Origin of the sequence: Haemophilus sp. HN_Hi08 (genome assembly GCF_049824455.1) — a bacterium.
Lineage (GTDB): Bacteria > Pseudomonadota > Gammaproteobacteria > Enterobacterales > Pasteurellaceae > Haemophilus > Haemophilus influenzae_D.
In genome coordinates, this window is record NZ_CP187493.1 from 1614800 (window position 1) to 1672470 (window position 57671).

Consider the following 57671-nt stretch of genomic DNA (forward strand, 5'->3'; position numbering starts at 1 on the left):
CAAAGAAAGTGTCTTCATACCACGAATAGTCAGCCAAGAATCAAACGGAGAAAGTACTGCACCCGCACCATTTTGAATATAAGCAATGCGATCACAAAGTTCTTGCCCTTTTGCAACAATCAACCCGACAAGTACATCATTATGACCAGCAATATATTTAGTCCCGCTGTGAATCACCACATCAGCGCCTAAATCTAATGGGCGAGAAAGCACAGGCGTTAAAAACGTATTATCCACGATCAACATCAAATTATATTTTTTCGCAAGTTTTGCAATTTCAACTACATCACATTCTTCCATTAAAGGATTTGATGGGGTTTCAATAAAAATCGCTTTCGTATTTGGGTTAATGGCAGCTTCAATTTCTGAAGCAGATGCTGTATTAACATAAACAGGTTTTACACTATTGTTATTTTTATAAGAAAAATCTAATAGTCGATAAGTACCACCATACACATCGCTAGAAACAATCCATTCATCTGGTGCAGTGAAAAGCGTCATCAAAACTTGAATTGCCGCCATCCCAGAAGAAAACGCAAAACCACGATCTCCATTTTCTAATTTAGCTATCGTTTCTTCTAATACTGTACGAGTTGGGTTTTTGGTACGTGTGTAATCAAATCCCGTACTTTCACCGATACCATAATGACCATAAGCCGTAGAAAGAAAAATTGGTGCAGAAACCGCGCCCGTACGCTCATCACTGCGATTGCCTGCTTGAGCTAATAAAGTATCGATAGCATATTGTTGTGTCATAACATCCTCTAAAAATAATGAAAAAATCAACCGCACTTTACGTGCTAAAAAACGTTTAACATTTTGGCACAAAGGAAAAAGTGATAAAAGTAGAAATTAGAAAATTACATAAAATTCCATTTTTCCATCATTTTTTGTAATTTATTTAAACAAAATGAACTTTTTTTAAACGGTTAGACAATTTTTTTAAATCTGTAATTGACAGTTATCTGAATTTCCGTAAAATGCGCACCACTAACAGCGAATGCGGGAATAGCTCAGTTGGTAGAGCACGACCTTGCCAAGGTCGGGGTCGCGAGTTCGAGCCTCGTTTCCCGCTCCAATTCGTGGCGTGTTAGCAAAGCGGTTATGCACTGGATTGCAAATCCATGTAGCTCGGTTCGACTCCGGGACACGCCTCCATAATACGCAAATGTTAGTTGTCTATATGCCCGAGTGGTGGAATCGGTAGACACAAGGGATTTAAAATCCCTCGCCTTTCGAGGCGTGCCAGTTCAAGTCTGGCTTCGGGCACCATTTAAATACTAATCTAAAGGTTTTAAAATTCACTTTAAAATCATCTAATTGGGTCGTTAGCTCAGTCGGTAGAGCAGCGGACTTTTAATCCGTTGGTCGAAGGTTCGAATCCTTCACGACCCACCACTTATTAAAATAAAGCAAGCACCGAAAGGTCTTTTTTTATCGCCTAAATTTAATACTACTTTTTCAAATCACTGTCTTATTGATAAATAGCTATTCTTTCTATTAATGTAAAACTAATTAGTTAATACATCCTTATTTTTTATCTTAATACCCTATTTCTAAAAATAAAATAGCACCTGAAAATCAGATGCTATCCAAAACACAATAAAAATTTACCGCACTTTATGACTTCAATAAGTAAGCCCGTAGTTGTGCAAAATCATTCTCCATTTCATCAGAAAGCAATGGTAGCTGATTATGTTTATCCAGTGCTTCAGGTAATGAAAGCTGAATACCAAGAATACGTTCTACGGATTCTTTAAATTTCGCTGGATGTGCTGTACATAGGAAGATTCCTGTTTCACCCGCTTTAAGTTGATCTTTCAGCACTTGGTAAGCTATCGCACCGTGAGGTTCACATAAATAACCTTTCGCCTGCATCGCTTTTAAGGTATCTTCTGTTTCACTATCACTTAGCATATCCGAACCTAAATCAGTTAAATTCCAATCATTTCGTTTAAACAATTCTTCCACTCTCGGCCAGTTATTTGGGCGACTGACATCCATTGCATTAGAAAGGGTTGCCACTGTCGTTTTAGGCTGCCAATTGCCCGATTTCAAATAACGTGGCACAGTATCATTTGCGTTTGTTGAGGCGATAAAGCGTTTTATCGGCAAGCCTAAGGTTTTTGCAATTAACCCTGCAGTTAAGTTACCAAAATTACCACTTGGCACAGAAACCACAACATTATCACGTTTTTCTTTTGGTAATTGTGCGACGGCCTCAAAGTAATAACAAACTTGAGCTAACAAACGGCTAATATTAATAGAATTTGCGGAATTGAGCCCTATAGTTTGGCGTAATTCAACATCATCAAAGGCTTGCTTAACTAAAGCCTGACACGCATCGAAATCAGCGTTAATAGCAACAGTACGAATATTCCCACCTAAAGTACAGAATAGCTTTTCTTGCAATGGGCTGATTTTGCCTTTTGGATAAAGGATAACCACATTAATATTTTCTAATCCATAAAACGCATGTGCTACAGCGGCTCCAGTATCGCCAGACGTTGCCGTTAAAATAGTGATTTTGCCATCACCACGAACTGCTGCAAGTGCCTGAGCCATAAAACGCCCACCAAAATCTTTAAATGCTAGCGTTGGGCCATGAAATAATTCAAGTGCATAAATATTATTTTCCACTTTTTCCAATGGCGCGGTAAAAGTAAACGCATTTTTTACCATTGCATCTAACGTTGCTTGTGGTAACTCGCCATCAATTAATGCACCTAGAATTTTTTGACTACGCTCAACAAGAGGTAATTCAAGTAATTCATTAATGTTATTAAGTTGAGGAATAACTTCTGGAAAGAATAAACCTTGATCCCGCCCAAGACCTTGACGAACAGCCTGAGAAAAAGTGACTTGTTCTTCTGGGTGTTTGATATTGTATAAATTCATATTTAATCCGTTTTTAATCTGATTTCATCTATTTAAATTAACTTATTTAATTTCTCTTGTGCCTTCGTTATCGACCTTACATACATGCACAAAACCTTCATTATTTTGTAAATAATGATTCTCTAAATAAGTTGAAAGTTTAATTGCAGTTTGTAAATCAGGGGCAATAGAGAAAATTGTTGGTCCAGAGCCTGAAATACCTGTGGCAAGTGCGCCTAAGTCTCGCGTAGCTTGTTTTACTTCAACAAAATTAGGTAACAGAGATTCACGATAAGGCTCGGCAATGACATCTTTCATCATAATCGCCGCAAGGTTTTCCTGATGGGTATGGCAAGCATGCACAAAGCCACCTAAATGACGACCATGGGCAATCACGTCTTGTCGAGTATAGCTTTTCGGTAAAATTGCACGAGCTTCGGCAGTAGAAACTTCAATTCCTGGATACGCCAACACCCAATACCAATTATCAAAAAATGGAAGCTTTTGACAAATATTGCCTAACGATTGCACCATAAATTGCACACCGCCAAGATAGCAAGGTGCGACGTTATCATAATGGATTGAACCAGAAATACGACCTTCCAATTCTCCCATCATTTCAAGCAATTCCATTTTCGAAAAAGGTTCATTATGAAACTGATTTAATGCCACTAATGCAGCAACAATAGAACAAGCACTAGAGCCTAAACCAGAGCCAATAGGCATATTTTTTTCCAGCGTTAAACGCAAAGGTTTTACATTTGCTCCGCATAATTTTAATTGCTCAGTAAATAGCACATAAGCTTGGTAAACAATATTTTTTTGCGGTTCTTTCGGTAATTTACGAACAAAATAGCCCGCACTTTCTAACTCAAAACCACTTGAAATAGATTCTATTTGAACCACATCGCCTAACAAAGAACCATCAATTGGAGAGATCGCAGCACCTAAAGTATCGAATCCTACACTAATATTTGCGCTAGATGCTGGAGCATAAATTCTTAACATCTGAAATCCTTATTAATGTTGTAATGTTCTTAAAATATCTGCAAAGATACCTGCCGCAGTAACTGCATTGCCTGCGCCATAACCACGTAATAAAAGTGGGATAGGTTGGTAATAACGAGTATAAAATGCCAAAGCATTTTCGCCATCTTTTACTTTGTAAAGTGGGTTATTCTGATCCACTGCAACAATAGATACTTTACATTTACCTTCACGAATTTTTCCAACATAACGCAATACTTTGCCTTCAGCTTTAGCGGTGGAAACACGAGCTTTAAACTCTTCATCAAGCTGCGGCAACATTGCCATAAATTCATCTGCAGATTTTCCTTCAGAAAAGCCTTTCGGCAATACACCTTCAACTTCAACATCGGAAAGTTCAAGTTCAATTCCTGCTTCACGAGCCAGAATTAATAATTTACGCGCTACATCTTGTCCTGAAAGGTCATCACGGGGATCTGGCTCAGTAAAGCCTTTTTCTCGCGCAAGTGCGGTGACTTCTGAAAGAGAAAGTCCCTCTTCTAATTTACCAAAAATAAAGGAAAGCGAGCCAGATAAAATACCTTCAAAATATTCAAGTTCATCGCCTGCGGCAAGTAAGTTTTGAAGATTTTCAATAACTGGTAAACCTGCGCCCACATTGGTTTCATACAAAAACTTATGGTGGCTTGCTTGAGCATTTTGACGTAATTCATTGTAATATGCTAATTCTCGTGTATTCGCTTTTTTATTTGGTGTAACCACATGGAAACCTTCTTTTAACGCACGAGCATAAAGCCCTGCAACAGACTCCGCCGAAGTACAATCTACAAATACAGGGTTTACCACATGATGTAATTTAATGAAAGAAAGCAATACATCAAAATCTGATGGCTGAGTCGCATTTTCTAAATCGGTTTTCCAATCCTCTAAATTTAATCCATTTTCATCAAGCAACATACGATTAGAATTTGCTATAGCGCAGACACGAATTTCAACATTCTTCTTTGCTAAATACTCCTTTTGGCTCTTTACCTGCTCTATTAATTCTCCGCCTACTCCACCAACGCCCACTAAAAACATATCCACGACTTTTTTATTATTGAAAAGTGCCTGATGGGTAGCTTTTACGGCTTCGATCGCTTTATTTTGTGGCACAACTGCAGAAATTGAACGTTCACTAGAACCCTGTGCAATCGCTACAATGCTAATATTTGCCTGTGCTAACGCAGAGAAGAAACGAGCAGCAATGCCCTTCGCTTGTTTCATTCCATCGCCCACAACAGAAATAATGGATAAATCTTTAATCACTTCAATTGCTTCTAATTGATGCTCATTTAATTCATTAGCAAACTCAGTTTCTAACACAGTTTTCGCTACTTCTGCAGATTTCACTGGCACGCAGAAACTAATACTATATTCAGATGAAGACTGAGTAATTAAAATAACTGAAATGCCTGCGCCTGACATAGCTGAAAATACACGAGATGCCATACCTACCATGCCTTGCATACCAGGGCCTGATACATTAAACATCGCCAAATTGTCTAAGTTAGTGATACCTTTGACTTGTAAACCTTCTGATTTCACATTGCCATCAATAATAGAACCTGGTGCAGAAGGATTTCCTGTATTTTTAATGACACAAGGAATATTTTGTGGCAACAATGGGCCAATCGTACGAGGATGAATGACTTTCGCGCCGAAATAAGAAAGTTCCATTGCTTCACGATAAGAAAGGGTTGGTAATAAACGGGCATCAGGCACTAAACGCGGATCGCAAGTATAAACGCCATCCACATCGGTCCAAATTTCGCATACGCTTGCACCTAAACAAGCGGCTAAACAGGCTGCAGAATAGTCTGAGCCATTACGACCGAGCAGCACCAACTCACCTTTTTCATTACCCGCAGTAAAACCTGCCATCAACACCACTTTATCTTTTTCGATACTTGCTGCATCAACACGTTTTGTTGATTCTTCAATTTCAACAGAAGACTCAAGATAACCGCCTTTTGCCAATAATTGTTTGACAGGATCCACAATATGTACACTATAGCCACGCGCTTCAAACCAAGCTTTCATCATTGCGATAGAAAGTTTTTCACCACGGCAATCAATCGTCGCTTTAACTGCATCTTCTACTTTTCCTGCCTGACGAATTTCTTCTAATAATTCTTTGATTTGAGCAAATTCAGCATCAATAAGCGCCTTGATGCCATTTAAGTCGAATTGATTATTTTCGGTATGCAAGCCATTGATGATATTATAGAAAATTTCGATTGCTTCGTTGAAATGTGTATCGGTTGGTTGATTTAATGCAGCTTTTTCAGAAAGGGCGACGAGATGATTAGTTATTTTGGCTGGTGCTGATAAAACACCAGCAGCCTGCTCTTCTAAATGAGCTTGCTCGATCAATTTCGCCGCTTGGGAAAAACGTTCTGGATTTGCAAGCGAAGTGCCGCCAAATTTAAGTACGCGCATAATTGGTTCTCCTAGAGATATTGTGTTTTTAAATTTATAAAAAAACCCGCTATTCAGTTGAATTGCGGGTTTTCAGTATCCTGTTTTTTGCTGCACTAACCCGCACCATTAATTGTAATAATGGTCATCATAATAGTGGTAATTGTGCTAATGATTACGGATAAAGTGCGGTTATTTTTCATTGTGTTTTATCTTGAAAAATGAATGCGTAAAGAAATACCGAAATTTCCCGAGCTTGTCAAACAGAAAGTAACAAATTTTTCAGAAATTTTCTCAACCAATAAATTTCGTGTAAACTAACCGCACTTTTATAAAGGAGAACCTATGAATATCCAGCATAATCTCAACCTAATTCAGCAAAAAATTGAAATGGCTTGCGAAGAAGCTAAACGCAATCAAAATACCGTAAAATTACTTGCCGTATCTAAGACCAAACCTATTTCCGCGATTCTTTCGGCTTATCAAGCTGGGCAAATAGCCTTTGGGGAAAATTATGTGCAAGAAGGTGTAGAAAAGATCCAATATTTTGAATCTCAAGGTATTAACCTTGAATGGCATTTTATTGGTCCATTACAATCGAATAAAACCCGTCTTGTTGCAGAACATTTTGATTGGATGCAAACACTTGATCGAGCAAAAATTGCAGATCGTTTAAATGAACAACGACCGACCAACAAGGCTCGATTGAATGTATTAATTCAGATTAATATCAGCGATGAAGAAAGTAAATCAGGCCTCCAACCTGAAGAAATGCTAACACTGGCAAAACACATCGAAAATTTACCGCACTTATGCCTACGTGGCTTAATGGCAATACCCGCACCAACTGATAAAATCGCGGAACAAGAAGCCATTTTCAGAAAAATGTCAGATCTATTTGAACAACTTAAACAAGCCTTACCAAATCAACAAATAGATACGCTTTCTATGGGAATGACCGATGATATGCCGAGCGCAATAAAATGCGGTTCTACAATGGTACGCATTGGCACTGCGATTTTTGGTGCGAGAAATTATTCAACATCACAAAATAAATAATCATGGAATAAGGCTCGAATTTAAAACAAGCCTTATTTATTAATGAAATTTAAATGCCAGTACTCTCGCCACATTTTGAGCGGAAGAAATTAAATTTTGTTCGCCTTGTTTGAGAATATCCGATAAATCGCCAAGTTGGTGAATAATAGGAAACACCGCATCAATACCGTGATCAAACACCACATCATAATCTTCACGCAAACACCCTGCGATGGCGATCACTGGCTTATTGAACTGTTTTGCCGTACGCGCCACACCAATTGGCGTTTTACCCATAATACTTTGTGCATCTATTCGCCCTTCACCCGTAATCACCACATCAGCATCTTTTACATAGTCGATTAAACGTAACCGGTCTAACACAATTTGTATACCTGCTTTCAGTTGTACACTTGGTAATAATAGCAATCCACCACCCATACCACCAGCAGCACCTGCGCCAGCCTGATCACGAATTTGTTTACCGCAATCGCGTTCGGCAATTTCAGCAAAATGCGAAAGTGCAGCATCAAGTTGTTTCACCATTTCAGACGTTGCACCTTTTTGTGGTCCAAAAATGGTAGATGCGCCACATTCACCACAGAGCGGATTATTCACATCGCACGCTACTTCAATGTGAACTTGTTGCAAACGTGGATCTAATTGTTGAACGTCAATCTTCACAATATTTGCTAGCTCTGCTCCACCAAAACCGATAGGCTTATCTTGCGAATCTAAACATTGCATCCCTAGTGCTTGCAACATTCCTACACCACCATCGTTGGTTGCGCTACCGCCAATGCCAAGAATGAAACTCTCCACACCTAAATCTAATGCCAGTTTAATCAACTCCCCTGTGCCGTAACTGGTGGTAAGCAAGGGATTGCGTTTTTCAGGCGGAACAAGATGTAAACCAGAAGCTGCAGCCATTTCGATAATCGCAGTTTTTCCATCTCCCGATAAACCGAAGAAACTTTTCACTTTGTCGCCCAAAGGCGCGGTGACTTCACATTCAATAAGCTTGCCTTGCGTGGCATCCACAAGAGATTGAACTGTACCTTCGCCCCCATCTGCCATTGGCAATTTTACATAGTCCGCATCAGGGAATACGCGTTTGAAGCCTGTTTCAATGGCAGTAGCTACTTCAAGTGCGGTCAAACTTTCTTTAAAAGAATCAGGTGCAATCACAAATTTCATAACAACTCCTAGAATTTAAATACGCCAAAAATTAAGGTAGAAACGATGGTCATCATCAAACCGACCGCACTTTCATAAGGAATAAGTTTTAAACGTTCTTTGATATCCATATTCACACTACCGCCTGTGGCATGGAAGAAAGAACCATGTGGCATATGATCAAATACGGTCGCCCCTGCGTGAATCATTGCTGCACCAGCAAGACTGCTAATACCAAGTTCTAACAAGGTACTACTGAACACATTGGATGCCACCGCAGTACCTGCAGTGGTAGAAGCTGTCGCTAAAGACATCAACGCCCCTGAAATTGGTGCAAGAATGTATGATGGCAAACCTGAATGTTCCAAACCTTGAATCAATACTTCTTTTAAACCAGAATTAGCAATGATGCCAGCAAGCGCACCTGTACCAAGTAACATAATTGCCACGGGTGTCATTTTACTCAATCCATTGATAGCATAACTATTTATATTGCGAAGTTTGCCCATACAAAGCGAACCAATCAAACCACCTAACGGCAATGCAATTAATGGATCAACTTTAATATCAAACAATGGACGAAGTGCCAATAGCAAAATTGCCACTAAAGGTGCGACAAGTGCGGTCAGAAATGAAGGTAAATTTTGCGTTTCAAGCACGATTACCTCTTTGTCAGTTACTTTAGAACCTTTGTTGATTAAGCGTTTTGCTAAGAAGTAGGTGAGAATCAAACCAAATAGTGCGGGAATTATACCAGCCATCATCACGGAAGTGAGTGGCAAATGAAAAGTATCTGCTGCCGCAATGGCATTTGGGTTTGGCGACATAATATTACCAGCTTTACCACCGCCAATCATGGCGAGCAAAATTGCAGCTTTCGATAAATCGCTGCGACGCGCTAACGCTAAAGCAATTGGTGAAACAGTAATCACTGCTACATCCACGAACACACCTACCGCAGTTAAAATCATCGTCGCCAGTGCCAAGGCGAGTAAAGCTCGAGTTTCACCCAATTTATTAGTAATGGTTTCCGCGATGGAATTTGCTGCACCCGATTCAATCAACACGCCTGCCAACACACCAGCAGCTAAGATACGCATAACCGCAGTAGTAATACCCTGAGCACCACCGATCATTAGGCTCACTGTTTGCGATAAATCCGCACCGCCAATTAAGCCTCCAACCAAAGCTCCCACCAACATACCATAAGCTGGTGAGACTTTTTTCAAAATGAGGAAGATAGCAACGATTAACGCCACCAACGCACCTATTGCTGAGACTGTTGTCATTTTTTCTCTCCTATAAAAATTAAAACCAAGGAGATTATTTCTGTTTTATAGGGAAAATGCTTTATTAGAGCAAACAAAAAGTGCGGTTAAAAATCATCAAACTTTGTAAAGTTATACAACCTCAATGTTCTAACAACGTTCCGAGATAAAGCGTTAATTCATCATCTATCTTATTGAAAAATAAGCCAGTTATTTGCTCTATTTTGTTCAATCGATAACGCAAAGTATTCGGGTGAACAAATAATTTTTCCGCAGTGAGATAAAGATCACAATTTGATAAAAAATATTGTTGAAGGGTTTTATAAAGTGTCGCATTTTCTTCTGAGAAAAGGGGAGAAAGAGGTTTTATCAATTCGTTCCCTTGCCAAGAATGAGATAATCCAGCAAGTAGCACAGGCAATCGATGCTCATCAAACACATAAATACCTTTGCGTGGATGATGTTTTAATCCATAAGAAAGCGTGCTTTGCGCACTTTGAAAAGACAAGGGAAGTTGCTCAAAAAGCGGTAGATTTAGACAAGCACCTACAGCAATTTTATAATCTTGTTTTGAATAATCTGCAGGTAAAAGCGTTTTCATTTGAGCAGAAAGTACGGTGGAGTTTTGCCAAGTCTTTAAGACCACAACCTGATCAAGGGACAAAATTGCCACATCCTGTGCAAATTCAGACTGTTCTAAATAATTGATCAGATGCTGTAAATTATCCAGGGCTGGATTAAGTAACTTAATCAATACAACCACACGAGATTTATTTAAATCAAAAGAAAAAAATTTCGCCTGCTGTTCCATCTCTTTCCAATTCAAATTGCTGTGTAATAATTGTAAAATAAATTCTTCTTTGTAACGACGATGCCAGCTTTCTTGTTCGAGTAAAGCCTGTTGTTCCACAATAAGTTCTGCCGTCATTTTCACTAGTTCGGCATATTGTTTCACCTGCGTTGGCTCACCAGAAATCCCCACCACTCCAATATTTTTGCCTAAATAATGAATCGGTAAATTAATCCCTGGTTGCGCTTCAAAATTCCATTTTTGTGCCAACGCTTGATCAATCTCTACCACACGATTTTCCCTCAACGCCAACACCGCTCCTGTGTGCCGTTGATTCAAACGCGTTGAATTTCCCGACGCAATGATCACACCTTCGTGATCCATTACATTTACAGAGTGATGAATGATCTTCATTGCACGTTTAACAATTTTTTTGGCAGTGTATTTATCGAGTTGCATATTTGTAATAAAGAAGATAAATGAAGATAAAATATTGAGAAAAAGAAAGTTAGTCAAATATTGTTTTATCTGCAAGAAAAGACGCGAGACTATTCTCCCACACTGCGTTTTTATCGCTATAATGTTTTATTCTGAACTTGAACATATCCCATAATTAATGCCAAAATTCCTAGTGGAAAAATAAGATCTATTACAGAACCATCATTTCCCCAAATCAAATTAGCAATAATAACGAGACTACCACTTATCGCCCAAGCCAGAACCTCCAGTAACTAATTTCAGATCAGCTACTGCTTCAGCAAGAATCATAAGCTGAGTATTATCTACCGCACTTTATCCTACGTTATAGGCTCCATCTGCTTTAATTTTTCAAGGGTTTGCGGATTAAAATCGACGCCATAAGTGGTTAAACCAACTCTTATACCAATAACGACAACTGAATAAGCTCGACGACCTATCATTATTTTTCCAAAATAAACTTTATTGATTTGATGGAATACATTTTGCCGCAGCTAAAAATAAAAAAATGTGACCTTAATCACAAATATTAACAATAATGTTATTTAATGTAAAAATAGTGAAATAACAACAAAAATACTCAAGAGAAGTTATAATAAAGAAAATTTTTTGGAGGCATTATGATTCCCGCAGAACGACAAAAATTATTGCTCAATTTGATTAGCCAGAAAGGCATTACAAGCATTTCACAGCTTGTTGAATCACTTAATGTTTCACATATGACAATTCGGAGAGATATTCAAAAATTAGAAGATATAGGAAAGGTTATTTCAGTATCTGGTGGCGTAAAAATGCAAGAACATCTTTCTTTTGAACCGACTCATCAAGATAAATCCTTACTCTTTTGCGATCAAAAAGAAAAAATTGGTGAAACTGTGGTGCAACTGATTCCTAAGAATACAACTCTTTATCTTGATGCAGGTACAACAACACTTGAAATTGCCTATCACATCATTGAACGCAATGATTTATTAGTAATCACGAATGATTTCTCTATTGCTCATTTCTTAATGACTAACGGAAAATGTGAATTAATCCATATCGGAGGAACAGTTAATAAGCAAAATCATTCTTCTGTTGGTGAATTAGCTGGACAATTTTTTTTCCATTGATATAGCCTTTGTTTCCACATCATCTTGGACATTAAAAGGATTAACAACACCAGACGAAAATAAATTACCTGTGAAAAAAGCATTAATTAGTGCCAGCAATCAACAAATTTTAATATCAGATTCATCAAAATATGGGAAAGTGGCGACATTCCATATTTGTCCACTAACAAATTTTGATCACATAATTTGCGACAAAAATCTTGTTGAATCTGCACAGAATGGCATTAGAGAATTAAATATTAATTTAACTATCGTATAAATAAATTAATATAAATGATCTGCACCCCAAAACTAAACAAATAAGCTTACTCATTAAAGGTGCAAATCAAAGTGCGGTTCATTTTTATATTATTTTTGACTACATACAGCAATAAAATGTAATTTATGTTCAGGATCATTAAAGGTTTTGAACATTCTTTTAAATTGCTCACGATTTTCCGCTTTCATGGCATTACGGATGATTTTTAACGTACCGAAAATTCCTTCATCATAAATCATTCCTTTTGGAGAAAGTAATGTCATCTCGCCAGAGAAAGTATCTACATATCTAAAGCCACTTTCTTGGAATATGCCTTTCCAGCCATCTTTCGTTAATGGCGTGACAGTCACGTTAATCGCTTTTCGCATATTTTCTAGAATAGTTTGATGATCATTCCCCACCAGCATAACATCGTGAGTAAGCAATAAACCATTTGGTTTTAACACTCGAAAATATTCTGCAATGGCTTTTTTCTTCGCTTCCACGGGTAACATCGTGAGCATCGCTTCATTGATGACAATATCAAAACTTTCATCCTCAAAAGGCAACTTCATCGCATTCGATCGCTGCACATGAATTTTTTCTTGCAAGCCATTTGCTTCGATATTTGCTTGTGCTTTTGCTAACGCATGTTCGTCTAAATCAACACCTTCAATATGGCAACCAAATTGCTTCGCCAATCCAATGGCTGTCGTCCCCATATTACAAGCAACCTCTAACACTTTTTTATCTTGACTAAAATCGCCATTGGCAATTAACCAATCTGTTGCTTTTTTACCGCCTGGACGCAAACGAGTTTTACCTAAACGTGCAAGAAAATTATGCCCAACTTCATCTTTTGCCATATCTATCTCCTAGTAATTAACTTGGTTTTTATATTATAGATAAAAATGATAACTATTAAAATGGCAGATCAAATAAATAAGGCGGAATAATTGTTCCGCCTTTTTCTCTTATTTCTTCAATGCTTTTTTCAATTCAAGTAATTCTCGACGTAACTGTTTCAATTCGCTTTCCATTTCAGCTTGTTTATGCAGTTTTTTGTTGGTTTCTACTTGTTGAGAACGCATCATCACTACTTCTTGTCGCAATTGTAAAACTTCCGCAGAATTAACCGCACTTTGTGTTGAAACCGCAGGTTTGGATTTGTTACCAAATTTCCAAGAAACACCTGCGCCAAAGGTTTTTTCCGAACCAGAAAAACTCCCCGCTACATTAAGCAACACATTTTCAACTGGCTTAAACACCGCACCCATTGCCATCGCCTGCGCATTTTTATAACTTCCAACCCCCAAAGACAACGCAAATTTATCATCTTCGCCTAATTGTGCAGGTTTTAATGAAGCCAACGCTGCAGCACTTGTGCCAACGCGGTTAATATGTAAATCTGTTCGATTTAAACGCGTATTTACGTGAGTGAATTGATTATCAATTTGTCCAAGTTTAGTTTCTGTACCATCTAAACGATTATTAACTTGTGTAAAGTTATTATTAACTTGAGTAAATTGGTTATCAATTTGACCCAGTTTATTTTCTGTACCATCTAAACGATTATTAACTTGTGTAAAGTTATTATTAACTTGAGTAAATTGGTTATCTATTTGACCCAGTTTAGTTTCTGTGCCATCTAAACGGTTATTGACTTGAGTGAATTTGTTATCAACTAGAGCAAATTGATTATTCACTTGACCAATTTTAGTTTCTACCGCATTTAACTGACGAACATTTACTGCATCATAATCTTCTGTGCCATCGGCGACATTAACGATTTGGCAGCGGAAATTAGTTGATGAATCACCAACAGAAACACTGTTTTCTCGATCCGCAAAGGACATATAACCTACAGCAACAGAATGTTTGGCAACAGACTTAGCATAAGCTCCTAAAGCTGTTGATTCTTTAGCATATGCTAAAGAACGATTCCCCACCGCAGTACTGTCTTCGTCTACTGCTGTACTGGAACTCCCCAAAGCCGTTGAATATCTGCCTATTGCTGTACTATATGTGCCGTAAGCAGAAGCTGTTAGTGCATGTGAAGATGAATGCATCCCAAAAGCTGTTGCAGCATAGGTTTTTCCATAAATTTGTTCTAATTCTTCTGGTGTTTTTGAAAGAGTTCTTGTTGGGCTAGTAATTGAATTGGATAGAATGGCAGTACTGCCAGATTGTCTAACATAAGATTTCTTTAAGGCTTCAAGATCTATTTTTTACTATTTCCATATTCATTATTATACGCCTCAACTGTTTCAACTTTACTAAGCAGACCAACAGCAATAGAACCGTATCCGCCTAGGGCTTTGCTCCCATGTCCTAAAGCAATACTATATTCTTCATTCGCTTCAGACCATCGACCCAACGCCATACTTCGTTTTCCTAACGCTTTTGCATGCGTGCCAACAATGCCTTCCCCATTAACTCCCGTTTCTGAATATGCTCCTATCGCAGTAGAATCCTTACCTAAAGATTTCGCCCCTTCTCCAATGGCAAGACTCAAATATTCGCTAGCCTTAGCACTCGCACCTATGGCAAATGAATTTGAACCGGAAGCATTGGCTTCATTTCCTACGGCTATAGCAAGTTGTTTAATGGCTAATGGCTTTGGATTCACTTCCAACAGCAACAGTATCCGGTCCCGAGGCATCAGCGTTCAATCCAAATGCAACAGAACGAACGATTGCTTTTGCTCCAGAACCACAAGCGATACTATCTCCATCTTTTTTAAATATTGACTGATCAATCGCAAAAAACTGAACAGGATAAAAAGAAGTAGAAAGAAGCAGGCTGATTAAAGAAAGTCGGGTTAGATTATTTTGCTTGCTTGCTTGCTTGCTTGCTTGCTTGCTTGCTTGCTTGCTTGCTTGCTTGCTTGCTTGCTTAATGATTTTCATAATATTTTTCCTTTTGTCAAATAAATGATTATCGAAAGGCTTCCAAAAATCACAAAATATTAATAAAAAATCTGTGACGTATATCACAGATTTTTAAATCAATTAGCTATTTAGGCTTTTACTACTTACTCTCTTTCCACTTTCCATTTACTACTGTGCCGATCACTTTATAATCTGGCGTAAACACCGCTAAGTTTGCTATCTTACCTTTTTCTACCGAACCTAAACGATCATCTATACCAATTGCACGAGCTGGGTAAAGGTTACTCATTCTAATGGCTTCCGCAAGAGGAATTTCAACATATTCTACCGCATTTTTAATGGATTCCATCATTGTGATTGATGCCCCTGCAATCGTGCCATTCGCATCATAGCAACGCCCATCTTTGATATAAATTGTTTTTCCTACAAAGGTAAAACTTTCTAGTTCTGGCGGTGCACCTGCGGCTGCAATGGAGTCAGTCACAATACAAAGTTTGTCGCCTTTGATTTTTTTATCAATGCGAACATTGCCGTAATTCACGTGAATACCATCAACAATAATACCTGTGTAAATATCGCTGTCTAGCACAGCTCCCACGACACCCATTGCACGCCCAGAACTAATTGGCGACATTGCATTATGTAAGTGAGTCGCAAAAGTTGCACCTTTATGGAATGCGGCTTTAGCCACCTCATAGCTTGCGTTGGAATGCCCTACAGAGACAATAATGCCCGCTTCCACAAAATCGGGCGTATAGTTAATAGTTGGATTTTCTGCGGCAATGGTAATTTTTGTAATGACATCCGAATTTTCACAGAGAAAATCTTTCATTTCTGGCGTAATTTCACGAATATATTCGGGACGGTGCACGCCTTTTTTCTCAATGCTAAGATAAGGCCCTTCAATATGTAAACCAAGTGCTTGGTTTTTATGCTTGTTTAAATATTCACGCATAATTTTCACCGCACTTTTTATGTTTTCATCTGGTGCCGTAATAAAAGTGGGGAGGAAACTTGTACAACCTGATTTTAAGTTAGTTTCCTGCATAATTTCCAAGGTTTCAACGCTAGTTTGGTCGTTAAACATCACGCCACCGCAGCCATTTAATTGCAAATCAATAAAACCAGCAGTTAAATTATTACCTTGTAAATCAATGGTTTTGATGTCCTTTTCTAATTCAGTTTGCGGGATCACTGCTTCAATAGTCTCGCCATCAATTACTACCGCATAATCTCGTAGAATTTCGTATTTAGTGTAGATCACACTGTTGGTTAATGCGTATTTCATTCTATACCTTCCAAATGTTTTAAGAAAAACGACTGATTGTAAAAATGATAGGTTATTTATCGCTGTAATAAGTCCCAGCAACCGCACCTTCTAATTCAGTAAAATATTTCACGGTTTTCACTTTTAACTCTTGTTGAGCAGCTTCATCACAAACGAGCAAGAAATGACGGTGCATTTGTAATGCACTGACTGTCCATAAATGGTTAATACTGCCTTCAACGGCAGCTTGCACTGCCAGTGCTTTTTGATGTCCTGTTGCTAAAATCATCACTTCTTCTGCATCTAATAATGTGCCAACACCAATGGTTAAAGCATATTTCGGCACTTGAGTAACATCGTTATTAAAGAAGCGTGAATTTGCAATTAATGTATCTTGTGTGAGTGTTTTAATGCGGGTGCGAGAACTTAATGAAGAGGCAGGTTCATTGAATGCAATATGTCCATCCACACCAACCCCCCCCATAAACAGATGAATTTTGCCGTAGGATTTAATTTTTTCTTCATAACGACGGCATTCTGCATTATGGTCATCGGTATTGCCGTTAAGAATATTGATATTTTCAGGTAAAATATCAATATGATTGAAAAAATTGTTATACATAAAGCTGTGGTAACTTTCAGGGTGTTCCTCTGGTAAACCCACATATTCATCCATATTGAAAGTCACTACGTGTTTGAAACTCACTTTGCCTGCTTGATGAAGTCGAATCAGTTCTTGATAAGTTTTTAGTGGTGTACCACCAGTAGGTAACCCCAATACAAAAGGACGCTCGGCGGTAGGTTTAAAATCATTGATACGATTGATGATATGTTGTGCAGCCCAACAACTGACTTGTTGTTCTGTTTGTAGCGGAATAAAACGCATATTAGCCTTCCTTTATTATTGACCGTAATGATCCTATTCATATCGTAGGGTGGGCTTTACCCCACCAATCTTATTGGATATATGGTGGGCTAAAGCCCACCCTACGGCAAAGGATCATGATAAGTGCAGTAATTTTTTATATTTATGACAAAAATTTCGCTTTCAATTCTTTTGCTTTTGCAACTTGTTCTTCTGTTGCTTTTGCTGTCATTGGCTCACGGCAATAACCTGCATCCACCCCTTCTAATTTAAGCAATTCTTTGATGGTTAAATATAAACCGTTCGCTAAAATGCCTTCGATTAAATCATTGGTTACGTGTTGAATTTCTAATGCTTCAGCTAATTTACCCGCTTTGGTTAATTCAAAAATTTGACGAGCACGAACGCCGTTTACGTTGAAAGTTGAACCGATAGCACCATCTACGCCTAAAGAGGCAGCAGGTAACATCATTTCATCAAAACCTGCCCAAATTAAGTGGTTTGGATAAGCTTTTTTCAAACGTTCTAATAAGTAGAAATCACCTGCTGTGAATTTCACACCCAATACTTTCGGATTTTTGTAAAGCTCGCCAAATTGTTCAATGCCCATATTCACGCCAGTTAAGAACGGAATAGAGTACACGATCATATTATTGCCCGTTTCTGCAATAATGGTGTCGTAATAATGTTTAATTTCAGGGAAACTAAATTTGTAGTAGAACGGAGTAACAGCAGATAAGCAATCATAGCCTAATTCTGTTGCATATTTACCTAATTCAACTGCTTCTTTTAGGTTTACGCTGCCCACTTGAGCGATTAATGCGATTTGATCTTTTGCTTCATCTTTTGCAATACGGAAGATTTCTTTTTTCTCTTCCGTTGAAAGCATAAAGTTTTCGCCTGTTGAACCGCCCACATATAAGCCGTCCACTTTCATTTTGTCGATGTTGTGGCGGATGATTTGGCGTAAACCTTTTTCATTAATGGTGCCATCTTCATTAAATGACACTAATAATGCACTGAAAATACCTTTTAAATCACGCATAAGTTTTCTCCTATTTTATACGTTGTTCAAGAATTACATTGAGAGTTTTTTGTTTAGTTTGAGCGGCAATTTCTTCTTCGCCCTGCACTAACAAAGCATAAATTAAATCTAATACAAAAAGCTGTGCGATCTTGGTGCCAATAGAATCTCCTTGTAACTTGCCTTGTTTATTACCATTTACCAAAACATAATCAGCATATTCTGTCACAGGGGAACGCAAACTATGCGTCAATGCCACTGTTGTTGCACCATTTTGTTTTGCAATTTTGATGGTATGTGCCGTTTCAGCAGAATAACCAGAATGGCTTAAACCAATTGCCACATCAGAAGATGTAAGTAATGCTGCCTGCATATACATAAAATGATTATTACCTGAAGCATCCACTTGAAAACCAATACGCATCAGCTTATTTTTAGCATCTTCCGCCGTTACGCCAGATGAACCCACACCAAATAAAAAAATACGACGTGCTTTTTTAAGTACTTTAACGACTTCTTCAAGCTGTTTTAAATCAAGTAAATTAATCGTTTCTTCCATTACATTAGCAACTGCGGCTTGCAATTTTTGTGCAATAGTGAGCGAATCATCACTTGGCATAATTTCTGTTTCAAGTACGCTTTCATCTTGATTATCTTTCGTCGCAAGTTCAATAGAAAGCTCTAATTTAAAATCGCTGAAACCTTTAAAGCCAACGGTTCGACAAAAACGGACAAGCGTAGCCTCTCCCACTTCTAAGTGTTTTGCAATTTCAGAAAGGGGACATTGCGATACCAAATCAGGCGAACGCAAAATCGTATCAGCAATTTTTTTCTCTGATTTAGTTAAACTCTGGTAAAGCAAGCCAATTCTGTTTAACACATTTCCCGATTTAGCCATAAATTGTTCCTTCAGGCTTATCCAGTAAAACATCTTTTACCCAATAAGCCGCACCAATTAAACCTGCATCTTGTCCAAATTTAGCGGATTCAATTTCACAACAATATATCGAAGGAAAATCTTGTAAATATTTTTCGACCAAAGGTAAATATCCCTCAGCTAATCCTACACTACCACCAATCGCGATTTTTTGAATATCTAAACTAATCACTAAATCTGCAATTAAATTAGCAATGGCTTTCGCAGAACGCTCGACAAGTGCGGTCGCTTTTTCATCATTTTTTCTAAAACGCTCAAACACTTCTTTTGGCTCGCACGGATCTTCCCATTGGGAAGAAACCGCTTCAATTGCTCGCCCTGAAGCAATCGCTTCGACACAACCTCGACGCCCACAACCACAGATCGCACCATTTGGATCAGCTAATGTATGACCAATATGCCCAGCAATACCACGAGAACCTGTCTGCAAAATTTGGTTTAGCACAATCCCTCCGCCAACTCCTGTTGAAACGGTAATAAAAACAAAATTTGATACCTGTTCAGAATTTTGCAATTGATATTCCGCATAAGTCGCAGCTTGTGCATCATTTAATAAACCAATCGGTTTATCCGTATGTTTTGCAATACTAGCTTTAAGTGGAAATTCCGCCAAGCCGCCTAAGTTTTTCGGATTTAATGCACTTAAAATGCCATTATTGATGATCCCCGTAGATGCCACCGCTACATAGTCAAACTGCCCTTCATAATCAGCAAGTAATTTGCCTAACGCTTGGTGCATTCCCTCCACGACATTTTCACGTGGTGTATGAATTTGCTGACGTTGCTCAATTTCGCCATTTTTTACAATCGCCGCTGCAATTTTTGTCCCACCAATATCTAGTGCTAAACAACGCATAACTTATCCTTATAGTGTAAAGTCTTTTCTCACACGTCTTACGACTATCTTGCAGATTTCACTGAATTAGCAAACCAACTCACAATATGTTCAAGACGAGTTAAGGCTGAACCTACAGTCACGCAATCTGCACCAATTTCAATTGCCACTTTTGCCAATTCTGGTGTGTTATAACGCCCCTCAGCCATCACAAAACAACCCGCTGATTTTAAATCTTTCACTAATTGATAATCTGGTTCTTCTGGCACTGAGCCACCTGTATAACCCGACATCGTACTGCCGACAATATCAAAACCAAGCGCTTTACAATACAAGCCTTCTTCTAAATTAGAACAATCTGCCATTGCCAAACAGCCCATTTCGTGGATTTTTTTCACCGCACTTTCAATATCCACAGGACGCGGGCGTTTAGTGCCATCTACTGCAATAATATCCGCGCCTGCATTGGCTAGATCTTCAATATCTTGTAAAAACGGCGTAATACGCACGGGACTATCAGGCAAATCACGTTTTACAATTCCGATAATCGGAACATTCACAAAAGGACGGGTTGCTTTAAGGTTATCAACCCCCTCAATACGTAAGCCAGAAGCTCCGCCCATAACTGAAGCCTGAGCCATAGCAGAAACGATTTCAGGTTTATCCATTGGGCCATCATCGACAGGTTGGCAAGAAGAAATAAGACCATATTGAATTTGAGAAAGTACTTCTTGATAAGATAATTTAGACATATAACACCCCTCATTTAAATCTGAATAAATCACTTTAAAATTAATTTAATCCACATAAAACAATCTTTTATAAGTTGTAATATGCTTATATTTTCATCATTTAACCTTATTATATGAAAAAGAAATGCCATTTTAAAGAATATTTTTGAAGTGTTTTTTCATAAATGTGATCAACTTCTCATTTTTGAAATAAAACTCGTAAAACTATTTTAAATTTGTTTTTTTACTCTTAGAATTGCTCTCGAATCCTATTTTTGGGGAGAAAACATACATTTTTTGCCTAAATTGATTCTCATATTATGGGGTTAATATTCCCCTTTCCAACATAAGTTCACACAGGAGCGAATATGATGAAATTGACAAAACTTTTCCTTGCCACCGCCATTTCTTTAGGCGTATCTTCTGCTGTTCTTGCCGCTGATTATGACTTGAAATTCGGTATGAATGCTGGAACTTCATCAAATGAATATAAAGCGGCAGAAATGTTTGCCAAAGAAGTCAAAGAAAAATCACAGGGTAAAATTGAAATTTCACTTTATCCAAGTTCACAATTAGGTGATGACCGTGCAATGTTAAAACAATTAAAAGACGGTTCTCTCGACTTTACCTTTGCAGAATCTGCTCGCTTCCAGCTGTTTTACCCTGAAGCGGCAGTATTTGCCTTACCTTATGTTATTAGCAACTACAATGTTGCACAAAAAGCCTTATTCGATACAGAATTCGGTAAAGATTTAATTAAAAAAATGGATAAAGATCTTGGCGTGACTTTACTTTCCCAAGCTTATAACGGAACTCGCCAAACGACTTCAAATCGTGCAATCAACAGTATTGCAGATATGAAAGGCTTAAAACTTCGTGTGCCAAATGCAGCAACAAACTTAGCCTATGCTAAATATGTTGGCGCATCACCAACACCAATGGCATTTTCTGAAGTTTATCTTGCGTTACAAACCAACGCCGTCGATGGTCAAGAAAACCCGTTAGCAGCGGTGCAAGCACAAAAATTCTATGAAGTGCAAAAGTTCTTAGCAATGACTAATCACATTTTGAATGACCAACTTTATTTAGTAAGCAACGAGACTTATAAAGAACTCCCTGAAGATCTTCAAAAAGTCGTAAAAGATGCTGCCGAAAATGCAGCAAAATATCACACTAAATTATTCGTAGATGGAGAGAAAGATTTAGTCTCATTCTTTGAAAAACAAGGCGTGAAAATTACACATCCTGATCTTGTCCCATTTAAAGCATCAATGAAGCCGTATTATGCTGAGTTTGTAAAACAAACTGGTCAAAAAGGTGAAGCAGCTTTAAAACAAATTGAAGCAATCAATCCATAATCCCTCTTTAGTGTGCCGTAATGGCACACTACATTCCCTTATTCTTCATTAAACGGAGTGAAGTATGAAATATATTAATAAGCTTGAAGAATGGCTGGGTGGCACATTATTTATCGCCATTTTCGGTATTCTTATCGCTCAAATTCTTTCACGCCAAGTTTTTCATTCTCCGTTAATCTGGAGTGAAGAACTCGCCAAGCTCTTATTTGTTTACGTGGGTATGTTAGGTATCAGCGTTGCTGTGAGAAAACAAGAACACGTATTTATTGATTTTTTAACTAATCTAATGCCAGAAAAAATCAGAAAATTCACAAATACTTTTGTACAATTATTAGTCTTTGTATGTATTTTCTTGTTTATTCATTTCGGGATTCGTACTTTTAATGGCGCATCATTCCCCATTGATGCCTTAGGGGGCATTTCTGAAAAATGGATTTTCGCTGCACTACCTGTTATCGCAATATTAATGATGTTTCGCTTTATCCAAGCGCAAACCGTAAACTTTAAGACAGGGAAAAGCTATTTACCTGCGACTTTCTTTATCATAAGTGCGGTCATTTTATTTGCAATTTTATTTTTCGCGCCAGATTGGTTCAAAGTATTGCGAATTAGCAATTATATAAAGCTCGGTTCAAGTTCAGTCTATGTTGCCTTACTCGTTTGGCTAATCATTATGTTTATCGGTGTCCCTGTAGGTTGGTCCTTATTTATTGCTACCCTACTTTATTTTTCTATGACACGTTGGAATGTCGTAAATGCCGCAACTGAAAAATTAGTCTATAGCCTAGACAGCTTTCCATTACTTGCCGTGCCGTTTTATATTTTAACAGGTATTCTAATGAATACTGGTGGGATTACCGAACGTATTTTTAATTTCGCTAAATCCTTACTCGGTCATTACACAGGAGGAATGGGGCACGTTAATATCGGCGCAAGTTTATTGTTCTCTGGTATGTCAGGTTCAGCACTTGCTGATGCGGGGGGCTTAGGTCAGCTTGAGATTAAAGCAATGCGTGATGCTGGTTATGACGACGATATTTGCGGAGGAATTACTGCTGCTTCTTGTATTATTGGGCCATTAGTTCCGCCAAGTATTGCAATGATTATTTACGGTGTAATCGCCAATGAATCTATCGCAAAACTCTTTATTGCAGGTTTTATTCCCGGTGTATTAATTACTTTAGCTTTAATGGCAATGAATTATCGCATTGCAAAAAAACGAGGTTATCCACGTACACCAAAAACCACGAGAGAACAACTTTGCAGCAGCTTTAAACAATCTTTTTGGGCAATCTTAACGCCGTTATTAATTATCGGTGGTATTTTTTCAGGCTTATTCAGTCCAACAGAATCTGCCATTGTTGCAGCAGCATACTCTGTAATTATTGGTAAATTTGTGTATAAAGAATTAACCTTAAAAACCTTATTTAATAGTTGCATAGAAGCAATGGCAATTACAGGCGTAGTCGCCTTAATGATTATGACCGTGACTTTCTTTGGCGATATGATTGCCCGTGAACAAGTCGCAATGCGTGTTGCTGATGTATTTGTTGCCGTTGCCGATTCGCCTTTAACCGTATTGGTAATGATTAACGCACTGTTACTTTTTCTTGGAATGTTCATTGATGCCCTAGCATTACAATTTTTAGTATTACCAATGCTTATTCCTATCGCAATGCAATTCAATATTGACTTAATCTTCTTTGGTGTAATGACCACATTAAATATGATGATTGGTATTCTTACCCCACCAATGGGAATGGCTCTCTTTGTTGTTGCTCGTGTAGGAAATATGTCGGTTTCCACGGTTACCAAAGGCGTATTACCGTTCTTGATTCCCGTTTTCGTCACATTAGTATTAATTACGATTTTCCCACAAATCATCACATTTGTGCCAAATCTATTGATACCATAATAAAAAGTGCGGTTGAAAAACATTAAATTTTTTAACCGCACTTTTATCTTTCTCGTAAGTTACATCTGCCGTACCTTACAATACAAAAAGGTGCAATAACTGCACTTTATCAACGCCTATTCAATGCCGTTTAATGAATAGAAAACTGTAAACACAACTAAAAATGGGGTTTATTATGAAACTAACCAAAACAGCATTATGCACCGCACTTTTTGCCACTTTTACTTTTTCAGCGAACGCACAAACTTATCCTGATTTGCCAGTGGGAATCAAAGGAGGAACAGGCGCATTAATTGGCGACACCGTTTATGTGGGATTAGGCTCTGGTGGCGATAAATTCTATACTTTAGACCTAAAAGATCCTTCAGCACAATGGAAAGAAATTGCTACATTTCCAGGTGGCGAACGCAATCAACCTGTTGCAGCCGCAGTGGATGGAAAACTTTATGTATTCGGTGGTTTACAAAAAAATGAAAAAGGCGAACTTCAACTCGTTAATGACGCTTATCGCTATAACCCAAGCGATAATACTTGGATGAAACTTCCTACTCGTTCTCCCCGTGGTTTAGTAGGATCAAGTGGTGCATCTCACGGAGATAAAGTTTATATTTTAGGCGGCTCTAATCTCTCTATATTTAATGGTTTCTTCCAAGACACTGTGGCAGCAGGAGAAGATAAAGAGAAAAAAGATGAAATCGCAGCAGCTTACTTCGATCAACGTCCAGAAGATTATTTCTTTACAACAGAATTATTGAGCTATGAACCCTCAACCAACAAATGGCACAATGAAGGTCGCATTCCATTCTCTGGTCGTGCTGGTGCAGCCTTTACAATTCAAGGTAATGATCTCGTGGTTGTCAATGGCGAAATTAAACCAGGACTTCGCACCGCTGAAACCCATCAAGGTAAATTCACTGCTAAAGGTGTGCAATGGAAAAACTTACCTGACTTGCCCGCACCAAAAGGCAAATCACAAGATGGTTTAGCTGGTGCACTTGCAGGCTATAGTAACGGTCATTATTTAGTCACTGGTGGCGCAAATTTTCCAGGTTCAATCAAACAATTCAAAGAAGGAAAACTTCACGCACATAAAGGTTTAAGCAAAGCTTGGCATAACGAAGTTTATACGTTGAATAATGGTAAATGGCGCATCGTTGGGGAATTACCAATGAATATTGGCTATGGTTTTTCTGTATCTTACAACAATAAAGTTTTACTGATTGGCGGTGAAACTGACGGAGGTAAGGCTTTAACTAGCGTCAAAGCAATAAGCTATGACGGTAAAAAATTAACCATCGAATAATTTATCACAGAATAGTGCATAAAATTTATAATAATCAAAAGCGGCGAAATTTATCGCCGCTTTATGCAAAATAAAAGTAATTAAAGCAAAATTAACACAAATTTTGACCGCACTTTAAATGCTCTATAAAGAGCTGGCATTTTTATTAATAAGATTTAGCGATGTTATTTATTCCACCACCACTACTCTGTTTATTCATTGCCATAGCAATGTATTTTTTGCCAAAGATTGCTAGTTATTCTGTCCATTTTTCAGTGATTGTTTTTGTTATTTCCCTTTCATTTTTGATTGCTTTAAGCAGCGTTATGCAATTCTTTATATGTAAAACCTCCATTAATCCTCGTGACTTTAAAGGCACAACAAAATTAGTTTGCACAGGCATATTTCGATTTAGCCGTAACCCAATGTATTTAAGTTTGCTGTTAATTTTGCTTGCTTGGACGCTTTGGTTAGGTAATAGTTTAGCTTGGTTAGGCGTAATTATCTTTATATTAGTGATAAACCAGTTTCAAATAGCCCGAGAAGAAACCTATTTGGAAAATAAATTTGGCGATGAATATCGTCGTTATAAACAAAAAGTAAGACGTTGGCTATAAAAAAACACCTTCACGAGGAAGGTGTTTTTATCAAATTAAAATCTATTTTTTCGGTGCCTGCATAAAGCGGAAGAAATCACTATCTGGTTTTAAAATCATTATATTGTCAGAATTTGCAAAACTCGCTTCATAGGCTTTTAAGCTACGCACAAACGTAAAGAATTGTGGTTCTTGAGCAAAAGCATCTGAATATAATTTTGCCGCCGCTGCATCGCCTGAACCTCGTAATTCTTGTGCAGTTTTATTTGCATTAGCAAGAATTAACGTCACTCTGCGATCTACATCAGCTTGAATAAATGCTGCTTTTTCTTTCCCTTGAGAACGATGTTCACGCGCCACTGCATCACGTTCTGCACGCATACGTTGGTAAATCGAAGAAGAGACTTCGTCTGGTAAATTAATTTGTTTTACACGCACATCGATCACTTCAATACCTAATTCTGCCGTACTGTCTTGTCCTGAACTTAAAGCTTTTTTTGCCCCTTCCATTAATTCTCCACGTGTACCAGAAACAATATCTTTAATCGTGCGTGAACCAATTTCAGAACGTAAACGGTCATTTACTTTACGACTTAATAAATTTGCAGCTTGGGCATAATCGCCACCGCCAGTAGACGTGTAGAATCGACCAAAATCACTGATTTTCCATTTCACATAAGAATCCACTAGCAAATCTTTTTTCTCAACAGTAACAAAACGTGTTGCAGATCCATCTAAAGTACGAATACGCGCATCTAAAACTTTGATGCTATCAATTAAAGGCACTTTAAAATGCAAGCCCGGTTCATATACAACCACTTTGTTATCGGCATCACGCTGTACTTTGTTAAATCGTAACATAATGCCACGCGTACCTTCCGTTACAACGACGATGCTAGAATAAACCACTGCCGCAATCACGAAAATAACAGGTAATAAAAATCTACGCATTAGTTAAATCTCCCTTGACGAATCGGCGCAACGGTAGTCGGCTGAGGCTGATAAGAATTTTGACGTTCTGGCGCAGTAAAAGCAGGCGAAGAATTGACCGCACTTGGCGCACTTGTTACCGATTTTTTGCCCATAATTTGCTCTAGCGGTAACACAGTTAAATTATTACCATTATTGCCATCAAGCATTACTTTTGGGGTATTTGCCATCACTTTTTCCATCGTCTGAATATATAAACGCTCACGCAGTAAATCTGGTGCAGCCTTAAATTCTGGCAACAAGCGTTGCAAACGTTCCACTTCACCTTTTGCATCTAACACGATACGATCTTTATAAGCTGTTGCTTCTTCAAGAATACGTTGCGCATCACCGCGTGCAATCGGTTCTTTCTCACGCGCATAGGCTTCCGCTTCACGAATAAAACGTTGTTCATCTTCCTGTGCTTTAATTGCATCATCAAACGCATCCTTTACTTCTTCAGGTGGGCGCGCAGATTGGAAGTTCACATCAATAACCTCAAGTCCCATATCATAGGATTTGATAATTTCATTCAAAGCTTTCCAAGTATTTTCACGCACGACAGAGCGACCTGTGGTTAAAATATCATTCATAGACATATGCCCAACAACATAACGTAATGCACTATCTGTCGCTTGATTCAAACTATCATCTGCATTTGTTACGCTAAAACGATATTTTGCAGGATCTTGCACGCGATATTGCACGGTCATTTCCACTTTTACCATATTTTCATCTTGAGTCAGCATTGCACCTTGTGTACGCAACTCTTTTACTTGCTCCACATTTACTGGCAATACTTTATCTACAAATGTTGGTTTCCAGTTCAAACCGGGTTGAACAATAGAATGTAACTCGCCAAAACGAAGCACCACACCGCGTTCAGCCTCTTTAATAGTATAAAAACCGCTTACGCCCCAAATAATCGCACCAATCGCTACAGCAAGTGGAATAACTTTGCCAAAATTAAATGGAGTACTGTTTTGAGAACTACCATTGTTTTGACCGCTCTTTTTATTTCCACCGCCTAATTTTTTAAGCAGATTATTAAAAATCTCCTCAATATCTGGCGGAGATTGCTCTTGATTTCCACGATTTTGGTTATTATTCCATCCATTATTGTTGGATGAATTTCCCGGCTGTTGGTCGTTGCTCTGCCCTGGTTTACTCCAAGGATCGCGATCTGAACCGTTCTGTGACATTTCATTCTCCATTTGTCAAAAAATTGTTAAGAGTTTAGCTAAATAAATGGGGCACGTCTATGAAAATACAAGAATTTTTAGGCAATAAAAAATCCTTGATTTTACACAAGGATTTTCTTGATTAATTCACATCATAAAAAACGCATTTTTGAAGTTCTTTTATCTGTAAACTTTCCCCACTCCATTCATAAAAGTGCGGTAATTTTTCTTGATGATTGACAAACGCAGCTAAATAAATAGAGAGTTCATCAGTAAACCACAACTGCCCCTGCGGACAATAATCCGAAAAAATTTTTTGTTGTTCAGGGAAATGACGAACATTGGATAATTTTACGATCCCAAATCCTTGAGATTTCAATACAGCTTCTCGTAAACACCAACAACGATAAAAAGCGTTCAAAGAATCCTGCTGATGATGAAACCAATCAATTTCTTCTTTTGGTGCAATATGTTCCATCAACGCCGTAAAATTTCTTATTTTAGGAAATTCAATATCAATTCCCACCGCACTTTTTTCTTCATTTCTAATATCTAATATTACCGCCACCCAATCACCAGAATGACTAATATTAAAATCTATTCGCTCATCAAGAAAATAAGGTCTGCCACTTTCAGTACGATGAATTTGAGATAAAAGTGCGGTGGATTTTCTAGATATTTTTAAAAGTTGGAAAAGTAATAAGTGAGCAAGCCGACGGCACTGATGACGCTGAAAAACACGCGAGCTATCCGTTTCAGTTTGATATAGATTTTCTGGAATCAGTTCATCGGGTAAGGATTCCAAAGAAAAAGGTTGATTTATATTGCCGTAGGCGATGTAGGTTGTCATAAAAATAAAAGCACCATTCAAAGGTGCTTTTATATTAAAAGGATTTAGTTTGTGTGTAAATTAGCGAATCACTAATTCCGCTACAGAAACACCGACCAAGCAAGCAACAACAACCCCAATTAAACCCGGCACCATAAAACTGTGGTTAAAATAATATTTACCAATTTTTGTTGTACCCGTTACGTCAAAGTTTACTGTTGCAATGTCTGATGGATAATTTGGAATAAAGAAATAGGCATAAGTTGCAGGCATTAAACCAACCAAGATTGGTGCTGGAATACCTAAGCCAATACCCACAGGTAATAACATGACTGCAGTCGCAGCTTGGCTGTTAATTACGACAGAAACTGCAAATAATGCCAATGCGAATGTCCAAGGATAAGTTTGCACCATATCAGTAATCGCAGCTTTAAATTCTGGCATTGCATATTTGAAGTAAGTGTCGCTCATCCACGCAATACCATAAATTGCAATCGCGGCTACCATACCAGATTTAAACACCACGCCATTTGGCACAATTTGAGGATTTGTTTTCGTTGCGAGTAAAATCACACCACCAAAGCAAAGCATCATCATTTGAATGATAAATGACATTGAAATTGCTTTTCCGCTACCGATAGTGCGAATTTCAGGAATCATCGCAATCGCAACAATCACAACTAAAGCAAGTAAAAATAGGTAAACAGATTTTTTTGCCCCTTGCGGAAGGGTTTCATTCAATGTTGTGCTTGTGGTATTTAAAATACGTTCACGCCATACGGGATCTTGTAAACGACGTTGATATTCAGGATCTTGTTCTAACTCTTTACCACGACGCATACTGTATAAGGAAAGCGCAATCGTACCTGCTAAGGTTGCAGGAACAGTCACAGAAATAATGTCTAATAAACTAATGTTTTCAAATCCCGGCATTGCGGTAATTTTTCCCAAATAGAATACAACTGCAGCAGAAAGTGGGCTAGATGTGATGGCTAATTGAGATGCCACTGAAGATGCAGCCATTGGACGTTCTGGACGAATTTTATTTTTCAATGCAATGTCACCGATAATTGGCATAATTGTGTAAACAGAGTGACCAGTACCGAGCATAAAGGTTAATAAATAGACGACTAATGGACCAAGTAAAGTGACACGTTTTGGATTTTTACGGAGAATGCGTTCAGCAATTTGTAACATAAATTTCAAACCGCCCGCGGCCTCAAGCACCGATGCACAAGTCACTACCGCAAGAATGATAAGCATAACATCAATCGGCGCTTTCCCCACTGGCATACGGAATACGAAAACCTCGATAGCAAGACCGATACCAGAAACAACACCTAATCCGATACCGCCGTAACGGCTACCGATATAGAGCATTAATAGTAAAAATAAAAATTCTAAGTAAAGCATAAACACCTCAAAAATGAAAAACTATGCAAATAATACTTCTTTTTAGGCATATAACTAAATAATTTTTTAAAGTTTAAACCACGATTCTAAGTAAAAGATAATTTAGATCAATTTTTATGAAAGGGAAAAATAAAAAGTGCGGTAATTTTAAAGAGGATTATTAGAAAAAAATTAGGCGACTTAAAACGTCGCCCTACTTAAAATTATTGATTGTTTTGCACGTAATCAATCGCAGATTGAACAGTGGTAATTTTTTCAGCTTCTTCATCTGGAATTTCGATATCGAATTCTTCTTCTAAAGCCATTACTAATTCAACTGTGTCTAATGAATCTGCACCTAAATCTTCAACAAAAGAAGCTTCAGGTTTAACATCTTCTTCTTTAACACCTAATTGTTCAACGATGATTTTTTTCACGCGTTCTTCAATACTCATTTGTTTTTCCTATTTGTTAGTTTTAACTCATAAAAGAGCTGTTAGTGTATGTATTTTTTAGTAACTTGCAACTATTTTATGGTCTGGTCGCACCACAAAATAGGCAATGTGAACACACACATCAAATATAGTTACGTACCTTTGCATACGCTCAAGGCGTAACCAAGTTACATTGCGAGTCGGATTTTAGCATTATCTAAAATCTTTGGCTATGATTTTATTGCTTAGAAATCCCCCATAAATCAATGTCAAAGTTTAGCTTAAGTATAAGCCACCATTCACGTGTAACGTTGTACCCGTGATATAACCTGCATCATCAGAAGCTAAGAAAGCAACGGCTTTAGCTATGTCTTTTGCTTCGCCTAAACGTCCAGCTGGAACATTAGATAAGATCCCCGCTTTTTGTTCATCCGTAAGCACTTCTGTCATATCTGTTGCAATAAAACCTGGTGCAACCACATTTACAGTAATACCACGTGCAGCTACTTCTTTCGCTAAAGATTTAGAAAAACCAACCACACCCGCTTTTGCCGCACAATAGTTAGTTTGTCCTGGATTACCCGTTGAACCAACCACTGAACCAATATTGATGATACGACCAAAACGTTTTTTCATCATTGAACGTAACATGGCTTTAGAAAGATGATACACAGAAGTTAAGTTAGTTTGCATAATATCAAACCATTCCTCATCTTTCATACGCATCAATAAATTATCGCGAGTAATACCTGCGTTATTCACGAGAATATCAATATCGCCAAAATCATTTTTAATTTGTCCAAGTAAGGTTTCGATAGATTCTTTATCCGTGACGTTTAAAACTAAACCTTTGCCTTTATCCCCTAAATAAGCCGAGATCGCCTCTGCACCCTTTTCAGAGGTTGCTGTACCAATTACAAATGCACCTTTTGAACTAAGTTCTTCTGCAATCGCACGACCGATACCACGGCTAGCCCCTGTCACTAAAGCAATTTTACCTTGCATTTTTTCTTCCTTTTACTTACGCTAAAAATTCTTCTACCGCATTGAATGATGCAACATCATTTACAGATATTGCTTGTAAATCACCCACAATGCGTTTGGTTAAACCATTTAATACTTTACCTGGCCCCACTTCAACAAGCGCTAAAACACCATCTTGCGCCATTTTTTCAACTGTTTCAGTCCAACGAACTGGACTATATAACTGACGAACAAGTGCGGTACGAATTTCGGTGCCTTCAGTTTCAGCTTTCACATCAACGTTATTTAATACCGATATTGTTGGTGTATTAATTTGAATATTATCAAGTGTTACCGCTAATTGCTCGGCTGCAGGTTTCATTAATGCACAGTGAGAAGGTACGCTCACAGCTAACGGCAATGCACGTTTCGCCCCTGCTTCTTTACATAATGCAGCCGCACGCTCAACTGCAGCTTTCGCACCCGCAATAACTACTTGACCCGGTGAGTTAAAGTTCACCGCAGATACGACTTCGCCTTCCTCTGCTTGTTTGCAAGCATTAATAATTGCTTCATTATCTAAACCAATGATTGCATACATTGCGCCAGTGCCTTCAGGCACAGCTTGTTGCATTAATTTTCCGCGCAATTCCACTAATTTAATCGCATCTTGGAAATCCAACACCCCAGCACAAACCAAGGCAGAATACTCACCCAAGCTATGGCCTGCCATCACTTCTGGTTTTAATTGAGGAAACTTCTCTTGCCATACGCGATAAATGGCTACCGATGCCGCTAAAAGTGCGGGCTGAGTTTGCCATGTTTTATTAAGTTCTTCAGCTGGACCTTGTTGAACAAGATACCATAAATCATAACCAAGCGCATCAGATGCTTGTTTAAATGTTTCAATAACGATTGGATATTCAGTGGCAAGATCAGCAAGCATACCGACAGCTTGGGAGCCTTGACCTGGGAAGACCATTGCGAATTTTTTCATTATGTTTTGTCCTATTGTTTTTTAATTGAAAATTCTTCTTCGGTAATTAAAATCGGGTTTCGCCGATGGCGACTTACTTTTCCTTGTTTCCTTTGTTCCATTGAATTTGCTTAACGGAAATTTTCTGAACTCGCTACGCTCAAACAGACGAAAATTTCCTACAAATTCAATTCCACAAAGGTGGAAAAGAAGGGAACCCAATTTGTTCTTTATCCGATTTAAAGTGCGGTCAAAACTCAAAATATTTTTTGTTCTTAAAATGAATTTAAAATTAACCGCACTTTTTAAATAATGCTCTGATAAATTCGGGGCCCCATATAAATCGCCTTTGCGACTTTCAATTTTTAGGCAATTTGCGTCTGTTTGAGCGTAGCGAGTTCAGCAAATTGCCGTTAAGAAAATTGAAACAAAGCAAAGAACAGCGATTTAACTGGGGCGTGTTTTCTTTGCCTACTTTCTTTTACACGAGTAAAAGAAAGTAGGTCGCCGTCAGGCGAACCCCTGACATTTAACACAAAAAGTGCGGTCAATTTTTACCGCACTTTAAAATCATCAATAATTATATCAAATCAACTAAAATCTCACTAACGCTGAACCCCAAGTCCAACCACCGCCAAAGGCTTCTAATAATAGTAACTGCCCACGTTGAATACGGCCATCTCGAATAGCCTCATCTAAAGCGACAGGAACAGTTGCTGCACTGTTATTAGCGTATTTATCTAACGTTACCACCACTTGCGACATATCCATTTCTAATTTTTTAGCTGTCGCTGTAATAATACGTAAATTTGCTTGGTGTGGCACAAGCCAGTCTAAATCTTTTTTATCTAAATTATTGGCTGAAAGTGTTTCTTCCACCACATTTGAAAGTTCACGAACTGCCAATTTGAAGGTTTCGTTACCTTGCATCTCAATATAGCCAGATTTTTCTATACCACGTTCTGGCTGAGCTAAAACAAGGGCATTATTTTTATCTGCTGAAGCGTGTAAATGGGTGGAGATAATTCCTTCTTGTTCACTCGCTTCTAAAATTACAGCACCCGCACCATCACCAAATAGCACAACAGTGCTGCGATCTGTTTCATCTAATTTACGAGAATTGAGATCTGAGCCTATCACTAAGGCTTTTTTCACTTTGCCTGCACGAATAAATTGATCAGCTACGCTCAAAGCATAGACAAAGCCTGTGCAAGCTGCGGCTAAATCAAAAGAAATCGCATCATCAATATTTAATAAACCTTGCACTTGGCAAGCCGCACTTGGATAAGCATGTGAGTGACTTGTAGTTGCAACAATAATCAGTTCAATATCTTGAGGATTAATTTGAGCAGCTTCGATCGCATTTTTTGCCGCTTCAAATCCCATTGTTGCAACAGTTTCATCTGCCGCTGCGATACGACGTTCACGGATACCAGAACGAGTGACAATCCATTCATCTGATGTATCAACCATTTTTTCTAAATCCGCATTTGTGCGAATATGACTCGGCAGATAGCTACCGGTGGATAAAATTCTACTATTCATACTCAATAAGATAAGCGATTAAAAAGGAAAAAAATCTATGGACTATCGCCAAGTAAGAGATAAGACGACACCGGATTATTTTCCGATGTTAATGGAATGCAGATAGTAATACGGGGACCAACGTCCCCGCCCATCACATCTAACGCCAAGGTTAGACGGTTCAAGTGAACACCTATAAGTAAAAATTACTTATTGATCACTTTACGACCACGATAGTAACCGTCTGCAGTTACGTGGTGGCGTAAGTGAGTTTCGCCGCTTGCTTTATCTACTGATACAGCAGCAGTTGTTAAGGCATCGTGTGAACGACGCATATCACGACGTGAACGAGATTTTTTGTTTTGTTGAACAGCCATTGGCTATACTCCTAAATTTAATTTACTTTTGCTTTAAATTAGCTAATACAGCGAACGGGTTCGGTTTTTTTGCCAATTCTTCAGGCAATTCGCCAAAAACCTGTTCCTGCGCGGACACTTCACAGTGTTCAGATGAATGCATTGGTACAAGTGGCAAAGCTAAAATTAGCTCATCTTCCACCGTGCCAATTAAATCTATTTCGCCAAACTCATTGAACTCGATTGGCTCATAAATTTCGGGCAAGTCATCAGTCTGATCCCAATTAGCCACTGGACTATAAGTAAACTCACATTCCAATGTTTGTTTGTAAGGTTCGTTACAACGCTGACATTCAAGCTCGATATCAATCTGTACTTTACCTTTCATCACCACTAATTTTTGTGGATCAACATAAAACGATAATGTTACCTGTGCATCGCTGAGCACGTTTACCACTGATTCCGCCAAACGTTCAAGCTGATTTGCCGAATAATAACCAACATAATCAAGCCGTCTTTGAGCATCTTTTACCGGATCAACGGTTAGGGGTAGTTTTACCTTTTGCATAGGGCGTGAATATTACCTGTTGTTACGAAGATAGTCAAAGGGAAATCACATTTTTATTGGATAATAACGAGAGAAAAATTTCTAATTACCAAAAAAGTTGGCACTTTGATAAAAATTGCTATAATCACGCCTCTTTTTTTAACAAGGAAAGATAATGATGACTTCAAATTCTTATTGGCAACGCTTAAAAGTGGCATTTCAATATGTCATGCCGCAAATTTATTTAACTCAAATTGCTGGCTGGTTTGCTAAACAAAAATGGGGCAAAACAACACATTTTGTAATTAAAGCTTTTGCGAAAAAATACAACATTGATATGAGCATTGCGCAAAAAGAACAATTTTCTGATTACGCAAGTTTTAATGAATTTTTTATTCGTCCGTTAAAAGAAAACGCGCGTCCAATTAATCAAAATCCAACCGCACTTTGTTTACCAGCAGACGGTCGCATTAGTGAGTGCGGTCATATTGACGATAATCTTTTATTGCAAGCTAAGGGGCATTTTTTCAGCCTAGAAGACTTACTGGCAGAAGATAAAGAATTAGTGGAAACCTTTAAAAATGGGGAATTTGCTACTACTTATCTTTCTCCTCGTGATTATCACCGAGTGCATATGCCGTGCGATGCTACGCTACGCAAAATGATTTATGTGCCGGGTGATTTATTCTCTGTGAATCCATTTTTAGCCCAACATGTACCAAATTTATTTGCACGTAATGAACGTGTGATTTGTGTATTTGATACTGAATTTGGCACAATGGTACAAATTTTAGTGGGTGCAACCATCACTGCAAGTATTGGCACAACTTGGGCAGGCGTAATTAATCCACCACGCCACAATGAAGTGAAAACTTGGGAAGTGAAAACTTGGACTTATGAAGGCGAAAGTGCGGTCAAATTATTGAAAGGTCAAGAAATGGGTTGGTTCCAACTTGGTTCAACAGTAATTAATTTATTCCAAGCCAATCAAGTGCGTTTGGCTGATCATTTAAGCGTAAATGAACCTGTTCGCATGGGCGAAATCTTGGCATATAAAAAATAAACAGGATTTATTTCCATAAATGACAGAAACAAATCCTGAAAATAGATATTTCTCACTTCTTTAAAGGCAGTATAACCTTACTGCCTTTTTCTTCTTTCATTTGAACAATTAACGCATTGTTACAAATTCTTCTGAACCTGTTGGATGAATTGCCACCGTATTGTCAAAATCAGCTTTTGTTGCGCCCATTTTGATTGCTACTGCAAATCCTTGAATCATTTCATCTACACCGAAACCAATACCGTGCAGACCTACAATTTTTTCATCTTTACCCACACAAACTAATTTCATTTTGCACGGTTGGCGATGTTGAGTTACCGCAGTGTACATTGCTGTGAAAGAGGATTTATATATCTTAACATTTTCTGCGCCATACTGCTCAATCGCTTGCGGTTCAGTTAAACCTACTGTGCCAATTGGTGGATGACTGAATACAACGGTTGGAACTAAACTGTAATCTAAATATTCAGTCGATTTATTATTAAATAAACGTTCTGAAAGGCGACGACCTGCTGCAACTGCAACTGGTGTTAATTCAATGCCGTTTTCAATAATATCGCCTACCGCATAAATGCCTTTCACATTAGTATTTTGATATTTATCTACTTTGACATAGCCGCGTTCGTTCGTTTCTACGCCTGCATTTTCTAAGCCAATTTTATCTGTCGCTGGAACACGCCCCGCAGCCCAAATAATGCAATCTACGGTAACATCAGATTGACCATCACATTTTACTGTAAGTGAACCATCTGCATTTTTAACAATTTCAGATGGGGTAGAATTGGTATGTAATTGAATTCCATCTTGCTCAAGCACTTCCACTAATGTTTCTACGATTAATGGATCTTGATTACGCATTGGTGCATGGCGACGCACTAATAAATGTGTTTCCACGCCTAAGCTGTTTAATACGCCAGAAAGTTCAACAGCAATATAGCCTGCACCGATAACAGCAGCACGTTTTGGTAATTCGGTTAATGCAAAGAAACCATCTGAATCAATACCGTATTCTTGTCCTTTAATATTTGGACGATATGGACGCCCACCAGTTGCGATTAAAATATGATCTGCGGTTACTTGTTCTGTTGTACCATCAGCAAGTGTTACTTCGACGGTATGCGAATCAACAAATTTTCCGAAACCATTAATTACATCAATATTATTTTTCGCTAATACATTATTATAAGATGTATGAATACGACCAATATAGGCTTGTCGGTTTTCAATTAGTTTTGAAAAATCAAATTTTTTCACTTCAACATCAAAACCATAATCTGGCGCATAATTGTTGATTGCTTCTGCAATATGTGCGCCATAAAACATCACTTTTTTAGGTACGCAACCGACATTTACACAAGCGCCGCCAAGATATTTTGCTTCAATGATTGCACATTTTTTTCCATAGCTTGCAGCACGATTTAGAGACGCAATACCGCCACTGCCACCGCCAATAGCAATATAATCATAATGTTTAGTCATAGTTTGATCCTTTTTTGAACTCAAAAATTTTCCGTATTTTGCCTAATTTTTATGAAGAATGCTATAAATTGATTTAATTGGTTTTATGAATATTTTTTATTCTTTTGAACAGATGATTAGTTTGAAATGATTTTATGTGAAGCCTAGCCTAGTATGTAGAATAAAATAGCGTGATAGAAAAAGAGGAAGATTGTTTTAATCTTCCTCACTGTAGATATGCGATTAATTAGAATATTGGTTAATCGCAACCGCAACTTCTTGATCTTGATAAATATTGTTCACAATATCATTAAAAGTTTGAGATAGCACTTTATGAATTTCATCATTGTCCGCATTAAATACGCCCTCTTGTGAGCGCGTGACATTAAATGATTTATTATACGAACCTTTCGCACCTTGTACATAAACTGTCGCTTGAATTTTGGTATTGAGTTTATAACGAAGATTACCTTGTTCTACTTGCGTACCAAATTCACGCAAATCCACAGTTACCCACGCATTTGAACCATTTAATTGCCCAATTCTAAAGCCTTTACTAATTAAATTTTGCTGCATCACTTGCTGAAATAATTGTGTAACACTTGGGGATGCATTTAATTTAATCAGTTCCCCGTGTTTCGTATAACTCGCAATCTCTTGTATTGCTCGGCTATCTTTTGTTGTAACAGATACAACGGCCGTTCGATTAACATTCATTGAAGCACTTGGCGCAGGCGGTGTAAATGCTAATATATTTGATTGTGCTTGGCAGCCTGCAAGAAATAATGTAGCCGCTAGAATACATACTGATGATAATGTTTTAATTTTGTTTACTAATGCCATAATTTCCCCATAAATCAATTAGAATTGTGCTATTCTTACAAACTTCCTTATTAATGTATAGCGTTTCATTGTAGTTTTTGTGGAGAACTTATAATGTTAATTCAACAAATTATTGAGCAAAAAATTCAAAAAGAATTTCAACCGCACTTTTTAGCAATAGAAAATGAAAGCCATTTACATCACTCTAATCGAGGTTCTGAATCACATTTTAAATGTGTTATTGTCAGCACGGTCTTTAAAAATATTCGAAAAGTACAACGTCATCAACGTATTTATCAATTATTGAACGAAGAATTAAATCATAGTATTCACGCTTTAGCATTACATTTATTCACTCCAGAAGAATGGAAAGCACAAAATGAAACTGTACCGCTCTCAACAAAATGTGCAGGTGTTGGTCGTTAATTTTGTTATAAAAATGTAACATTTTTGATATATCGCAAAAAGTTCTAACAAAAAATCCTCTGTTTGAGTAGCGAAAAACAGAGATTTTCGCTAGAATAAGGCGTTTAATTTAGTCCAAATTCGATTTCTCGGTAAAATTATTAACTGTGAAATCAATCCATTTGAGTTTTTTATTTTGTGACATTAATGTTTTTTAGCGGTTTGTCACACTCAAACGTGAGATTGCTTCTAGGGTATTTTTACTATATTAGCAATTGTATTTTTAACCTTGAAAAGTAGTGCAAATAGTATGATTACAATTAAAAAAGGCTTGGATCTCCCAATCGTGGGAAAACCAGCACAAGTAATCCATAGCGGCAACGCTGTGAATCAAGTTGCGATTCTAGGTGAGGAGTATGTGGGGATGCGTCCTTCAATGAAGGTGCGCGAAGGCGATGTTGTGAAAAAAGGTCAAGTACTTTTTGAAGACAAAAAAAATCCTGGTGTAATTTTTACAGCCCCTGCAAGCGGTACCATCACTGCAATCAATCGTGGCGAAAAACGTGTATTACAATCTGTTGTTATTAATGTAGAAGGTAATGAAAAAATCACTTTTGCAAAATATAGCACAGAACAATTGAATACACTCTCTTCTGAACAAGTGAAACAAAACTTGGTAGAATCTGGCTTATGGACAGCATTACGTACTCGTCCATTTAGTAAAGTTCCATCGATTGAAAGTGAACCATCTTCTATTTTTGTAAACGCGATGGATACCAATCCATTAGCAGCCGATCCCGCTGTCGTATTAAAAGAATATTCACAAGACTTCACTAACGGTTTAACCGTATTAAGTCGTTTATTCCCTTCAAAACCATTACACTTATGTAAAGCGAGCGATTCTAATATTCCCACTGCTGATCTTGAAAATTTACAGATTCATGATTTTACTGGTGTCCATCCAGCTGGTCTTGCAGGTACGCATATTCACTTTATTGATCCTGTTGGTATTCAAAAAACTGTATGGCATATCAATTATCAAGATGTGATCGCCGTAGGTAAATTATTTACGACAGGTGAACTTTATGCAGAACGTGTGATTTCTCTTGCAGGTCCTCAAGTGAAAGAACCTCGTTTAGTACGTACAATAATCGGTGCTAATCTTTCTCAATTAACCCAAAATGAATTAAGTGCGGGTAAAAATCGTGTAATTTCTGGCTCGGTGCTTTGTGGTCAAATAGCAAAAGATTCACATGATTATTTAGGTCGCTATGCTTTGCAAGTATCAGTAATCACTGAAGGTAATGAAAAAGAATTTTTTGGTTGGATTATGCCACAAGCCAGTAAATATTCTGTGACTCGTACCGTATTAGGCCACTTTAGTAAAAAATTATTTAATTTTACTACTTCAGAAAATGGTGGCGAACGTGCAATGGTGCCAATCGGTAGCTATGAGCGCGTAATGCCGTTGGATATTTTACCGACATTGTTATTACGTGATTTAATCGTGGGCGATACTGATGGTGCGCAAGCATTAGGTTGTCTGGAATTAGACGAAGAAGACTTGGCGTTATGCTCTTTCGTTTGCCCAGGCAAATATGAATACGGTTCAATCTTGCGTCAAGTATTAGATAAGATTGAGAAGGAAGGTTAAAAATGGGTTTGAAAAATCTTTTTGAAAAAATGGAACCCGCGTTTTTACCCGGTGGTAAATACAGCAAGCTTTATCCGATCTTTGAATCGATTTATACCTTGCTTTATACACCAGGTACGGTAACGCACAAAAACACTCACGTTCGTGATGCGTTAGATTCAAAACGTATGATGATTACGGTTTTCCTTGCTTTGTTCCCTGCTATTTTCTACGGGATGTACAATGTGGGTAACCAAGCGATCCCCGCTTTAAATCAATTAGGCAATTTAGATCAACTAATTGCTAACGATTGGCACTATGCTCTTGCTAATTCATTAGGTTTAGATTTAACTGCCAATGCAACTTGGGGCTCTAAAATGGCACTTGGAGCAATTTTCTTTTTACCAATTTACTTAGTGGTATTTACCGTTTGTACTATTTGGGAATTATTATTCTCTGTGGTTCGTGGTCACGAAGTAAATGAAGGTATGTTTGTATCAACCATTTTATTTGCATTGATCGTTCCACCAACATTGCCACTATGGCAAGCCGCATTAGGTATTACTTTTGGTATCGTTGTTGCAAAAGAAATTTTTGGTGGTGTTGGTCGTAACTTTATGAACCCTGCACTTGCGGGTCGAGCTTTCTTATTCTTCGCATATCCAGCTCAAATTTCAGGCGATACGGTTTGGACTGCCGCAGATGGTTTTTCTGGTGCAACCGCACTTTCACAGTGGTCACAAGGTGGTCAAGGTGCATTGCAACATACCGTAACAGGTGCTCCAATTACTTGGATGGATGCTTTTGTTGGCAACTTACCTGGTTCAATGGGGGAAGTTTCTACCCTTGCAATTTTAATTGGCGGTGCTGTTATTGTATTCACTCGCATTGCAGCTTGGCGCATTATTGCTGGTGTGATGATTGGTATGATTGCAACTTCAACCTTGTTTAACCTAATTGGCTCAGAGACTAACCCTATGTTCTCAATGCCTTGGCATTGGCACTTTGTTTTAGGTGGATTTGCATTGGGTATGGTATTTATGGCGACCGATCCTGTTTCAGCATCTTTTACTAATACTGGTAAATGGTGGTACGGTGCATTAATTGGTGTAATGGCTGTATTAATTCGTACTATAAACCCAGCCTATCCAGAAGGAATGATGTTAGCGATTTTATTTGCAAATTTATTTGCACCGATTTTCGACTACATCGTTGTTCAAGCAAATATCAAACGTCGGAGAGCGAGAACAAATGGCTAAGTTTAATAAAGACAGCGTAGGCGGCACAATCCTTGTTGTGCTACTACTGAGTTTAGTTTGTTCCATTATTGTTGCTGGTTCCGCAGTAATGTTAAAACCTGCACAAGAAGAACAAAAATTGCTCGATAAACAAAAAAATATTTTAAATGTAGCTGGTCTTTTACAAGCAAATACGAATGTAAAAGAAACTTATGCAAAATTTATTGAACCGCGTTTCGTTAATTTAGCAACAGGCGAATACACACAACAAGCAGATGATAGCCAACAAGCAATTCCTGCTGATGCGGATAAAGCACGTATTCGTTCTCGTAGCAAAACAACTGAAGTTTATCTTGTAAAAGATGAACAGGGTCAAACCCAACAAGTTATTTTACCAATTTATGGAACTGGCTTGTGGTCAGTGATGTATGGCTTAGTATCTGTTCAACCAGATGGTAATACTATTAATGGAATTACTTACTATCAACACGGCGAAACACCAGGATTGGGCGGAGAAATTGAAAATCCAAACTGGGCAAGTCTATTTAAAGGTAAAAAATTATTTGATGAGCAACATCAACCTGCCATTCATATTGTGAAAGGTCAAGCTCCACAAGATGAACATAGTATTGATGGTTTATCTGGTGCAACTTTAACAGGTAATGGTGTTCAAGGTACCTTTAATTATTGGTTCAGCAAAGATGGCTTTGGTCCATATCTTGAAAAACTTCATTCAGGAGCAAACTAATGTCTGGAAAAACAAGTTATAAAGATCTGTTGTTAGCGCCAATTGCTAAAAACAACCCTATTGCATTGCAAATCTTAGGGATTTGTTCTGCATTAGCTGTAACAACAAAATTAGAAACTGCTTTTGTTATGGCAATTGCAGTTACCTTAGTAACTGGATTATCAAATTTATTTGTTTCCCTAATCCGCAATTATATCCCTAACAGCATTCGTATTATTGTACAGCTCGCAATCATCGCTTCGCTTGTTATCGTAGTGGATCAAATTCTAAAAGCCTATGCTTATGGTTTATCTAAACAGCTTTCGGTATTCGTTGGTTTGATTATTACTAACTGTATCGTAATGGGACGTGCCGAAGCATTTGCGATGAAATCCCCTCCCGTTGAAAGTTTTGTAGATGGTATCGGTAATGGCTTAGGTTATGGTTCAATGTTAATTATCGTAGCATTTTTCCGTGAACTTATCGGTTCAGGTAAATTATTTGGTATGACTATTTTTGAAACTATTCAAAATGGTGGTTGGTATCAAGCAAATGGTTTATTCCTACTTGCACCAAGTGCATTCTTTATCATCGGATTTGTTATCTGGGGATTAAGAACTTGGAAACCAGAGCAACAGGAGAAGTAATCAATGGAACATTATATTAGCCTATTTGTTAAGGCAGTCTTCATTGAAAATATGGCACTTTCTTTCTTCTTGGGGATGTGTACTTTCTTAGCAGTATCTAAAAAAGTATCAACTGCGTTTGGTCTTGGAATTGCGGTAACTTTCGTTCTTGGTATTGCAGTGCCAGTAAACCAATTAATTTACACAAATGTACTAAAAGAAAATGCTTTAATTGAAGGTGTAGATTTATCATTCTTAAACTTTATCACTTTCATTGGGGTTATTGCAGGTTTAGTACAAATACTCGAAATGGTATTAGATAAATTTATGCCGTCACTTTATAACGCATTAGGGATTTTCTTACCTTTAATCGCAGTAAACTGTGCAATCTTTGGTGGCGTATCTTTCATGGTTCAACGTGATTACAATTTCCCTGAATCTATCGTGTACGGTTTCGGCTCAGGTTTAGGTTGGATGTTAGCGATTGTTGCGCTTGCTGGCTTAACGGAAAAAATGAAATACGCTGATATTCCTGCCGGATTAAAAGGTTTAGGTATTACCTTTATCTCTGTTGGTTTAATGGCACTAGGCTTTATGTCTTTCTCTGGTATTCAATTATAAGGAGTGTAATCAATGAGCGATTCAGTAATTCTTGCACTCGGTATTGCCGCATTCACGGTTATTGTATTAGTGTTAGTGGCGATCATCTTATTTGCGAAATCAAAATTAGTCGATTCTGGCGATATCACTATCGGTATCAATGACGATCCTGAAAAAGCGATCACATTACCTGCAGGTGGTAAATTATTAGGTGCTTTAGCAAGTAAAGGTATTTTCGTATCTTCTGCTTGTGGCGGTGGTGGCTCTTGTGGTCAATGTATTGTTAAAGTGAAAAATGGTGGTGGAGAAATTCTTCCCACAGAACTTTCTCACATTAACAAACGTGAAGCAAAAGAAGGTTATCGTTTAGCTTGCCAAGTTAATGTAAAAGGTAATATGGACGTTGAACTTCCAGAAGAAATCTTCGGCGTGAAAAAATGGGAATGTACCGTTATTTCTAATGATAACAAAGCAACCTTTATTAAAGAGCTTAAATTAGCTATTCCTGAAGGCGAGGAAGTACCTTTCCGCGCAGGTGGCTATATCCAAATCGAAGCTGATCCACATGTGGTAAACTATAAAGATTTCGATATTCCTGAAGAATACCACGAAGACTGGGATAAATACGATTTATGGCGTTATGTCTCTAAAGTGGACGAGCATATTATTCGAGCTTACTCAATGGCTTCATACCCAGAAGAGAAAGGCATCATTATGCTTAACGTACGTATTGCAACACCTCCTCCGCGCCAACCTGATGCGCCTCCTGGTCAAATGTCTTCTTACATTTGGTCGTTAAAAGCAGGAGATAAAGTCACTATTTCAGGTCCATTTGGGGAATTCTTTGCGAAAGAAACCGATGCAGAAATGGTATTTATCGGTGGTGGTGCAGGTATGGCTCCAATGCGTTCGCATATCTTCGACCAATTAAAACGTTTACATTCTAAACGTAAAATGTCGTTCTGGTATGGCGCACGTTCTAAACGTGAAATCTTCTATCAAGAAGATTTTGACCAATTACAAGCTGAAAATGATAATTTCGTATGGCATGTTGCATTATCAGATGCGCTACCTGAAGATAATTGGACTGGCTACACAGGCTTTATTCACAATGTACTTTATGAAAACTACTTGAAAAATCATGAAGCACCAGAAGACTGTGAATACTATATGTGTGGGCCTCCAGTGATGAATGCAGCTGTAATTAAAATGTTGAAAGATCTTGGTGTTGAAGATGAAAACATTTTATTAGATGACTTTGGTGGCTGATTTTAGTTAATCAATTCATCATAAAAACTGACCGCACTTGTGATAAGTGCGGTCAAAATTTAAGATGTTTTTAGAAATTTTCTATGATTACAGGTAAGTTTTGTTGAGTTTGCCAGTAATTCACAAATTTAGGAAATCCAGATGAAAAAATTAATAAGCGGTATTATGGCTGTAGCAATGGCATTAAGTCTTGCAGCTTGTCAAAAAGAAACAAAAGTTATCTCTTTAAGCGGTAAAACAATGGGGACAACTTATCATGTTAAATACCTTGATGATGGTTCAATAAAAGCAACATCTGAAAAGACGCATGAAGAAATTGAAGCAATCTTAAAAGATGTGAACGCTAAAATGTCCACTTATAAAAAAGATTCGGAACTGAGTCGTTTCAATCAAAATACCCAAGTGAATACACCGATTGATATTTCAGCAGATTTTGCCAAAGTATTAGCTGAAGCAATTCGTTTAAATAAAGTAACTGAAGGCGCATTAGATGTAACTGTTGGCCCAGTTGTGAATTTATGGGGATTTGGTCCTGAAAAACGCCCAGAAAAACAACCTACACCAGAACAATTAGCTGAACGTCAAGCTTGGGTTGGCATTGATAAAATTACCCTAGATACTAACAAAGAAAAAGCTACATTAAGTAAAGCTCTTCCTCAAGTTTATGTTGATTTATCATCGATTGCTAAAGGCTTTGGCGTTGATCAGGTCGCTGAAAAGTTAGAACAATTAAATGCTCAGAATTACATGGTTGAAATCGGCGGTGAAATTCGCGCGAAAGGAAAAAATATTGAAGGCAAACCTTGGCAGATCGCAATTGAAAAACCAATTACAACAGGCGAAAGAGCGGTTGAAGCTGTTATTGGATTAGACAATATGGGAATGGCAAGTTCTGGCGATTACCGTATTTACTTTGAAGAAAATGGTAAACGCTTTGCGCACGAAATTGATCCGAAAACTGGTTACCCAATTCAACATCATTTAGCCTCAATTACGGTACTTGCACCAACTTCAATGACTGCAGATGGTCTATCAACAGGGTTATTTGTGCTAGGTGAAGACAAGGCCTTAGAAGTGGCAGAGAAAAATAATCTTGCCGTCTACTTAATCATTAAAACAGATAATGGTTTTGTCACAAAATCATCCTCTGCGTTCAAAAAATTAACAGAAACAAAAGAATAGTTATGCAAACTTTATTTTTTACTTTAATCGCTTTCGTCGCAATTATATTGTTGATGTCTATCGGATTTATTATCAAAAAACAAAGTTTAAAAGGCAGCTGCGGTGGTTTATCTACCCTTGGTATTGCCAAAGCTTGCGATTGTGATAAACCGTGTGACACGCTTCAATCAAAATTAGATGCAGGCGATGAACAAGCGAAAGCTGAATATGAGCAAAAATTCGCGAAAAAAGATGATGATTCGCAATTTTATGAAGTGAAATAACTTGCTCAAAACTGACCGCTCTTTTGATGATAGGGCGTTATTAACGCCCTCTTGAGGATGAACTATGCGATCAAATAATCGTTGGCTACAACGTTTTCAAAATTATCAACGCTCTCTTTTTCATTTAAAAAATGAAGTTACTCAATATGGAAATACCAATATTGATGTGATTAAAAAAGGTATTATTCAAAGTTTTGAAATCACTCACGAATTGTCGTGGAAATTGATGCAAGATATTCTTCGAGAAGAAGGAGAATCTGAGCTTTATGGTTCAAAATCAGTAACTCGTTTAGCTTTTAACCGTGGACTAATTAATCAGGGAGAAATTTGGTTAGAAATGATCAAAAGCCGTAATCTAACAGTCCATACTTATGATCAGCAAATGATTAATGAAGAATTTGATAAAATTATTCATCTATATTTACCTGCATTTACTAGTTTTGAGCAAAAAGTGAGTATGATATGCAGCAATTTGGATTAAGTGATAAACAGCAGATAATTATAAAAAATATTTTAGCTCACTACCCAGAGGTTGAGCTTGCGATTATTTATGGCTCTCGTACTCAAAACACTTTTAGAGAGGGCTCTGATATTGATTTAACACTGAAAGGTAAACATTTAACCCAAGATATTTTAGGAAAAATTTGGCTTGAACTTGATGATTCCGATTTACCCTATTTATTTGATTTATCAATTTATCAGAATTTGACTCACGCTCAATTGGTTGAAAATATAGAACAAACTGGCAAGGTTTTTTATCAACGATAATCAACCATCTTAACGACTAACCAATGTGCTTCGCCTTAACCGAAGTTACGGGAGAACTATGTTAATTTCAAATACTTATAATCAACACTTTCCTCAACTGACGCAAGAACAGCTTGCGAGAAATGCAACAAAAAAAGTCATTTGTGGTATGTCTGGCGGAGTGGATTCTTCTGTGTCAGCTTTTATTCTTCAACAGCAAGGCTATCAGGTGGAAGGCCTGTTTATGAAAAACTGGGAAGAAGATGATGATACGGATTACTGTACTGCTGCAGCTGATCTTGCAGATGCTCAAGCAGTATGTGATAAATTGGGTATCAAACTACATAAAATTAATTTTGCTGCAGAATATTGGGATAATGTCTTTGAGCATTTTCTAACTGAATATAAAGCAGGGCGCACGCCGAACCCAGATATTTTGTGTAATAAAGAAATTAAATTTAAAGCATTTTTAGAATATGCAGCTGAAGATCTTGGTGCCCATTACATTGCAACAGGGCATTATGTACGTAGAGCTGGTGATGATGAAAATGCAAAATTATTACGTGGTTTAGATGCTAATAAAGATCAAAGTTATTTTCTTTATACCTTAAGCCATAAACAAGTAGGACAAAGTTTATTCCCTGTTGGTGAAATTGAGAAGCCCATTGTTCGCTCTATTGCTGAAGATCTTGGTTTAATTACAGCGAAGAAAAAAGACTCTACCGGTATTTGTTTTATTGGAGAGCGTAAATTTAAGGATTTCTTAGCCCGTTACTTGCCGGCTCAACCAGGTAATATTCGCACTGTAGATGACGAAATTATTGGTCGTCATGATGGTTTGATGTATCACACGTTGGGACAGCGTAAAGGATTAGGTATCGGTGGTTTAAAAAATGCAGGAGATGAAGCTTGGTATGTAGTAGATAAGGATGTAGAAAATAATGAACTTATTGTTGCGCAAGGTCATGATCATCCTCGTTTATTTTCAAAAGGTTTGATTGCCAGCCAATTACATTGGGTTGATCGCCAACCAATTCGAGAGTTATTACGTTGCACGGTAAAAACACGCTATCGCCAACAAGATATTTCTTGTGTGATTGAACCGATTGATGATGAAACTATTCGAGTGATTTTCGATGAACCTCAATCAGCAGTAACACCAGGACAATCTGCCGTATTTTACCTTGGTGAAGTTTGTTTGGGCGGTGGTATTATCGAAAAAAGAATATAAAACAAAGATACTAAAAGCGCATTTTATGCGCTTTTAAACTATTTATTCAAACCAAATGACACTTGCCATTCGTCCCGTTTGATTATCCCTGCGATAAGAAAAGAACTTTTCTTTTTCGTTAAATGTACAGTGATTTCCACCATAAATTTGCGTAATGCCGAGATTATTTAATCGCTGAGTTGCGATTTGATAAAGATTACCTAGGTATTTACCATCTTCTATTACATCAGGTTGAAAGGCGAGTTTGGCTTTTTCATCTACCGCAACAAATTGTTTTACAACATCAATTCCAACTTGAAATGCTGTTGGGCCAATTGCAGGGCCAAACCACGCGATAATATCTTCAGGTTTGGTCTGAAAGCATCTGACAGTTTTTTCCAATACGCCATCACATAAACCACGCCAGCCAGCATGTGCAGCAGCCACTTCATTTCCAGATGTTGTAGAAAATAAAACAGGCAAACAGTCTGCAGTCATAACAACGCAAACTTGATTGGGAACATTTGTATAAACTGCATCCGCTTCGAGATTTTGTCCTGAATAAGGTAATTGAAGCACTCGAGTACTGTGTGTTTGCGTTAAAAATATAGGTGTTTGTGGCAAGCAAAATTTTTCAACTAATAAAGTGCGGTTAGTTTTTACCGCACTTTTGTTATCACCCACATGATCGCCTAAGTTGAAACTAAAATAAGGCTCTAAGCTCACGCCCCCTTCACGAGTAGTGGTAAAGGCATGAATATTCTTTGGAACGCTCCAATTTGGGTTAATCACTTGCATATTAATAATCTAACTCATCTTGATGTTCGAGGTAGTCAGCTTTGAGTGCATTAAGCAATTCAACGAAATCATCAGGCAGTGGCGCATACCATTCCATCATCTCCCCTGTAATTGGATGGGATAAACGTAACATAACTGCATGTAAAGCTTGGCGTTTGAAATTACGCAATACTTCCATAAAGTCTTCACTTGCATTCTTGGGTGGACGAGGGCGTCCGCCATAGGTTTGATCGCCTAGTAATGGATGGGCAATATGTGCCATATGAACACGGATTTGATGTGTACGACCCGTTTCCAAACGTAAACGTAAACGGGTGTAGTTACGGTAATTCTCCATAATACGATAATGGGTCACAGCTGGTTTTCCCATTGGATGAACCGCCATTAAAGTACGTTTGGTTGCATGACGAGCCATAGGTTGATCTACTGTGCCGCCTTTAGTCATAATGCCTGAAGCGACCGCTTCATATTCACGCGTAATTTTGCGTTTTTGTAAGTCTCGTACTAACTTAGTTTGTGCTGGAATAGTTTTCGCAACAACCATTAGGCCTGTCGTATCTTTATCTAATCGATGCACAATTCCTGCTCTAGGTACTTCCGCAATCGGCGGATAATGATAGAGTAGTGCATTGAGCACAGTTCCATTGGGATTGCCAGCACCAGGGTGTACGACAAGATCTTTGGGTTTGTTAATCACAATAATATCGTCATCTTCATACACGATATTCAATGGAATATTTTCTGGTTCAAAACGTGTATCATCTTCCACTTCAACAATAATCTCTATTCTCTCTCCTCCGAGCACTTTCTCACGCGGAATATTGGCAATGCGATCATTAAGGTTTACAAGATCGGCTTCAATCCACGTTTTTAATCGGGAGCGAGAATATTCAGGGAACAACTCTGCAAGTGTTTGGTCTAAACGCTGTCCGATTTGTTCTGGCTGCACTTCAGCCGAAAGGGTAATTTGTGGCATAAATAGCTCTCAAAAATTTTAAAAGTTGGCTTATTGATTAATGTTCTATACAATAGCGGACAATTGTATCTTATTTATTGGTTTTCGTAAAAATTAAGGAAAAAACAATGCGTAAAATAAAATCTTTGGCATTGCTTGCCGTGGCAGCATTGGTTGTTGGATGTTCAAGTGGTTCAAAAGATGTTGAACAAGCATCGGTAAATGAATTATACACAAAAGGTACAACATCATTACAAGAAGGTAGCTATTCTGAAGCCATTCGCTATTTAAAAGCAACGACTGAACGTTTTCCAGGTAGCATTTATCAAGAACAAGCAATGTTAGATTTAATTTATGCAAACTATAAAGCACAAGATTATACGCAAGTATTATTGACGGTAGATAGCTTTTTACATCAATTTCCACAAAGCCCAAATCAAGCCTATGCGGTATATATGGCTGGCTTAACTAATGCAGCAACAGGCGATAATGTTATCCAAGATTTTTTTGGAATTGACCGTGCAACACGTGAAACAACCTCTATGCGTACCGCTTTTTCTAATTTCCAAAACTTAGTTCGTGCATTCCCTAATAGCCCTTACTCACAAGATGCTTTAGCTCGTATGGCTTATATTAAAGATGCACTAGCTCGTCACGAATTAGATATTGCAAAATTCTATACAAAACGTAAAGCTTGGGTAGCAGTTGCAAATCGTGTGGTAGGAATGTTAAAACAATATCCTGATACTAAAGCAACTTATGAAGGATTATTTCTAATGCAGGAGGCTTATGAAAAAATGGGTTTAACCGAATTAGCAAATGATACTCAAAAAATTATTGATGCGAATAAAGATAAAACTTTTGCACCAATTGAAAAACCAAACGAACCAGACTTAAAAGTGCCAGCAGTTAAATAACAATAACTGCAGAAAAATCAAATACTCTCTGCACCCTAAAAGTTGAATAAAATTTAAACTAATTAAGGTGCAGATTTTTTATCAACTGAAAATACTTTGCCATAATTAGCACAAATAATCTGAGCAGCATTATAAAGCGTTGTATCAGGTGTTAAACTTAACGTATGTTTCTTTTGCTTTTTAGGTGCAGCACGTAAACCCTGTCCCCAAAACTCATCATAGAAATCAGTTCGCACTTGAGTTAAATGATAATTTGCACAATTTAAAATCTTATACTGACGAACAGAACGTGCATAACGTTTAGGCTCAGGATAAACATACAATCCCTTATCTAAATTCACCACTGCATCAAAATGCACAATTTGTGGCTCTTGGTTATCCACCCAAATAGATTCACTATCGATGTAATAATTTGCATTCTTCACTAAACGTACATATCCGCTTCGCACATCAGTCGGCACTGTCAGCTTCACATCATTTTGTTCAGCCTTTTGAGTTTGAGCAGAACAGGCGGTAAGCAACCCAAGTGATAATGTTAAAATAATTTTTTTCATTATTTACTCCTTATGTTAGCTAGCATTTATTCTAGAATTTTACAGTGTGTCCATAACCTTCTAGGATTATTTTAATATGCTCTAACGATTCTTTGGTTGGCGGTAATACATCTTCAAGCTCATAATCTAACCCAAGGGTTTTCCATTTATGTGCACCTAATCGATGATAAGGAAGAAGTTCAACTTTTTCAATATTGGTCATACCTTCAATAAACTGACCTAATAAATGCACATCGTGATCGCTATCAGTATAACCAGGAACCACAACATAACGAATCCAGGTATGTTGATTACGTTTTTGCAAATATTTTGCAAATTCAAGGGTACGTTTATTTGGCACCCCAATAAGATTTTGATGAACTTGATCATTAAGTTCTTTTAAATCGAGTAAAACAAGATCTGTTACATCTAATAATTCATCAATAATATGATCATAATGACGTACAAAACCATTTGTATCTAAGCAAGTATTAATCCCTTCCTCTTTACAAGCACGGAACCAATCGCGTACAAACTCTGCTTGTAACACAGCCTCGCCACCAGATGCTGTGACACCACCGCCAGTAGCATTCATAAAATGGCGATAAGTCACGACTTCTTTCATTAAATCTTCGACACTGATTTCTTTACCACCTTCAAGATCCCAAGTATCACGATTGTGGCAATATTTGCAGCGCATCAAGCAGCCTTGCATAAATAAAATAAAACGAATACCTGGCCCATCTACAGTGCCACAGGATTCAAAAGAGTGAATTCGTCCAAGAACTGACATACATAAATTTCCTAAAATTAGATATAGCTAAATTTTACCAAATATTTAGTCTATAAAAAATGAGCCTGATTTAAATCAGGCTCATACATATTATATTCCCGCTAAAGTGCGGTCAAAAATAAAAATGTTTTTACATTGACTCTGTGAAAGTTCTAGTAATTACGTCTTGTTGTTGCTCTTTAGTTAAAGAGTTAAAACGTACTGCGTAACCAGATACACGGATAGTCAATTGTGGATATTTATCCGGATTTTCCATTGCATCTAACAACATTTCACGGTTTAACACGTTCACATTTAAGTGTTGGCCACCTTCAACCGTTGCTTCGTGGTGGAAGTAACCATCCATTAAGCCAGCAAGGTTGCGACGTTGTGCTTCGGCATCTTTACCTAACGCATTTGGTACGATTGAGAAGGTATAAGAAATACCATCTTTCGCATAAGCAAATGGAAGTTTAGCTACAGAAGTTAATGATGCTACCGCACCTTTTTGGTCACGACCGTGCATTGGGTTCGCACCTGGTCCGAATGGTGCACCAGCACGACGGCCATCTGGGGTGTTGCCCGTTTTCTTACCATAAACTACGTTAGAAGTAATGGTTAATACAGATTGTGTAGGCACTGCATTGCGGTAAGTTTTAAGTTTTTGAATTTTCTTCATGAAACGTTCAACTAAGTCACAAGCGATGTCATCAACACGGTTATCGTTATTACCATATTGTGGATATTCACCTTCAATTTCAAAGTCGATTGCTACGTTAGTTGCAACAACATTGCCATCTTTATCTTTGATGTCGCCACGAACTGGTTTAACTTTTGCATATTTGATTGCTGAAAGTGAGTCAGCCGCAACAGAAAGACCTGCGATACCACAAGCCATGGTACGGTATACATCACGATCATGTAATGCCATTAATGCGGCTTCGTATGAATATTTATCGTGCATATAGTGGATTACGTTTAAGGCCGTCACATATTGTTTTGCCAACCAATCCATAAAGCTGTCCATACGAGTCATTACTGTATCAAAATCTAATACTTCATCAGTAATTGGTGCAGTTTTCGGACCTACTTGCATACCTAATTTTTCATCAATACCGCCGTTGATTGCGTATAACAATGTTTTCGCTAAGTTTGCACGTGCACCGAAGAATTGCATTTGTTTACCCACAATCATTGGTGATACACAACATGCGATTGCGTAGTCATCATTGTTGAAGTCTGGACGCATTAAATCATCGTTTTCGTATTGAACTGATGAGGTATCAATCGATACTTTTGCACAGAAACGTTTGAAGTTTTCAGGTAATTGTTCAGACCAAAGAATGGTTAAGTTTGGTTCTGGAGAAGTACCCATGTTGTAAAGAGTGTGTAAAATACGGAATGTATTTTTGGTTACTAATGTACGACCATCTAAACCCATACCTGCGATGGTTTCAGTTGCCCACATTGGGTCACCAGAGAATAATTGATCGTATTCAGGTGTACGTAAGAAACGAACCATACGAAGTTTCATAACTAAGTGGTCAACTAATTCTTGCGCTTCAGTTTCAGTAATTTTCCCTGCTTTTAAATCACGTTCGATGTACACGTCAATAAAGGTTGCAGTACGACCGAATGACATTGCAGCACCATTTTGTGATTTTATTGCAGCAAGATAAGCAAAGTACATCCATTGAATGGCTTCTTGAGCATTAGTTGCTGGGTTAGAAATATCATAACCATAGCTTGCTGCCATTTGTTTTAATTGACCTAATGCACGGTGTTGTTCTGCGATTTCTTCACGTAAACGAATTGTTGCTTCAAGATTTACGCCATCTTCTAAATCTTTTTGTAAAGAAGAGAATTGTGCGTATTTATCTTTCATTAAGAAATCTACACCATAAAGTGCTACACGACGGTAGTCACCGATGATACGACCACGACCATAAGCATCTGGAAGACCAGTTAATACCCCAGATTTACGGCAACGTAAAATATCTGGCGTATAAACATCGAATACACCTTGGTTATGTGTTTTACGGTATTCAGTGAAGATTTTTTTCACTTTTGGATCAAGTTCACGACCATAAACTTTACAAGAACCTTCCACCATTTTGATACCACCGAATGGCATAATGGCACGTTTTAAAGGTTCATCAGTTTGAAGACCAACGATTTTTTCTAAATCTTTGTTAATGTAACCGGGTGCGTGAGAGATAATGGTAGATGGTGTATGTTCATCAAAATCTAATGGCGCGTGAGTACGGTTTTCAATTTTAATTCCTTCCATTACAGATTCCCAAAGCTTTGTTGTTGCTTCGGTTGGACCTGCTAAGAAAGAGTCATCGCCTTCATAAGGGGTATAGTTTTTTTGGATAAAGTCACGTACATTGACATTTTCTTGCCAATCGCCACCAGCAAAACCAGCCCACGCCAATTTTTGCATTTCATTAAGTTCTGACATAGTCATTTCCTTTGTTAATTAATAAATAAGTAAGTCTTTAATGCGTTTTGGTTAAATAACGTTGGAATACACCAATACAAATTGCCCCGCCGACAATATTTCCCAACGTTACAGGGATTAAATTCTTCACGATGAAATGGTACAAATCTAAATCTGCGTATTTCATCGGATCAACGCCGATTTGTTGCCAAAATTCAGGTGTACTAAAATGTGCGGTAATAATTCCCATCGGAATCATAAACATATTAGCCACACAGTGTTCAAATCCTGATGCAACAAACAAACCAATCGGCATAATCATAATAAATGCTTTGTCTGTAACAGTCTTACCAGAATAAGACATCCAAACCGCCACACACACCATAATGTTACATAAAATACCTAGGTTAAAAGCTTCAAACCAAGTGTGATGAATTTTATGTTGGGCGGTTGCAAGAATTGTTAAACCCCATTGGCCATTTGCTGCCATTGTTTGTCCACTAAACCAAATAACAGCCGCAATAAATAAACTACCAACGAAGTTGCCCAAATATACTACGATCCAATTTCGAATCATTTGTGTCGTGGTGATTCTACCGCCCACTCTGGCGACTAAAGTTAAAGTAGAAGAAGTGAATAATTCAGATCCTAAAATCACCACCATAATTACGCCCAAGGAGAATACTAACCCACCCACTAACTTGGTTAATCCCCAAGGTGCGCCTGCACTAGCAGTTTGTGTTGTCGTGTAAAATACAAAGGCCAAGGCAATACAAGCACCGGCACTAATACCGGACATAAACGATAAAAATGGACGTTTATTTGCTTTATAAGTTGCTGTATTTTCTGCATAATCCGTTGCTTCAACAGGTGTGAGCGCAACAGAAGATAGTTTTTGATTTTCTGATGCCATAATCAAACTCCAACTATTGACATTGAAAAAGTTGATGAAAATTTAATACTTTTAACAAGTTTACGACTACAAATACTTCTATAATTGGTGCTATTTTACTCTCCTCCCCTTTCATTGCAAAGAAAAGCAAAAATTATTTCAACAAACTTTGATATTTTGCAAGGTTTGTTCAATTAAACAAAAAACAAACTAAATTTTTACCGCACTTTTATATCTTAATAAATAAAAAAATCTGCACTCAAATTAGTTAAATATTTTCTTTAACTAATTCAAGAGCAGATTGAAGTGCGGTTATTTTTTATATTGAATTATAGATTAAAGTTTTGCTGAAAGCATGGTTTCCAATTTTTCTTGGTCAATAGCAAATTTACGAATACCCTCTGCTAATTTTTCAACAGCCATAGCATCGCTGTTATGTTGCCAGTAGAACTCAGCTTCTGTTAATGGTTGTGGTTTCGCTTTTACTTCGCCTTTATATTCTAGTTTGCGTACAAGTGCGGTTGAATTTTCTTGTAATTCTTTCAGTAATGCTGGTGCAATGGTTAAACGATCGCAACCTGCAAGTTCAGTAATTTCGCCTACATTACGGAAACTTGCGCCCATCACAACTGTGTTGTAGCCATATTCTTTGTAGTAATTGTAGATTTTGGTGACCGAAATAACGCCTGGATCTTCTGCTGGCGCATATTCTTTTTTGTCGGAGTTTGCTTTGTACCAGTCTAAAATACGACCTACAAATGGAGAAATTAAGTAAACGCCAGCTTCTGCACAAGCACGAGCTTGCGCTTCGGAGAATAATAAGGTTAAGTTACAGTTAATGCCTTCTTTTTCAAGGATTTCTGCAGCTCGGATACCTTGCCATGTCGAAGCGATTTTAATCAAAATACGATCATTTGAGATGCCTGCTGCATTATAAAGTACGATTAATTTACGCGCTTTTTCAACCGTTGCTTGGGTATCGTAAGAAAGGCGAGCATCCACTTCAGTAGAAATACGTCCTGGAACAATTTTTAAAATTTCTAAGCCGATGTTTACCGCTAATTTATCTTCTGCATCAATAAGTTGCTGTGCTTTATCATTGCTTTGAGCTTTTGCATAAGCTACCGCTTCATCAATTAATGGCGCATATTGTGGAAGTGCAGATGCGCTTAGAATTAATGATGGGTTTGTTGTTGCATCTTGTGGTTGGTATTTTTTGATTGCATCAATATCGCCAGTATCAGCTACGACGACGGTCATATTACGCAGTGAATCTAACTGTGTTGTCATTGTATTCTCCTTGAATGGACTTGTTTAAATCTAATCAGGTTACGATAGCACAATTAGCATTAAAAGGGTAATTTATGTAGGAAAATATTTACAATAGGAAAAATCAATACATCCTAGATTCCCCCCTCTCATATCATTACTTTTAGCAATTTTTTTAGCGATTTATTAGACACAACTCACAAAACTCAATTTTTCTTCAAATAATTTCCTGACAAATCTTTACAAAAATGAATTTTTGAGCTAATAAGTAGAAGACTTTTTATAAAAATATCGCCTAATAACAAGGAGGTTCAAATGCAACACAAACTACTCTTCTCTGCAATCGCTCTTGCTCTTTCCTATTCTGTGCAAGCAGTTATAGTGCCTGAAGGAACACAATTAGATGAAAAACAACATATCGTCATCAATAACGGGGCTGAACCGCAAAGTTTTGACCCACACAAAACCGAAGGTGTGCCAGAATCTAACGTTGCTTATCAATTACTTGAAGGCTTAGTCACCTCAGACTCTGAAGGTAAACTTCAACCGGGTGC

57 protein-coding genes, 4 tRNA genes, 3 pseudogenes and 1 other annotated feature (2 of these 65 running past the window's edge) are annotated in these 57671 nt (G+C 37.8%); of the genes and pseudogenes, 25 read left to right on the forward strand and 39 right to left on the reverse strand.

What is annotated here, in order from left to right; translation table 11 throughout:
* Positions 1–756, reverse strand: the 5' portion of a protein-coding gene (locus ACPT8O_RS07865) for a methionine biosynthesis PLP-dependent protein (RefSeq protein WP_041175305.1). Its footprint begins 354 nt before the window's first position; 756 of the gene's 1110 nt are visible here — the first part of the coding sequence; its start codon is at positions 754–756; the stop codon falls past the left edge of the window.
* Positions 757–1002: 246 nt separating this feature from the next.
* On the opposite strand from ACPT8O_RS07865, the gene ACPT8O_RS07870 reads away from it, so the two are divergent.
* The 4 genes from ACPT8O_RS07870 to ACPT8O_RS07885 all read left to right on the forward strand — a co-directional run bounded on the left by ACPT8O_RS07870 (position 1003) and on the right by ACPT8O_RS07885 (position 1398).
* Positions 1003–1078: transfer RNA gene (locus ACPT8O_RS07870), tRNA-Gly, on the forward strand.
* A gap of 6 nt (positions 1079–1084) precedes the next feature.
* Positions 1085–1158, forward strand: a tRNA-Cys gene (locus ACPT8O_RS07875).
* Positions 1159–1185: 27 nt separating this feature from the next.
* A tRNA-Leu gene (locus ACPT8O_RS07880) sits at positions 1186–1272 on the forward strand.
* A 50-nt stretch (positions 1273–1322) separates the two neighbouring features.
* A tRNA-Lys gene (locus ACPT8O_RS07885) sits at positions 1323–1398 on the forward strand.
* A 222-nt stretch (positions 1399–1620) separates the two neighbouring features.
* Here ACPT8O_RS07885 and thrC read toward each other — a convergent pair.
* From thrC to thrA, 3 genes are read right to left on the reverse strand one after another with little or no spacing between them, the layout of a single operon-like run.
* Positions 1621–2898 (reverse strand): threonine synthase, encoded by a 1278-nt coding sequence (thrC, locus tag ACPT8O_RS07890; protein WP_021034969.1) that lies wholly within the window; start codon positions 2896–2898, stop codon positions 1621–1623.
* A 42-nt stretch (positions 2899–2940) separates the two neighbouring features.
* On the reverse strand, positions 2941–3885 hold the full coding sequence (gene thrB, locus ACPT8O_RS07895; protein ID WP_021034968.1) for a homoserine kinase: 945 nt from the start codon (positions 3883–3885) through the stop codon (positions 2941–2943).
* Positions 3886–3897: 12 nt separating this feature from the next.
* Positions 3898–6345 carry a bifunctional aspartate kinase/homoserine dehydrogenase I gene (gene thrA, locus ACPT8O_RS07900; RefSeq protein WP_021034967.1) on the reverse strand — a complete coding sequence of 816 codons (2448 nt, stop codon included), beginning with the start codon at positions 6343–6345 and terminating at the stop codon, positions 3898–3900.
* Between the two features lie 35 nt (positions 6346–6380).
* Positions 6381–6499 (reverse strand) — a sequence feature (Thr leader region).
* Positions 6500–6669: 170 nt separating this feature from the next.
* Here thrA and ACPT8O_RS07905 point away from each other — a divergent pair.
* Positions 6670–7383 (forward strand): YggS family pyridoxal phosphate-dependent enzyme, encoded by a 714-nt coding sequence (locus ACPT8O_RS07905; RefSeq protein WP_021034966.1) that lies wholly within the window; start codon positions 6670–6672, stop codon positions 7381–7383.
* A gap of 39 nt (positions 7384–7422) precedes the next feature.
* On the opposite strand, the gene ACPT8O_RS07910 is transcribed toward ACPT8O_RS07905, so the two are convergent.
* The 5 genes and pseudogenes from ACPT8O_RS07910 to ACPT8O_RS07930 all read right to left on the reverse strand — a co-directional run bounded on the left by ACPT8O_RS07910 (position 7423) and on the right by ACPT8O_RS07930 (position 11516).
* Complete coding sequence (locus ACPT8O_RS07910) at positions 7423–8559, reverse strand: glycerate kinase (RefSeq protein WP_021034965.1); 1137 nt, start codon at positions 8557–8559, stop codon at positions 7423–7425.
* An 8-nt stretch (positions 8560–8567) separates the two neighbouring features.
* Positions 8568–9827 carry a GntP family permease gene (locus ACPT8O_RS07915; protein WP_021034964.1) on the reverse strand — a complete coding sequence of 420 codons (1260 nt, stop codon included), beginning with the start codon at positions 9825–9827 and terminating at the stop codon, positions 8568–8570.
* Positions 9828–9948: 121 nt separating this feature from the next.
* Complete coding sequence (locus ACPT8O_RS07920; RefSeq protein WP_021034961.1) at positions 9949–11055, reverse strand: PucR family transcriptional regulator; 1107 nt, start codon at positions 11053–11055, stop codon at positions 9949–9951.
* Between the two features lie 249 nt (positions 11056–11304).
* A pseudogene (locus ACPT8O_RS07925) lies at positions 11305–11385 on the reverse strand (3-oxo-tetronate kinase); the annotation flags it as partial.
* Positions 11386–11393: 8 nt separating this feature from the next.
* Positions 11394–11516, reverse strand: coding sequence for a hypothetical protein (locus ACPT8O_RS07930; RefSeq protein ID WP_021034960.1), 123 nt, complete (start codon positions 11514–11516; stop codon positions 11394–11396).
* 177 nt (positions 11517–11693) lie between these two features.
* On the opposite strand from ACPT8O_RS07930, the pseudogene ACPT8O_RS07935 reads away from it, so the two are divergent.
* Positions 11694–12444: pseudogene (locus ACPT8O_RS07935) on the forward strand (DeoR family transcriptional regulator).
* An 89-nt stretch (positions 12445–12533) separates the two neighbouring features.
* Here ACPT8O_RS07935 and ACPT8O_RS07940 read toward each other — a convergent pair.
* The 10 genes from ACPT8O_RS07940 to ACPT8O_RS07985 all read right to left on the reverse strand — a co-directional run bounded on the left by ACPT8O_RS07940 (position 12534) and on the right by ACPT8O_RS07985 (position 20994).
* Positions 12534–13289, reverse strand: coding sequence for a class I SAM-dependent methyltransferase (locus tag ACPT8O_RS07940; RefSeq protein ID WP_021034958.1), 756 nt, complete (start codon positions 13287–13289; stop codon positions 12534–12536).
* A gap of 108 nt (positions 13290–13397) precedes the next feature.
* Complete coding sequence (locus ACPT8O_RS07945; protein WP_021034957.1) at positions 13398–14492, reverse strand: YadA-like family protein; 1095 nt, start codon at positions 14490–14492, stop codon at positions 13398–13400.
* 152 nt (positions 14493–14644) lie between these two features.
* Complete coding sequence (locus tag ACPT8O_RS07950) at positions 14645–15052, reverse strand: Hep_Hag family protein (protein ID WP_021034955.1); 408 nt, start codon at positions 15050–15052, stop codon at positions 14645–14647.
* The gene (locus ACPT8O_RS07955) at positions 15027–15332 is read right to left on the reverse strand and encodes a hypothetical protein (RefSeq protein WP_265468855.1); all 306 of its coding nucleotides are present in this window, start codon (positions 15330–15332) and stop codon (positions 15027–15029) included. The genes ACPT8O_RS07950 and ACPT8O_RS07955 overlap by 26 nt, the downstream gene beginning before the upstream one ends.
* A 121-nt stretch (positions 15333–15453) precedes the next feature.
* Positions 15454–16602 carry an N-acetylglucosamine-6-phosphate deacetylase gene (gene nagA / locus ACPT8O_RS07960; protein WP_021034953.1) on the reverse strand — a complete coding sequence of 383 codons (1149 nt, stop codon included), beginning with the start codon at positions 16600–16602 and terminating at the stop codon, positions 15454–15456.
* A gap of 52 nt (positions 16603–16654) precedes the next feature.
* Positions 16655–17467 carry a glucosamine-6-phosphate deaminase gene (gene nagB, locus ACPT8O_RS07965; RefSeq protein WP_061725090.1) on the reverse strand — a complete coding sequence of 271 codons (813 nt, stop codon included), beginning with the start codon at positions 17465–17467 and terminating at the stop codon, positions 16655–16657.
* Positions 17468–17609: 142 nt separating this feature from the next.
* Positions 17610–18491: an N-acetylneuraminate lyase gene (gene nanA / locus ACPT8O_RS07970; protein WP_021034951.1), complete on the reverse strand. Its 882-nt coding sequence runs from the start codon at positions 18489–18491 to the stop codon at positions 17610–17612.
* 10 nt (positions 18492–18501) lie between these two features.
* Complete coding sequence (locus ACPT8O_RS07975) at positions 18502–19368, reverse strand: MurR/RpiR family transcriptional regulator (protein WP_012054838.1); 867 nt, start codon at positions 19366–19368, stop codon at positions 18502–18504.
* The gene (locus ACPT8O_RS07980; protein WP_021034950.1) at positions 19361–20263 is read right to left on the reverse strand and encodes an N-acetylmannosamine kinase; all 903 of its coding nucleotides are present in this window, start codon (positions 20261–20263) and stop codon (positions 19361–19363) included. The genes ACPT8O_RS07975 and ACPT8O_RS07980 overlap by 8 nt, the downstream gene beginning before the upstream one ends.
* Before the next feature lie 44 nt (positions 20264–20307).
* Positions 20308–20994, reverse strand: coding sequence for a putative N-acetylmannosamine-6-phosphate 2-epimerase (locus ACPT8O_RS07985; protein WP_032824330.1), 687 nt, complete (start codon positions 20992–20994; stop codon positions 20308–20310).
* Positions 20995–21341: 347 nt separating this feature from the next.
* Here ACPT8O_RS07985 and siaP point away from each other — a divergent pair, with 347 nt between their 5' ends.
* From siaP to ACPT8O_RS08005, 4 genes are all read left to right on the forward strand, one after another.
* The gene (siaP, locus tag ACPT8O_RS07990) at positions 21342–22331 is read left to right on the forward strand and encodes a sialic acid TRAP transporter substrate-binding protein SiaP (protein ID WP_425613307.1); all 990 of its coding nucleotides are present in this window, start codon (positions 21342–21344) and stop codon (positions 22329–22331) included.
* Positions 22332–22395: 64 nt separating this feature from the next.
* Positions 22396–24246 (forward strand): sialic acid TRAP transporter substrate-binding protein SiaT, encoded by a 1851-nt coding sequence (siaT, locus tag ACPT8O_RS07995; RefSeq protein WP_021034949.1) that lies wholly within the window; start codon positions 22396–22398, stop codon positions 24244–24246.
* A 175-nt stretch (positions 24247–24421) separates the two neighbouring features.
* Entirely contained in the window at positions 24422–25549 is a 1128-nt protein-coding gene (locus ACPT8O_RS08000; protein ID WP_041175301.1) for an N-acetylneuraminate epimerase, read from the forward strand.
* Positions 25550–25710: 161 nt separating this feature from the next.
* Positions 25711–26145, forward strand: a complete 435-nt coding sequence (locus tag ACPT8O_RS08005; protein ID WP_005691502.1) for a methyltransferase family protein — start codon at positions 25711–25713, stop codon at positions 26143–26145.
* Between the two features lie 42 nt (positions 26146–26187).
* Here the strand turns inward: ACPT8O_RS08005 and hflC are convergent, their stop codons facing one another.
* The 11 genes and pseudogenes from hflC to yceD form a co-directional block, all read right to left on the reverse strand.
* Positions 26188–27075: a protease modulator HflC gene (hflC, locus tag ACPT8O_RS08010; RefSeq protein WP_021034947.1), complete on the reverse strand. Its 888-nt coding sequence runs from the start codon at positions 27073–27075 to the stop codon at positions 26188–26190.
* A complete protein-coding gene (gene hflK / locus ACPT8O_RS08015) occupies positions 27075–28295 on the reverse strand; it encodes an FtsH protease activity modulator HflK (protein ID WP_041175300.1) in 1221 nt (406 codons plus the stop codon). The genes hflC and hflK overlap by 1 nt, the downstream gene beginning before the upstream one ends.
* A 121-nt stretch (positions 28296–28416) precedes the next feature.
* Positions 28417–29124 (reverse strand): 4'-phosphopantetheinyl transferase family protein, encoded by a 708-nt coding sequence (locus ACPT8O_RS08020; RefSeq protein WP_041175299.1) that lies wholly within the window; start codon positions 29122–29124, stop codon positions 28417–28419.
* Between the two features lie 60 nt (positions 29125–29184).
* Positions 29185–30516, reverse strand: coding sequence for an anaerobic C4-dicarboxylate transporter (locus tag ACPT8O_RS08025; protein WP_021034944.1), 1332 nt, complete (start codon positions 30514–30516; stop codon positions 29185–29187).
* Positions 30517–30719: 203 nt separating this feature from the next.
* On the reverse strand, positions 30720–30950 hold the full coding sequence (gene acpP / locus ACPT8O_RS08030; protein ID WP_005544465.1) for an acyl carrier protein: 231 nt from the start codon (positions 30948–30950) through the stop codon (positions 30720–30722).
* Positions 30951–31205: 255 nt separating this feature from the next.
* Positions 31206–31934 (reverse strand): 3-oxoacyl-ACP reductase FabG, encoded by a 729-nt coding sequence (fabG, locus tag ACPT8O_RS08035; RefSeq protein WP_005668128.1) that lies wholly within the window; start codon positions 31932–31934, stop codon positions 31206–31208.
* A 16-nt stretch (positions 31935–31950) separates the two neighbouring features.
* The gene (gene fabD / locus ACPT8O_RS08040; RefSeq protein ID WP_005660869.1) at positions 31951–32889 is read right to left on the reverse strand and encodes an ACP S-malonyltransferase; all 939 of its coding nucleotides are present in this window, start codon (positions 32887–32889) and stop codon (positions 31951–31953) included.
* A gap of 573 nt (positions 32890–33462) precedes the next feature.
* Positions 33463–34413, reverse strand: coding sequence for a beta-ketoacyl-ACP synthase III (locus ACPT8O_RS08045; protein WP_014550567.1), 951 nt, complete (start codon positions 34411–34413; stop codon positions 33463–33465).
* Between the two features lie 41 nt (positions 34414–34454).
* Positions 34455–34577 (reverse strand): annotated as a pseudogene (locus tag ACPT8O_RS08050) (phosphate acyltransferase PlsX); the annotation flags it as partial.
* 21 nt (positions 34578–34598) lie between these two features.
* Positions 34599–34769, reverse strand: a complete 171-nt coding sequence (gene rpmF, locus ACPT8O_RS08055; protein WP_005544470.1) for a 50S ribosomal protein L32 — start codon at positions 34767–34769, stop codon at positions 34599–34601.
* A gap of 22 nt (positions 34770–34791) precedes the next feature.
* The gene (gene yceD, locus ACPT8O_RS08060; RefSeq protein WP_021034943.1) at positions 34792–35316 is read right to left on the reverse strand and encodes a 23S rRNA accumulation protein YceD; all 525 of its coding nucleotides are present in this window, start codon (positions 35314–35316) and stop codon (positions 34792–34794) included.
* Between the two features lie 157 nt (positions 35317–35473).
* Here yceD and asd point away from each other — a divergent pair, with 157 nt between their 5' ends.
* On the forward strand, positions 35474–36358 hold the full coding sequence (gene asd / locus ACPT8O_RS08065; RefSeq protein ID WP_021034942.1) for an archaetidylserine decarboxylase: 885 nt from the start codon (positions 35474–35476) through the stop codon (positions 36356–36358).
* Between the two features lie 108 nt (positions 36359–36466).
* On the opposite strand, the gene gorA is transcribed toward asd, so the two are convergent.
* Positions 36467–37837 (reverse strand): glutathione-disulfide reductase, encoded by a 1371-nt coding sequence (gene gorA / locus ACPT8O_RS08070; RefSeq protein WP_021034941.1) that lies wholly within the window; start codon positions 37835–37837, stop codon positions 36467–36469.
* A 222-nt stretch (positions 37838–38059) separates the two neighbouring features.
* Positions 38060–38659, reverse strand: coding sequence for a YajG family lipoprotein (locus ACPT8O_RS08075; RefSeq protein WP_041175298.1), 600 nt, complete (start codon positions 38657–38659; stop codon positions 38060–38062).
* 93 nt (positions 38660–38752) lie between these two features.
* On the opposite strand from ACPT8O_RS08075, the gene ACPT8O_RS08080 reads away from it, so the two are divergent.
* The 12 genes from ACPT8O_RS08080 (at position 38753) to mnmA (ending at position 48559) form a co-directional block, all read left to right on the forward strand.
* Entirely contained in the window at positions 38753–39064 is a 312-nt protein-coding gene (locus tag ACPT8O_RS08080) for a BolA family protein (protein WP_021034939.1), read from the forward strand.
* A 289-nt stretch (positions 39065–39353) separates the two neighbouring features.
* Complete coding sequence (locus ACPT8O_RS08085; protein WP_021034938.1) at positions 39354–40697, forward strand: Na(+)-translocating NADH-quinone reductase subunit A; 1344 nt, start codon at positions 39354–39356, stop codon at positions 40695–40697.
* Positions 40698–40699: 2 nt separating this feature from the next.
* Entirely contained in the window at positions 40700–41935 is a 1236-nt protein-coding gene (locus ACPT8O_RS08090; protein WP_021034937.1) for an NADH:ubiquinone reductase (Na(+)-transporting) subunit B, read from the forward strand.
* Complete coding sequence (locus ACPT8O_RS08095) at positions 41928–42662, forward strand: Na(+)-translocating NADH-quinone reductase subunit C (RefSeq protein ID WP_021034936.1); 735 nt, start codon at positions 41928–41930, stop codon at positions 42660–42662. The genes ACPT8O_RS08090 and ACPT8O_RS08095 overlap by 8 nt, the downstream gene beginning before the upstream one ends.
* On the forward strand, positions 42662–43288 hold the full coding sequence (nqrD, locus tag ACPT8O_RS08100; protein WP_005648665.1) for an NADH:ubiquinone reductase (Na(+)-transporting) subunit D: 627 nt from the start codon (positions 42662–42664) through the stop codon (positions 43286–43288). The genes ACPT8O_RS08095 and nqrD overlap by 1 nt, the downstream gene beginning before the upstream one ends.
* Before the next feature lie 3 nt (positions 43289–43291).
* A complete protein-coding gene (gene nqrE, locus ACPT8O_RS08105; RefSeq protein WP_041175297.1) occupies positions 43292–43888 on the forward strand; it encodes an NADH:ubiquinone reductase (Na(+)-transporting) subunit E in 597 nt (198 codons plus the stop codon).
* 12 nt (positions 43889–43900) lie between these two features.
* Positions 43901–45136, forward strand: coding sequence for an NADH:ubiquinone reductase (Na(+)-transporting) subunit F (gene nqrF, locus ACPT8O_RS08110; RefSeq protein ID WP_021034934.1), 1236 nt, complete (start codon positions 43901–43903; stop codon positions 45134–45136).
* Positions 45137–45277: 141 nt separating this feature from the next.
* Positions 45278–46318 (forward strand): FAD:protein FMN transferase, encoded by a 1041-nt coding sequence (locus tag ACPT8O_RS08115; RefSeq protein WP_021034933.1) that lies wholly within the window; start codon positions 45278–45280, stop codon positions 46316–46318.
* Positions 46319–46320: 2 nt separating this feature from the next.
* Positions 46321–46581: a (Na+)-NQR maturation NqrM gene (gene nqrM, locus ACPT8O_RS08120; RefSeq protein ID WP_005629187.1), complete on the forward strand. Its 261-nt coding sequence runs from the start codon at positions 46321–46323 to the stop codon at positions 46579–46581.
* Between the two features lie 64 nt (positions 46582–46645).
* Positions 46646–47062: a nucleotidyltransferase substrate binding protein gene (locus ACPT8O_RS08125; RefSeq protein WP_021034932.1), complete on the forward strand. Its 417-nt coding sequence runs from the start codon at positions 46646–46648 to the stop codon at positions 47060–47062.
* On the forward strand, positions 47044–47349 hold the full coding sequence (locus tag ACPT8O_RS08130) for a nucleotidyltransferase domain-containing protein (RefSeq protein ID WP_021034931.1): 306 nt from the start codon (positions 47044–47046) through the stop codon (positions 47347–47349). The genes ACPT8O_RS08125 and ACPT8O_RS08130 overlap by 19 nt, the downstream gene beginning before the upstream one ends.
* Positions 47350–47407: 58 nt before the next feature.
* On the forward strand, positions 47408–48559 hold the full coding sequence (gene mnmA / locus ACPT8O_RS08135; RefSeq protein ID WP_021034930.1) for a tRNA 2-thiouridine(34) synthase MnmA: 1152 nt from the start codon (positions 47408–47410) through the stop codon (positions 48557–48559).
* Positions 48560–48601: 42 nt separating this feature from the next.
* Here the strand turns inward: mnmA and pgeF are convergent, their stop codons facing one another.
* Together pgeF and rluD are read right to left on the reverse strand one after the other, a co-directional pair.
* Positions 48602–49336 (reverse strand): peptidoglycan editing factor PgeF, encoded by a 735-nt coding sequence (pgeF, locus tag ACPT8O_RS08140; protein WP_021034929.1) that lies wholly within the window; start codon positions 49334–49336, stop codon positions 48602–48604.
* A gap of 1 nt (position 49337) precedes the next feature.
* Positions 49338–50312 (reverse strand): 23S rRNA pseudouridine(1911/1915/1917) synthase RluD, encoded by a 975-nt coding sequence (rluD, locus tag ACPT8O_RS08145; RefSeq protein WP_021034928.1) that lies wholly within the window; start codon positions 50310–50312, stop codon positions 49338–49340.
* A gap of 107 nt (positions 50313–50419) precedes the next feature.
* Between rluD and ACPT8O_RS08150 the strand changes: the two genes are divergently transcribed.
* The gene (locus ACPT8O_RS08150; protein WP_021034927.1) at positions 50420–51208 is read left to right on the forward strand and encodes an outer membrane protein assembly factor BamD; all 789 of its coding nucleotides are present in this window, start codon (positions 50420–50422) and stop codon (positions 51206–51208) included.
* A 62-nt stretch (positions 51209–51270) separates the two neighbouring features.
* Here ACPT8O_RS08150 and ACPT8O_RS08155 read toward each other — a convergent pair whose 3' ends face one another.
* The 5 genes from ACPT8O_RS08155 to tal form a co-directional block, all read right to left on the reverse strand.
* The gene (locus ACPT8O_RS08155) at positions 51271–51762 is read right to left on the reverse strand and encodes a surface-adhesin protein E (protein ID WP_021034926.1); all 492 of its coding nucleotides are present in this window, start codon (positions 51760–51762) and stop codon (positions 51271–51273) included.
* 31 nt (positions 51763–51793) lie between these two features.
* Entirely contained in the window at positions 51794–52534 is a 741-nt protein-coding gene (pflA, locus tag ACPT8O_RS08160) for a pyruvate formate lyase 1-activating protein (protein WP_021034925.1), read from the reverse strand.
* 130 nt (positions 52535–52664) lie between these two features.
* Positions 52665–54977 carry a formate C-acetyltransferase gene (pflB, locus tag ACPT8O_RS08165; RefSeq protein ID WP_005653814.1) on the reverse strand — a complete coding sequence of 771 codons (2313 nt, stop codon included), beginning with the start codon at positions 54975–54977 and terminating at the stop codon, positions 52665–52667.
* 37 nt (positions 54978–55014) lie between these two features.
* The gene (gene focA, locus ACPT8O_RS08170) at positions 55015–55869 is read right to left on the reverse strand and encodes a formate transporter FocA (RefSeq protein WP_005653817.1); all 855 of its coding nucleotides are present in this window, start codon (positions 55867–55869) and stop codon (positions 55015–55017) included.
* A gap of 315 nt (positions 55870–56184) precedes the next feature.
* Positions 56185–57138 carry a transaldolase gene (gene tal, locus ACPT8O_RS08175; protein WP_038440031.1) on the reverse strand — a complete coding sequence of 318 codons (954 nt, stop codon included), beginning with the start codon at positions 57136–57138 and terminating at the stop codon, positions 56185–56187.
* 294 nt (positions 57139–57432) lie between these two features.
* On the opposite strand from tal, the gene ACPT8O_RS08180 reads away from it, so the two are divergent.
* A protein-coding gene (locus ACPT8O_RS08180) for an ABC transporter substrate-binding protein (RefSeq protein WP_011272394.1) crosses the window boundary here: on the forward strand, positions 57433–57671 show its 5' end (the start). The gene runs 1387 nt beyond the window's last position; the window shows 239 of its 1626 coding nt (coding positions 1–239); the start codon lies at positions 57433–57435; its stop codon lies beyond the right edge, outside the window.

Excerpts from the sequence above, each read along its gene's own strand:
- thrC (WP_021034969.1), bottom strand. The coding sequence starts at position 2,898 with ATGAATTTATACAATATCAAACACCCAGAAGAACAAGTCACTTTTTCT.
- thrB (WP_021034968.1), bottom strand. The coding sequence starts at position 3,885 with ATGTTAAGAATTTATGCTCCAGCATCTAGCGCAAATATTAGTGTAGGA.
- thrA (WP_021034967.1), bottom strand. The coding sequence starts at position 6,345 with ATGCGCGTACTTAAATTTGGCGGCACTTCGCTTGCAAATCCAGAACGT.
- ACPT8O_RS07905 (WP_021034966.1), top strand. The coding sequence starts at position 6,670 with ATGAATATCCAGCATAATCTCAACCTAATTCAGCAAAAAATTGAAATG.
- ACPT8O_RS07910 (WP_021034965.1), bottom strand. The coding sequence starts at position 8,559 with ATGAAATTTGTGATTGCACCTGATTCTTTTAAAGAAAGTTTGACCGCA.
- ACPT8O_RS07915 (WP_021034964.1), bottom strand. The coding sequence starts at position 9,827 with ATGACAACAGTCTCAGCAATAGGTGCGTTGGTGGCGTTAATCGTTGCT.
- ACPT8O_RS07920 (WP_021034961.1), bottom strand. The coding sequence starts at position 11,055 with ATGCAACTCGATAAATACACTGCCAAAAAAATTGTTAAACGTGCAATG.
- ACPT8O_RS07930 (WP_021034960.1), bottom strand. The coding sequence starts at position 11,516 with ATGATAGGTCGTCGAGCTTATTCAGTTGTCGTTATTGGTATAAGAGTT.
- ACPT8O_RS07940 (WP_021034958.1), bottom strand. The coding sequence starts at position 13,289 with ATGGCAAAAGATGAAGTTGGGCATAATTTTCTTGCACGTTTAGGTAAA.
- ACPT8O_RS07945 (WP_021034957.1), bottom strand. The coding sequence starts at position 14,492 with ATGCATTCATCTTCACATGCACTAACAGCTTCTGCTTACGGCACATAT.
- ACPT8O_RS07955 (WP_265468855.1), bottom strand. The coding sequence starts at position 15,332 with ATGAAAATCATTAAGCAAGCAAGCAAGCAAGCAAGCAAGCAAGCAAGC.
- nagA (WP_021034953.1), bottom strand. The coding sequence starts at position 16,602 with ATGAAATACGCATTAACCAACAGTGTGATCTACACTAAATACGAAATT.
- nagB (WP_061725090.1), bottom strand. The coding sequence starts at position 17,467 with ATGCGTTTTATTCCGCTACAAACAGAACAACAAGTCAGTTGTTGGGCT.
- nanA (WP_021034951.1), bottom strand. The coding sequence starts at position 18,491 with ATGCGTGATTTAAAAGGTATTTTCAGTGCATTATTAGTGTCATTTAAT.
- ACPT8O_RS07975 (WP_012054838.1), bottom strand. The coding sequence starts at position 19,368 with ATGGCTAAATCGGGAAATGTGTTAAACAGAATTGGCTTGCTTTACCAG.
- ACPT8O_RS07980 (WP_021034950.1), bottom strand. The coding sequence starts at position 20,263 with ATGCGTTGTTTAGCACTAGATATTGGTGGGACAAAAATTGCAGCGGCG.
- ACPT8O_RS07985 (WP_032824330.1), bottom strand. The coding sequence starts at position 20,994 with ATGTCTAAATTATCTTATCAAGAAGTACTTTCTCAAATTCAATATGGT.
- siaP (WP_425613307.1), top strand. The coding sequence starts at position 21,342 with ATGATGAAATTGACAAAACTTTTCCTTGCCACCGCCATTTCTTTAGGC.
- siaT (WP_021034949.1), top strand. The coding sequence starts at position 22,396 with ATGAAATATATTAATAAGCTTGAAGAATGGCTGGGTGGCACATTATTT.
- ACPT8O_RS08000 (WP_041175301.1), top strand. The coding sequence starts at position 24,422 with ATGAAACTAACCAAAACAGCATTATGCACCGCACTTTTTGCCACTTTT.
- ACPT8O_RS08005 (WP_005691502.1), top strand. The coding sequence starts at position 25,711 with ATGTTATTTATTCCACCACCACTACTCTGTTTATTCATTGCCATAGCA.
- hflC (WP_021034947.1), bottom strand. The coding sequence starts at position 27,075 with ATGCGTAGATTTTTATTACCTGTTATTTTCGTGATTGCGGCAGTGGTT.
- hflK (WP_041175300.1), bottom strand. The coding sequence starts at position 28,295 with ATGTCACAGAACGGTTCAGATCGCGATCCTTGGAGTAAACCAGGGCAG.
- ACPT8O_RS08020 (WP_041175299.1), bottom strand. The coding sequence starts at position 29,124 with ATGACAACCTACATCGCCTACGGCAATATAAATCAACCTTTTTCTTTG.
- ACPT8O_RS08025 (WP_021034944.1), bottom strand. The coding sequence starts at position 30,516 with ATGCTTTACTTAGAATTTTTATTTTTACTATTAATGCTCTATATCGGT.
- acpP (WP_005544465.1), bottom strand. The coding sequence starts at position 30,950 with ATGAGTATTGAAGAACGCGTGAAAAAAATCATCGTTGAACAATTAGGT.
- fabG (WP_005668128.1), bottom strand. The coding sequence starts at position 31,934 with ATGCAAGGTAAAATTGCTTTAGTGACAGGGGCTAGCCGTGGTATCGGT.
- fabD (WP_005660869.1), bottom strand. The coding sequence starts at position 32,889 with ATGAAAAAATTCGCAATGGTCTTCCCAGGTCAAGGCTCCCAAGCTGTC.
- ACPT8O_RS08045 (WP_014550567.1), bottom strand. The coding sequence starts at position 34,413 with ATGAATAGTAGAATTTTATCCACCGGTAGCTATCTGCCGAGTCATATT.
- rpmF (WP_005544470.1), bottom strand. The coding sequence starts at position 34,769 with ATGGCTGTTCAACAAAACAAAAAATCTCGTTCACGTCGTGATATGCGT.
- yceD (WP_021034943.1), bottom strand. The coding sequence starts at position 35,316 with ATGCAAAAGGTAAAACTACCCCTAACCGTTGATCCGGTAAAAGATGCT.
- asd (WP_021034942.1), top strand. The coding sequence starts at position 35,474 with ATGACTTCAAATTCTTATTGGCAACGCTTAAAAGTGGCATTTCAATAT.
- gorA (WP_021034941.1), bottom strand. The coding sequence starts at position 37,837 with ATGACTAAACATTATGATTATATTGCTATTGGCGGTGGCAGTGGCGGT.
- ACPT8O_RS08075 (WP_041175298.1), bottom strand. The coding sequence starts at position 38,659 with ATGGCATTAGTAAACAAAATTAAAACATTATCATCAGTATGTATTCTA.
- ACPT8O_RS08080 (WP_021034939.1), top strand. The coding sequence starts at position 38,753 with ATGTTAATTCAACAAATTATTGAGCAAAAAATTCAAAAAGAATTTCAA.
- ACPT8O_RS08085 (WP_021034938.1), top strand. The coding sequence starts at position 39,354 with ATGATTACAATTAAAAAAGGCTTGGATCTCCCAATCGTGGGAAAACCA.
- ACPT8O_RS08090 (WP_021034937.1), top strand. The coding sequence starts at position 40,700 with ATGGGTTTGAAAAATCTTTTTGAAAAAATGGAACCCGCGTTTTTACCC.
- ACPT8O_RS08095 (WP_021034936.1), top strand. The coding sequence starts at position 41,928 with ATGGCTAAGTTTAATAAAGACAGCGTAGGCGGCACAATCCTTGTTGTG.
- nqrD (WP_005648665.1), top strand. The coding sequence starts at position 42,662 with ATGTCTGGAAAAACAAGTTATAAAGATCTGTTGTTAGCGCCAATTGCT.
- nqrE (WP_041175297.1), top strand. The coding sequence starts at position 43,292 with ATGGAACATTATATTAGCCTATTTGTTAAGGCAGTCTTCATTGAAAAT.
- nqrF (WP_021034934.1), top strand. The coding sequence starts at position 43,901 with ATGAGCGATTCAGTAATTCTTGCACTCGGTATTGCCGCATTCACGGTT.
- ACPT8O_RS08115 (WP_021034933.1), top strand. The coding sequence starts at position 45,278 with ATGAAAAAATTAATAAGCGGTATTATGGCTGTAGCAATGGCATTAAGT.
- nqrM (WP_005629187.1), top strand. The coding sequence starts at position 46,321 with ATGCAAACTTTATTTTTTACTTTAATCGCTTTCGTCGCAATTATATTG.
- ACPT8O_RS08125 (WP_021034932.1), top strand. The coding sequence starts at position 46,646 with ATGCGATCAAATAATCGTTGGCTACAACGTTTTCAAAATTATCAACGC.
- ACPT8O_RS08130 (WP_021034931.1), top strand. The coding sequence starts at position 47,044 with ATGCAGCAATTTGGATTAAGTGATAAACAGCAGATAATTATAAAAAAT.
- mnmA (WP_021034930.1), top strand. The coding sequence starts at position 47,408 with ATGTTAATTTCAAATACTTATAATCAACACTTTCCTCAACTGACGCAA.
- pgeF (WP_021034929.1), bottom strand. The coding sequence starts at position 49,336 with ATGCAAGTGATTAACCCAAATTGGAGCGTTCCAAAGAATATTCATGCC.
- rluD (WP_021034928.1), bottom strand. The coding sequence starts at position 50,312 with ATGCCACAAATTACCCTTTCGGCTGAAGTGCAGCCAGAACAAATCGGA.
- ACPT8O_RS08150 (WP_021034927.1), top strand. The coding sequence starts at position 50,420 with ATGCGTAAAATAAAATCTTTGGCATTGCTTGCCGTGGCAGCATTGGTT.
- ACPT8O_RS08155 (WP_021034926.1), bottom strand. The coding sequence starts at position 51,762 with ATGAAAAAAATTATTTTAACATTATCACTTGGGTTGCTTACCGCCTGT.
- pflA (WP_021034925.1), bottom strand. The coding sequence starts at position 52,534 with ATGTCAGTTCTTGGACGAATTCACTCTTTTGAATCCTGTGGCACTGTA.
- pflB (WP_005653814.1), bottom strand. The coding sequence starts at position 54,977 with ATGTCAGAACTTAATGAAATGCAAAAATTGGCGTGGGCTGGTTTTGCT.
- focA (WP_005653817.1), bottom strand. The coding sequence starts at position 55,869 with ATGGCATCAGAAAATCAAAAACTATCTTCTGTTGCGCTCACACCTGTT.
- tal (WP_038440031.1), bottom strand. The coding sequence starts at position 57,138 with ATGACAACACAGTTAGATTCACTGCGTAATATGACCGTCGTCGTAGCT.